Consider the following 57,671-nt stretch of genomic DNA (forward strand, 5'->3'; position numbering starts at 1 on the left):
GCTCTGGGGCCTGTCGTCGGAGTGCCGTGCGGCAGGCGGCACTCGACGGCAGGCCCCAGAGCCGTGTCCGTGAAGTCGCGAGCCGGACACGGCTTCGCGGGACACGGCCTAGCCGCGCGCCCCCGACCACGCGGCCCACAGCGCCGCGTATCCCCCGCCGGCCGCGACGAGTTCGTCATGGGTGCCGTGTTCCACGATGCGGCCCTGTGCCAGGACCAGGACGCGGTCGGCGCGTACCGCCTGGGTGAGCCGGTGGGCCACCACCAGCGCGGTGCGGCCCTCAAGGGCGCGCTCCGCCGCCGCCTCCAGCACCCGTGAACCGGCGCTGCCCGCCTCGGCGGTGGCTTCGTCCAGGACCGCGATCGGCGGATCCGCGAGCACGAGCCGGGCGAGCGCCAGCTGCTGCGCCTGTACGGGGGTGAGGCGCAGGCCGCCCTGGCCGATCCGGGTGGCGAGGCCCTCCGGCAGCGCCTGCGCCCAGTCCAGCGCGTCCACCGTCTCCAGCGCTGCGAGCAGTTCGGACTCCCCGGCATCGGGCCGGGCCAGCCGGAGGTCGTCGGCGAGCGAGCCCGCGAAGACATGCGTCTCCTGGTTCACCAGGGCCACCGTGCGGCGCAGCAGCGGGGCGGACATCTCGTCCAGCGGCACGCCGCCGAGCAGCACCCGGCCCTCGGTGGGCCGGTGGACCCCGGCCGCGAGCCGGGCCAGGGTGCTCTTGCCCGCACCCGTCGTGCCGACCACCGCGACCCGCTCCCCGGCGGCGAGCCGCACATCGGCCCCCATGAGCACCTGGTGGCCGGGGACATAGGAGTGGCCCACCCCGCGCAGCTCGACGGTGGCGCCCGCGGTCCCGGCGGCGCCCGGCTCCTCGGTGAAGGGTTCGGTCAGCTGGGCCAGGCCCATGACGCGGGTGGCGGCGGCTCCGGCGGACTGCACCTCGTCGAAGGAGGACAGCAGCCCGTTGACCGGGTCGAAGAGCCGGTGGAAGTAGAGGGCGGCGGCGCTCGCCGTACCGATGCCGACATGGTCCGTACGGACCAGGACATAGCCGACGACGAGCAAGGCGCTCAGCCCGGTCCACTCCGCGACGTTGAGCCGGCCGAAGAAGCGGGTGCCGATCCGGGTGGAGCGCAGCGCGAGGTCCCGGGTGACCCGTGAGCTGTCGGCGGCGGCGGCCAGCCGGCCCGGCACCAGCCGGAAGGCGCGCACGGTGTGGGCGCCGTCGACCGATTCCAGGACGGTCTGCGCCAGCTCCCCCTGGGCGATCCGTTCGGCGCGCCGCACCGGGCGCGAGGTGCGCATCAGCCAGCGCACGGCGTACGCCTGGAGGGGCACCGCGAGCAGCGCGGCCAGCGCGAACCGCCAGTCGAGCAGCAGCAGGGCGACCAGGGTGAGCCCGATCTCCAGTACGGCGCCGATCAGTTGGGGCACCAGACTGCGTACGGCCTCCGCCAGCAGGGCCGTGTCGTTGCTGACCCGGGAGACCAGGTCGCCCATGCTGGAGCGCTCCAGACGCTCCAGGGGTACGGCGAGCGCCCTGCCGAGTGCGCTCTCCCGGATGTCGGCGAGCATCTCCTCACCGCTCCGCGCGACCAGGGCGTCCCCCCAGCCGCTGAAGACGGCCTGTGCCAGGCAGGCGACGGCCACGATGACCACGGGCGCGGTGACGGCGGACACGGTGTGCCCGCCCTCGGCCACCAGGTCGACGACGCGGCCGAGCGCCCGGGGGATCACCAGCCCGCCGACGACCCCGGCGACGATGAGGGCCAGCGCTGCGACCGGGCGGGCGGGCCTGGCGCGGATCCGCGCCAGCAGGTCGGCGCGGACGGCGGCGGCGGTCGCGGTCGGCAGGAGTTCCCGCCGGTGCGTTCCTTCGCCGTCGACGCGTTCGGTCTTGGGCGCGGTCATGCCATCACCGCCGCGTGGTAGGAGGGCTGTGCGGACGTCAGTTCGTGGTGCGTGCCGGTCGCTCCCACCGCGCCGTCGGTCAGCAGGACGACCCGGTCGCAGCTCTGGAGCAGGATCGGGCTGGTGGTCACGAGAAGCGTGATGCCGTCGGTGCGCACTCCGCGCAGCCCGGCCGCGATCTTCGCCTCGGTCGCCGCGTCCACCGCCGTGGTCGGCTCGTGCAGGACGAGCACGGGTGCTCCGGACGCCAACGCCCTTGCGAGGGCGACGCGTTGGCGCTGGCCGCCGGAGAGTGACCGGCCGCGTTCGCCGATTCTGCTCTCGGCGCCCTGCGGGAGGGAGCGGACGACTTCGTCGGCGTCGGCGGCGGCCATCGCGGCGGCCACCCTTTCGGCACCGGCGGCGGCCCTTTCCGCATCGGCGGTCCTTTCGGCGCCGGCCCCCCTTTCGGTGCCGGTGGCGGCCATCCCTCCGGCGTCGGCGGCGACCGCGACGTTCTCGGCCACCGTGGCGTCGAAGAGATCCGAGTCGTGGTCGGCGACCAGCAGCATCCGCCGGGCGGCGTCGAGTTCCAGTCCGTCCAGCGGCACCCCGCCCAGCGCGACGCCGCCGTCCTCGGGGAGCGTGCGCAGGGCGAGTACGTCGAGCAGCGCGGCGGCGACCGCCGGATCGGGCGCCACGATGCCGAGCGTGGTGCCGGACTCGATCCGCAGGTCCAGCTTGCGCAGCGGCCCGTTGCGTACACCGGTGAGCTCCAGTGCCCCGGCCGGGAGCGGATGGCCGGGCAGGTTGCCGCCGGTCACCGCGTACGGTTCGGCCAGCAGCTTCGCCATCCGGCCTGCCGAGCCCCGGGCGCGCGCCCGCAGGCTCATCGCCCCGCCGAAGCGGCTGCTGGGGCCGATCAGGAACTGGGCGAGGCCCACCGATGCGACGAACTCCCCCACCGAGATGGTGCCTTCGACCGCGAGCCGGGCACCGACCAGGGCCACCAGGGCGAGGAACAACCCGTTGAGCAGCAGCGTCACCGCGTCGTACCCGGCGCTCCAGCGCGCGGCCCGCACGGTCGCGGCGAGCGCGCTCCGGCTGGCCGTGCGGTAGCGCCGCTGCGCGGCGGGCTCCACACCGAGCCCCTTGATGATGCGCAGCCCGCGTATCAGGTCGGCTGCGGTTCCGGTGGCCCTGGCCACCTGCGCCTGCTCGGCGCTGCCCCGGGCGCTGAGCGGTTTGGCGAGCAGCCGCGTGGCGGCGAGGAGGGGGACGAGCCCGATCAGCACCAGGAGGCCGAGCGTGACGGAGGTGAGCAGCAGGGCGACGGCGCCGAAGGCGAGGGCCGCGACGGCGCCCGAGCCGATGACCCAGGCACGGTTGCCCAGGCCGATACGGAGGCTGTCCGATGTGGCGGTGCTCAGCAGCGAGCCCGAGTTGCGTGCGCCGTTGGCGAAGCCCCGGGGGTCGAGGATGCGGGCGACCGCGACCACCCGCAGATCGTGAGCGGCGCCCTGGCTGCCCTGCCGGTTCCACCGGCCGCCCAGCCGCATGGCGGTGGTGAGTACGGCGAACAGGACGGCGAGCAGCCCGATCCAGAGGGCCAGGTCGTCCGGTCCGCCGTGGCGCACAGCGTGGTCGACGACGGCGCCGATGAGGACCGGCACGGCCGCTTCGCACATCTGGTGGACGGCGGTGAAGACCGCGGCACCGACGATCCAGCGGCGCCTGCGGAGGAACGCCCAGCGCAGGACGCCCTGTTCGGTGGGTTCGGGTCCTGGTACGGGTACGGAGTCGTCCCCGGCGCCCGGATGCGCCCGCGTCCCCGCGGTGGTCACGCTCTCCGGTTCAGCCTCGGCCGTGCGGGCCACCATAGGTCTCCCCAAACTTCCTTGTCGTCGTCGCTGTGTGGGCGTAGCTGTGTGGTTGTACCTGCGCTGTCGTGCCTGCGTCGCCGTGGGTCCGCGTCGTACCCGCGTCGCCGTACCGCTGGGTGCGGGCCCGCACCCGGCGGTCGCTCAGCGGCCCCTGCGGTACTGGCGGGCCAGCAGAAAGATCAGATAGAGGCCGCCCACCGCGCCGGTGGCCACGCCCACCGGAAGCTCCGCGGGGAGCGCACGCTGCGCCGCCAGATCGCTGACCGGCATGATCAGGGCCCCCATGGCGGCGGCGGGCCCGATGCCCACACCGGGCGCCCGGGTCAGCCGCCGGGCCAGCTGGGGCGCGGCCAGCGCGACGAAGGCGACAGGCCCGGCCGACGCGGTCGCCACCGCCACCAGGGCCACGGCGGTGACCATCAGCGTCAGCCGGGTGCGTTCCACCGGGAGGCCGAGGGCGCGGGCGCTGTCGTCGCCCATTTCGAGCAGGCTGCCCCCGCGGTTGAGCAGCAGGAGAAGCGGCAGCAGTACGGCCATGGCCACCGCGAGCGGCACCACCTGGCTCCAGCTCCGGCTGTTGAGGCTGCCGGTCAGCCACACCTGGGCGGTCAGCGCGTCGTTGAGCGACGCCCGGGTCAGCATCCACTGGTTGAACGCGGTCAGCATGCCGGTGACCCCGATGCCCACCAGGATCAGCCGGAAGCCCTGGACCGAACGGCGCCGGAAAGCCAGTAGATAGACGGCCGCCGCGGTCAGCAGACCGCCGGCCACCGCGCTCGCCGACACCTCGGTGGGCGAACCGTGCACGATCACCAGGCAGACGACGGCGCCGGTGGCGGAGCCCGTACCGAAGCCGATGACGTCCGGACTGCCCAGCGGGTTACGGGTGATGCTCTGGAAGACCGCACCGGCGGCGCCGAGCGCGCAGCCCACCAGGACCCCGGTCAGCAGCCGCGGCAGGCGCAGCCCGTCGACCACGAACCGGGTGGCGTGGTCCCCGCCGCCGACGAGGGCCCGCACCACGTCGGCGACCGGGATGCTGTAGTCCCCGGTGGCCAGGGTGTAGAGGGCGACGGCGACCATCAGCGCCAGCAGCACCGCGCACACGGCCACACTGCGGATCCGTACGCGTACGGCCAGCAGGCCGCCGATGCGTACGACGCGCAGGTGCACCGCGGGGGCGGGGGCCGGGGCGCCGGTCTCCCGGCGGGTGAGCACGGAGGTCACAGCTGCGCGATCCTTCCGCTGCGGGCCAGGGCGATGAAGACGGGGGCGCCCAGGAAGGCGGTGACGATGCCCACTTCGAGCTCGCCGGGCCGGGTGACGATCCGGCCGACGATGTCGGAGCCGATCAGCAGGATGGGGGCGACGAGCATCGAACAGGGCAGTACGAAGCGCTGGTCGGGGCCGGTGAGGAAGCGGGCCAGATGCGGTACGGCGAGTCCGATGAAGCCGATCGGGCCGACAGCGGCGGTGGCCGCCCCGCAGAGCAGTGTGACGGCGACGGCGCCGAGGAGCCGGGTGCGGCCCACATGGGCCCCGAGCGCGCGGCCGGTGTCCTCGCCGAGTGCGACGGCGTTGAGCGAGCGGCCGAGCCCGAGCGCCAGGAGCGCCCCCACCGCGATGAAGGGCAGCACCTGCCACATCACCGTGCTGCTGCGTCCGACGACGGAGCCCACGTTCCAGTACCGGAACTGGTCGAACGCGTCGGGTTTGAGCAGCAGGACGGCGCTGGTGAAGGCGGTCAGCGCCGCGGTCACCGCCGTGCCGGCCAGCGCGAGCCGTACGGGGGTGGCGCCGGACCGTCCGGCCGAGCCGAGCAGGTAGACGGCGACGGAGACCACGGCGGCCCCGCCGAACGCGAACCAGATGTAGGCCCACGTACTCTGCAGCCCGAGGAAGCCGATCCCGACGGCGACCGCGGCCGACGCACCGGAGTTGACGCCAAGGAGCCCGGGGTCGGCCAGCGGGTTGCGGGTCAGGGCCTGCATCAGCGCGCCGGCCAGACCCAGTGCCACGCCGACCACCAGCCCCAGTTCGGTTCTCGGCAGCCGCTGCTGGCGGACCACCAGCTGGTCGTCGCTGCCGTCGAAGTGGAACAGGGCGTCGAACACGGTGTGCCAGGCGATGGACTTGGCGCCGACCACCAGGCTGAGCCCCACGACGAGAGCCAGCAGGACGAGACCGGTCAGCAGTCCCGCCGTGCGGCCGGCGGTGGAGTGCCGCCGGCGGTCGCGCCGGGCGGTGGTCCGGGGCGGTGCCGGAGATATCTGGGGTGCAACGGACGAGGACACAAGAGGTGAGGTTAGCCTAACCTTCTCACCACCAGCAATGCACGGTGCCGCCTTGCGCCGTCATGCCGCCGAGCCCCTGCGCGACCGGCGGCTCCGAGAAGGGATCCCGACCATGAACAGCCCTACACGCCCGTCGCGGTCGCACCGCGCCCTGCTGGGCGCCTGCTGCCTGCTGACCGCCGCCGCGACCCTGACCGCGTGCGGGGGCTCGTCGTCCGGCAGCGACTCGGACCACGCGGACAGCAAGGCAGCCAAGAGCGACGCGGGCTCCTTCCCCGTCAGCATCACGAGCAAGTTCGGCACGGCGAAGATCACCAAGGCCCCCAAGCGGGTCGTCGCGCTGGGCTGGAGCGACCAGGACGCGCTGCTCGCGCTCGGCGTGAAGCCGGTCGCGATCGTCAAGACCGAGGACAGCTTCAAGAACGGCGTCGGCCCCTGGGCCGAGAAGGCACTGGGCAGTTCCCGCCCCGAGGTGCTGAACACCACGGACGGTTACTCCGTCGAGAAGATCGCCGCCCTCCACCCCGACCTGATCGTCGGGGTCCAGTCCGGACTGACCAGCGCGGACTACTCCAAGCTCTCCCAGATCGCGCCCACGGTCGCCTACCCGAAGAACCGGCAGGCGTACGGCACCCCCTGGGAGGAGCAGACCGACCTGATCGGCAAGGCGGTCGGGCGCGAGAAGGAGGCGAAGGCGGCCGTCGCGAATGTGAAGTCCGGGCTGCAGAAGGACGCGAAGACCTACCCGCAGCTCAAGGGCAAGAGCTTCCTGTACGCCTTCCCGCAGCCCGCCAACGGGCGGATGGTGCTGTACAAGGACGAGCGGACGAAGGTGCTCCAGCAGGTCGGCCTCACCCTGGACCCGGTGGTCGACAAGGGGACGAAGATGAACAGCTTCGCCAACTCGCTGAGCACCGAGCACATCGACGAGCTGAAGTCCGACGCCCTGGTCATCTGGTACAACACCGCCAAGGACCGTACGCAGCTGGAGTCGAGCGCCGCGTTCAAGAAGCTGCCCGCGGTCCGGAAGGGCGCCTATGTGCCGCTCGACCGGACGATGTCCCAGGCCACCAGCGCGCCCAGCGTGCTGAGCATCCCGTGGTCGATGCAGAAGCTGCTGCCGCCGCTGGCCAAGTCCCTGGGCTGACCCGCCCGCGCCACCACGGCACACCGGAGCCGCATGCCCGCCGGAACGGGGGCCGGGCATGCGGTCCTTCGGCATGCCCGCGGCCGGAGGCGGTCCGAGCTGCCGACACGACGGGCCACTTGACGTGAAACCCGACTAAGGCAAGGCTTACCTAAGCAAGTCGCCGACTGCTGGACCCTGGCATGCCGCAGCACAGTCATGCCCGCGGGCCACCTCCCCGTCCCGCGTGGGGTCCGGACGCCGGCTGTGCCCGACCGTCCCTTCCCGCCCGCTCCCGTCCGCCTGTTCCCGTCCGCTTGGAGGACCGTCATGACACTTGACCACTCGGAGATACTCGCCAGCCTGGATCCCGAGGACTCCAACAGCATCGTCAAGGCGTTCGCCGCCAACACCGCCTTCCGCGCCGCCGAGTGGGAGGAGCTGACGACCGAGGACAATCCCTACCGGCGGCCCGTCAGGCCCGACGACCTGGCCTGGCTCGACTACAGCAAGCCGATGCCGGCCGCCAAGGCGCTCAAGCTCAGCGCCCTCCTCGGCCACCGGATGCTGCGCAATGTCTACGACAGCGGACTGCTCTATCTGCCGCCCACCGCGGGGAAGGCGCCCCAGACCGACGGCGCCGCCTTCTACAGCGACCGCAACCGGATGCTCGGCGCCCTCGCGGCCCCCGTACTCGAACAGCATCTGTTCACCCTGCTCGACGGCGAGCGCAAGCCGCTCGGCGGCAGCGACCCCGCCCATCTGAAGCGCGAGGTGCGCGAGTACTACCAGCAGCGGACGGCGGAGCCCGGCAGAGCGTTCACCACGGCGCTGGCCACCAAGGACCGCAAGGCTTCGGCCACCTTTGTGATGCTGCAGCTCAGCGCCTTCCTGCCGGCCGCGCGCTCCTCCGTGGGCCGGGCCGCGCTCGGTGAGTACGACGCGACGCACCCGGGAGCCCGCACCTTCCTCCTCGACGACTACCGCTCCTGGGCCGGGCTGCACGAGACGTACCGCACCCTGCTCGGCGGGGCCGGCCTCAAGCCCACGGCGGCCGCCTACTGGCAGCTCTACCTCGGCACCTCGCTCGCGCGCGGCAACCATCTGCACCGGCTCTCGCACAACCGCGAGCTGTACCCCGAGTTCCTCGGCGCCCTGCTGCACCACAAGATCGAAGAGGCCGCCGACGGGCCGCGCTTCGCGGAGGTCTTCGAGGACGGACTCGGGCTGCGCAGCGTCCTGTTCGACGCTCTCGGCGCCGTACGCGAGACCGACCTCGACCCGCTGGTCGACCGGCTGCTGCTGCCGCTCCTCAGCGTCTACGGGGACGAAGCCGTGGACCGCTTCCACCGGGGATTCGCCGACGCCCGCTGGTTCTCGCAGCTGTGGGACGAGGACCTCGCGGAGCAGCTGGCCTGGGCCGACAGCATCGAGCTGCACCAGGAGAAGGCGGAGCGGCTGAACAAGCACATCGAGGACAACAACATCACCGTGGACCTCGACACCTTCGTGGAGAGCAACGAGGAGACCTCCACCACCCATGTGCACAACGAGCACCGGCTGGTGATGGTCGAGCGCGGCCAGATGCACTTCTGGAACAACACGACGCACAAGCTGGAGTTCAACGAGGGCGACAAGGTCCTCATCCCGGTGTCCCGGCTGCACGGCTCGACCGTGCTCTCCGGCGAGTGCACCTACCACCAGCCGATCATCCCGGAAGAGATGTACCAGCAGTTCTGACCCTCACCCGCCGGCCGGGCGCCCGCCGATTCACGGCGCCCGGCCGGTGCGGCGCGCGGCAACACCCCTTCGTACGCCGCCCGTTCGAGTCAGCGCGGTCGCCGGACCGAGCGTGTCACGGCCCTTCCCGGGATGGAGTCCCAGCAGTGCCCACCCCTTCTGACAGCAACGGCATGTCCGCAGGCCCGACGGCCGAAGCGGAGATCGCCGCCTGCACCATCGGGAGTACGCCCCAGTGGGGCCTTCCGGTGGCGCGGGATCTGATAACGACCCTGCTCAGCGCCGAGAATCCGTTCCCCTGCACGTTCGCCGTGGCCGCCGCGAAGAAACGCGCCCTGCGGTACGGCTTCGTGGAGAGCCCACACGACGACGGGACCTGGGGGCCGCTCGTCGACATCCTCAGCAGCTATCTGGAGTGCTACCAGGAACTCGGCAAGGACACCTCCCTGGTGGTCTTCTTCCGCCCCGACGAACACGCCCTGAGCCTGGACGAGTACTTCCAGCGGTTCTGGTCGGTGCTGCAGTTCCTGCACGAGAAGGACCCGGAGCCGTGGCCGGGCGGCGTGCCCACCGATCCGGAGGAACTCATGTGGGAGTTCAGCTTCGGCGGCACCGAGATCTTCGTCGTCTGCAACACCCCCGGCCATGTCACCCGGCACAGCCGCAACAGCCAGGGCTTCATGATCACCTTCCAGCCGCGCTGGGTGTTCGAGGGCCTGGAGGCCGACTCCCCGCGCGGTGCCAAGGCGCGGAAGGTGATCCGCAACCGGATCCGGCGCTTCGACGGGATGGAGCCCGCCCCCGAACTCGGCAACTACGGCGAGGAGGGCAACCTGGAGTGGCGGCAGTACTTCCTCCCGGACACCCCCGAGGGCACCGTGCCCGTCTGCCCATTCCGGGCCGGCCGGGAGCACCGGACAGAGCTGGCGACCGACGACGAGATCCCGGAGCAGAGCCGATGAACACCACAGGACCCGGCAGCGGCACGACTCCCCGTGACGGCACAGACGGCACGGGCGGCACGGGCGGCGCGGCTGACGCGTACACCGCCGTGGTCAACGACGAGGGCCAGTACGCCCTGTGGCCGGCCTGGCGCCCGCTGCCCGGCGGCTGGCACGGCACAGGCGTACGGGGCGACCGCGAGGAGTGCCTGGCGTACATCGAGCGCGAGTGGACCGATATGCGCCCCCGCAGCCTGCGCGGCGAGCCGCCCCGGCCCGCCTGAACCAGCGGCAGAACCAGTCCGCCCCCTCCCCCGACCACAGAACGGATACCGCCCGCCATGACCGACCTCGCCGATGGGCAGCCGCTGACGGGCGCCCAGTCGGGCATCTGGTACGCCCAGCAGCGCGACCCGCTGAGCCCGGCGTACAACTGCGCCGAATACGTCGAGCTGACCGGCCCGCTGGACGTGGAGCGCTTCGCCGAGGCGCTGCACCGGACGGTCACCGGGATCCCGGCGCTGTGGATCCGCTACGCCGAGCGGGGCGCGGATGCGGAGCCGGTCGCCGTACAGCGGGAACCGGACGGGGCGGGCACCGGCACGGCGCTGCACCAGGTCGATATGACGGGGCATCAAGATCCCTTCGAGGGAGCCCTGGAGTGGATGCGGGCGGATCTGCGCCGGCCGGTGGACCTCGCGGCAGGACCGCTGGTGCGCAACGCGCTGATCCGTATCGGACCCGAGCACCACCTCTGGTACTTCATGTGCCATCACATCGCCCTGGACGGCTATGGATTCGCCTTGGCCGAGAGCCGGGTCGCCGAGCTGTACAACGCCTCGGTACGGGGCGACGGGGGACCTGACGAACCGTTTGCCGGGGTCGGGGCGCTGCTCCGCGAAGAGGCGGAGTACCGCGCGTCGGACCGCTTCGGACGCGACCGTGCCCACTGGCAGGACCTGCTGGCGGGCGCGGCCGAGCCCGCCGCTCTCGCCGCCGGGACGGCTCCGCCGTCCGCCGGATTCCTGCGGGCACGCTCCGCGCAGCCGGAGGCGGTGCGGAGCACCGTGGAGCGGGCCGTCGGTGAACTGGGCAGCAGCAGGCCGGAGTTCCAGCTCGCGGCCGTCGCCGCCTATCTGCACCGGGTCACAGGACGCTCCGACATCGTGCTGGGGCTGCCGTTCGCCGGGCGCCTCGGATCGGCCGCGGCGCGTATCCCCACGACGACGGTCAACGTGCTGCCGCTGGTACTCGACCTGAGCCCCGCGACGACCCCGGCCGAGCTGGCCGCTCAGGTGCGCACCAGGCTCCGGGCGCTCCGCAGGCACGCCGGATACCGCGGTGAGGACATCCGCCGCGACCTGCGGCTCCCGGCCACCGGGCGCCGGCTCACCGGCCCCCTGGTGAACGTCGGGATGGCCACCCCCGACCTGCGTTTCGACGGCCGTCCGGCGCCGGTCCACTTCCTCTCCGCGGGCCCGGTGGACGGCCTGACCCTCACCTTCCGCGACGACCCGCGGGGCGGGGGCGCCGATCTCACCCTCGACGGCAACCCGGCGCTCTACGACGGCGAGGAGATCGCGGCACACCACCGCCGTCTGCTCACCTTCCTGGAGTCCTTCGCGGCCGACCCGCACGCCCCCATCGGGCTGCTCGACACCGTGGCCGCGGATGAGCGGCAGGACATACCCGAACTGGCCCCGGCAGAGGCGGAGTACGGTCCTGACGGCTCGGGGGACACCCTGCACGGGCTGATCGGCCGACAGGCCCGCACCCGCCCCGACGCGGTCGCCGTGGTGCACGGCGCCACCCGGCTCACCTACCGTGAGCTGGACGAGGACGCCAACCGGCTGGCCCGGGAGCTCGTCGGGCGGGGCATCGGCCGGGGCGACCTGGTCGCCCTCGCGCTGCCCCGGTCGGCGCGGCTGGTGACCGCGGTCCTGGCCGTACTCAAGGCGGGTGCCGGCTATCTGCCCCTCGACCCGCACCAGCCCGCCGCACGCACCGCCGCCGTACTGCGCTCGGCCCGCCCGGCCCTGCTGGTCACCGGGGGCGGCGGGGACGACGGTGCCACCGCCCCCGGCACGGCGGACACGGACCGGCCGGACACGGAGGGGCCGGGGCCGGACCAGCTGCGCACGGACGGGCTCGCGGACCGGCTGCACACGGACCGGCTCTACGCGGACCGGCTGGACCTGGACGCCCCCGCCGTGCGCGAAGCCCTCGCGGCCCACCCGGTCACGGCGCCGGACATCGCCGGGGCAAGCGGGCACGACTGTGCGTACGTCATCCACACCTCGGGCTCCACCGGCGAGCCGAAGGGTGTGGTGATCCCGCACCGCAACGTCGTACGGCTGCTCACCACCACCGACCGCTGGTTCGGCTTCGGGCCCGACGACGTCTGGACGCTGTTCCACAGCTACGCCTTCGACTTCTCCGTCTGGGAGCTCTTCGGCGCGCTCACCACCGGAGGCCGCCTGGTCGTCGTACCGCACACCGTCAGCCGGGCACCGGCCGAGTTCCTGCGGCTCCTGGTGGACGAGCGGGTCACCGTGCTCAACCAGACGCCCACCGCCTTCGAGCAGCTGTCCGCCGCCGACCGTCAGGAACCTTCGGCCGGAGCTGAACTGAGGCTGCGTCATATCATTCTGGGCGGAGAACCGCTGCGGCCCGCCGTGCTCGGCGACTGGTATCTGCGGCACCCCGAGGGGGCGCCGCGGATCATCAATATGTACGGCATCACCGAGACCACCGTGCACGTCACCCACCGGGCACTCGGCCCGGCCGACGCGGAGCCGGACGCCTCCGGGCTCATCGGCGTCCCCCTGCCGGATCTGCGTGTCCGGCTGCTCGACTCCGCGCTCTGCCCGGTGCCGCCAGGCGCGGTCGGCGAGCTGTACGTCGCGGGCCCCGGTCTTGCCGACGGCTACCTCGGGCGGCCCGGACTGACCGCCGAACGCTTCCTGCCCGACCCCTACGGGCCGCCGGGATCACGGATGTACCGCAGCGGCGACCTGGCCCGCCGCGACGGACAGGGGCTGCTCGACCACCGGGGCCGCGCCGACGACCAGGTCAAGCTCCGCGGCTTCCGGATCGAGCCGGGAGAGATCGAGGCGGCCCTGCTCACCCACCCCGGCACCGCCCAGGCGGCCGTGGTCGTCCGCGAGGACACCGGTGTCGGCCGCCGGCTGGTCGCCTACGCCGTGCCGCACCCCGGCGAGGCGCCGGACCCCGTCGCGCTGCGCACCCACGCCGCCGGACTGCTGCCCGAGCACATGGTGCCCGGCGCCGTGGTGGTGCTCGACGCCCTGCCGCTGACCGCCAACGGCAAACTGGACCGCGCCGCACTGCCCGCCCCCGGTTCGCTCTCCGGCAGCCGGGCGGGCCGCCCGCCCGCCGACGTCCGCGAGCAGGTGCTCTGCGAGCTCTTCGCCGCTCTGCTGGACGCCGAACAGGTCGGCCCCGACGACGACTTCTTCGCGCTGGGCGGGCACTCACTCCTTGCGACCCGGCTGGTCGGCCGGGTCCGGGACGCGCTGGACGCCGGTATCGGCGTACGCGATCTGTTCGAGGCGCCCACCCCGGCCCGGCTGGCCGCCCGTCTCGACACCTCGGCACCGGCCCGGCCCCGGCTGGCCCCGACGGCCAGGCCGGAGCGGGTCCCGCTGTCGTACGCCCAGCGCAGGCTGTGGTTCCTGCACCGGATGGAGGGGCCGAGCCCCACGTACAACATCCCGCTGGCGATGCGGCTGACCGGGCCGCTGGACGTGGCCGCGCTCCGTGCGGCGGTGACGGATCTGGTGGACCGGCACGAGAGTCTGCGGACGGTCTTCCCGCCGGACGACGGCGACCCGTGCCAAGTCGTCCTGCCCGCCGGGAGCGCCACCGTCGAATGGGACGTGACCGAGACCGGCCCGGAGGGCCTGACGGCTGCGCTCACGTCGGCGGCCCGCTTCGCCTTCGACCTGACCAGCCATCTCCCGCTGCGGGCAAGGCTGCTGACGGCGGGTCCTGAGGACCACGTACTCCTCCTGCTGCTGCACCACTCGGCCGGTGACGACTGGTCCCTGGCACCGCTGGCCGACGATCTCGCCGCGGCCTACACCGCCCGCCGCGAGGGCGGCGCCCCGCAGCGCGCACCGCTGCCCGTGCAGTACGCCGACTACGCCCTGTGGCAGCACGAACTGCTGGCCGAGGACGGCGATGTGACGGCCGACCAGCTCGCCTTCTGGACCGAGCGGCTGGCCGGCCTCCCGGACCAGCTCGACCTGCCGACCGACCGCACCCGCCCCGCCGTCGCGAGCCACCGCGGCGGGACGGTCCCGGTGACGATCGACGCGGAGCTGCACCGCTCCGTCCGGGCCCTGGCACAGCGCTGCGGGGCGACGGTCTTCATGACGCTCCAGGCCGGTCTGGCCGCCCTGCTCACCCGGCTCGGCGCGGGCACCGACATCCCGCTGGGCAGCCCGGTGGCCGGCCGCACGGACCGGGCCCTGGAGGACCTGGTCGGATTCTTCGCCAACACCCTGGTGCTGCGCACCGACACCTCGGGCGACCCGGGCTTCGCCGAGCTGCTGGCGCGGGTGCGCGCCGTCGACCTCGCCGCCTTCGACCACCAGGACGTCCCCTTCGAGCGGCTGGTCGAGGAGGTACGCCCGGCCCGCTCCCCCGCCCGGCACCCCCTGTTCCAGGTGATGCTCTCCTACGGTGCGGGGCGCCCCGATCCGAGGCTCCCCGGGCTCACCGCCCGGCCGGTCCGCGTACACAACGGGTCCGCCAAGTTCGACCTCACCCTCTCGCTGAGCGACACCCCGGGCGGCGACGGCATCGAGGGGTTCCTGGAGTACGCCGTCGACCTGTTCGACGAGGAGACCGCACGGGGGCTCACCGAGCGGCTGCTGCGGCTGCTGCGGCAGGCGGTCGCCGAGCCCGGACTGCCGCTCAGCAGGCTGGAGATACTCTCCGGGGACGAACGGGACCTGATGGTCCGGCAGTGGAACGACACCGCCGCCCCGGTCGACCCCCGCAGCTTCCCCGCGATGTTCGAGGAGCAGGCCCGCAGCCACCCGGAGCGCGAGGCGCTGGTCGCGGGCGGCCACCGGCTCACCTACCGGGAGACGGACGCGCTGGCCAACCGGCTGGCGCACCGGCTGCGCGAGCTGGGCGTGGGCCCGGAGCGCACGGTGGGCATCCATCTGCCGCGCAGCGCCGAGATGGTGGTGGGGCTGCTCGCCGTACAGAAGGCCGGTGGCGCCTTCGTGCCGCTGGAGCCCTCGTGGCCCGCCCAGCGGATCGGCACCATCATCGAGAACGCCCGCCCGGCCGCCGTCCTCACCACCGCCGGGGCCGCGGACGAGCTGCCCGGGTCGGTGCCCGCCGTCGAACTCGACCTGGCGGGCGACTGGTTCGCCGACCAGCCCGAGCACAGCCCGGACGTGCCCATCGACCCGGAGAACCTGGCGTACGTCATCTACACGTCGGGCTCCACGGGCACCCCCAAGGGCGCCATGATCCGCCACCGTGCCATCAGCAACCGGCTGCCCTGGCAGATCGGGCTGCTCGGTCTCACCCCGGACGATCCGGTGCTCCACAAGGCCCCGCTGACCTTTGACATCTCGGTCAACGAGATCTTTCTGCCGCTGGCGGCCGGTGCGACCCTGGTGGTCGCCGACGCCGGGCGCGAGGGCGATGTGGCGCATCTGCTCGAACTGATCGAGCGGGAGCGGATCGCCTTCGTCTACATCGTCTCCTCGGTCCTCGACATCATGCTGGAGCGCGCCGACATCGCGGAGGCGGGCGCCTCGCTCAAGCACGTCTGGTGCGGTGGCGAGGTGCTCACGCCCGAGCTGTTCCGGCGCTTCCGGGACCGGCTGGGCGACGCGACGATGTACCACGGGTACGGTCCGGCCGAGACCACGATCGGGGTGACCTGCCAGGTCTACCGCGGCGACGCGGAGCAGGGCATCACCATCGGCAGGCCGAACCCCAACACCACGGTGTACGTGCTCGATCCGGCGATGAACCCGGTCCCGGTGGGGGTGCCGGGCGAGCTGTATCTGGGCGGTGTCCCGCTGGGCCGCGGCTACCTCGGCGATCCCCGCCGCACCGCCGCCGCCTTCGTGCCCGACCTCTTCTCGGGCGAGCCGGGGGCCCGGCTGTACCGCAGCGGCGACCTGGCCAGGTTCCGTGCGGACGGGAACATCGAGTTCCTGGGCCGGGTGGACAACCAGGTCAAGATCCGCGGGGTGCGGGTGGAGCTGGAGGAGATCGAGTCGGTGCTCAGCCGGCATCCGGGGGTGCGGCAGGCCGTCGTCCTGGTCCGCGACGGCGGGCCCGGCGGCGCCCAGCTGGCCGCCTGGTGCACTCCGGACCCGGCGGGCCCGCACGCCGAGGGCGAGGAGTTGCTGGAGTGGCTGCGTACGGCCCTGCCCGAGTACATGGTGCCGCGGCACTGCCGGGTCGTGCCCGCCTTCCCCCTGATGACATCCGGCAAGGTGGACCGCAAGGCGCTCGCCGCATCCGCCGACGAGACGGCGGACACCGGCCCGGACGCGGCTCCGTACACCGAGCCCACCGGTGACACCGAACGGCTGGTGGCGGAGGTCTGGGCGCAGGCCCTGGGCCTGCCGAGGGTCGGCGCGCACGACAACTTCTTCGACCTGGGCGGCCACTCCCTGCTGCTGGCCCGGGTGCAGACGGCGCTGCGCGCCCGCCTCGGCTGGGACGTACCGGTCCTGGACCTCTTCACCCGCCCGACCGTCTCCGCGCTCGCCGGATATCTGGACGACCGCGACGGCCTGGCACCCCCGTCCGCCTCCAGCGCGGGCAGCCGGCAGGCGCTCGGCGTCCTGCTGCCGCTGCGGACCAGCGGCGACCTGCCGCCGCTGTTCTGCCTGCATCCGGCGTCCGGGCTGAGCTGGCCCTTCGCCGGGCTGCGCCAGCACATCGACATCAGGCGCCCGCTGTACGGCATCCAGAGCAGGGCGCTCACCGGGGAGCGGCCCGCGGCGGGATCGCTCGCGGAGATGGCGGCGGAGTACGTCGAGCACATCCGGGAGGTCCAGCCGCACGGCCCGTACCACCTGGTGGGCTGGTCGTTCGGCGGCGTCGTCGCCCACACGATGGCCACCCTGCTGCGCCGGGAGGGGGAGCAGGTCGCCCTGCTGGGGATGCTCGACTCGTATCCGCGCTACCCCTGGGAGAAGCTGGCCGACGACCATGAGCAGCAGGCCCTGCGCTCACTGCTGTACATGTCGCACTACGACCTGTCGCAGCTGGACGACGCACCGCTGGACCGGGAGCGCGTGATGGCGGTCATCGCCGAACGCGGCGGGATACTCTCCGAGCTGGCCGCGCCCTCGATCCAGGGGGTGATGGACACGTTCGTGTCGTCGGCGGTCCTCCAACAGGGCGTGGAACACGAGGTGTTCGACGGTGATCTGCTGTTCTTCACGGCCACTGTCGACCAGGTCGACACGGCGCTGACGCACCGGGACTGGAAGCCGTACGTGGCGGGCACGATCGAGAACCACAACGTCACCTGCCGCCACAAGGACATGACCCGCAACGGCCCCCTCGCGGAGATCGGCCGTCACCTCGACCGCCGGCTGCGCGACCTGCCCTGAGCCGGGCGGCGGTCGCCGGTCCCGTACCGCCGCCCCACCCCCGTACCGGCCGCCGGAACCACCGGCTGCCGGTACGGGGCGTGTCCACCGCCCGGAATCCACCGCAGGGTGAAGGCTTCGGGGATGCACGCCGTCCTGCACGCCCTGTCCATCACCGGTTCCATGACCTGGGAGATCACCTGGGCCCTGATCCTCGGTTTCACGCTCTCCGCCGTCGTCCAGGCGGTGGTACGCAAGTCCACCGTCGTCTCCCTCCTGGGCGACGACCGCCCCCGCACCCTCGCCGTGGCGGCCGGACTCGGTATGGCCTCGTCGTCCTGCTCGTACGCCGCGGTGGCGCTCGCGCGCTCACTGTTCCGCAAGGGCGCCGACTTCACCGCGGCGATGGCCTTCGAGATCGCCTCGACCAACATGGTGGTCGAACTCGGCGTGATCCTCGCCCTGTTGATGGGCTGGCAGTTCACCGCGGCCGAGTTCACCGGCGGCCCCCTCATGATCGTCGTGCTGGCGCTGCTCTTCCGGCTGCTCCTGCGGGAGGGACTGCTGGAGCAGGCGCGCGAACAAGCCGGACACGGTCTGGCCGGTTCGATGGAGGGCCATGCCGCGATGGACATGTCCGTCCAGCGGGAGGGATCCTTCACGCGGCGGCTGTTCTCCCGGGAGGGCTTCACGGCGACCTCACACGTCTTCGTGATGGAGTGGGCGGCGATCCTGCGCGACCTGGTGATCGGCCTGCTCGTCGCCGGGGCCATCGCCGCCTGGGTCCCGGACTCCTTCTGGCGCGGCTTCTTCTTCGACGGCCACCCCCTGGCGGCCCGGCTGTGGGGCCCGGTCATCGGCCCGCTGGTCGCCATGGCCTCGTTCGTCTGCTCCATCGGGAACGTGCCGCTCGCGGTCGTGCTGTGGAAGGGCGGCATCAGCTTCGGCGGCGTCCTGGCGTTCATCTTCGCCGACCTGCTGATCCTGCCGATCCTCAACATCTACCGGAAGTACTACGGGGCACGGATGACGGCCTTCCTGCTCGTGGCCTTCTACGTGGCCATGGTCGTCGCCGGTTACGTCGTCGAGTTCGCCTTCGGCGGCCTGGGACTCGTCCCCGACCGGGCCGACGCGCGCATTCCGTCGGGCGGTGTCGGCTGGAACTACACGACCTGGCTGAACATCGTCTTCCTGGCTCTGGGCGCCGCGCTCCTGGTGCGGTTCTTCCGGACGGGCGGCCGGGCCATGCTCCGCATGATGGGCGGCCCTGAGCCCCGGGGCGGGCACGGCTGAGCCACGGTGTGTGTGCCGCAAGGGCACAAACCCTGCCCTCACAGCACACCCCAAGCCCCTTCCCAGTAGGCCGGAACGGAGGAGAATGGCCCCAGCCACCGCCCTTGTGGAAGGAACCACCGTGCACCGCCGTGACGCACACCCCTCGCACGCCACCGGCCAAGCCCATGACCGCTCGGCGGTCGTCCGCCCGTCGGCACGGACCGGCGGACCCGCGGCCCCCCTGCTGAACCTGCAGCGCACCGCGGGGAACGCAGCGGTGGCTCGCGCGGTGACAGCTGCCAGAACGGACGGGCGGCAGCCCGCCAGGCCCGCGCAGGCGGTGCAGAGGGCGGAGATGCGGAACACGCCCAAGGGCGAGTCGACGGGCTTCGGCGGCTCGCTCGACGAGGACGACGTCCGGCTGCTCACCGAGGCCGCCCAAGAGGTCCAGAAGGTCATGGAGGAGGCGCGGGCCAAGGACCCGGAGAAGGAGGTACTGCTCTTCATCGGTGTCGGAACGGGCAACCCGGCGGCCGCCTGGGGCAACCCCACCCACGGCGGTGTCGGCGGTATCACCAACGAGAACCAGCACTCCCCCGGCTTCCTCTCGGCGGCCGGAGAGGCGGGCTACACGGTCATCTCGGTCAACTTCAACGTCGGCTCGGGCAAGGAGCTCTCCCAGACCGGCGGCTCAGGACCCGTGGTGAAGCTGACGGTGCCCGCCCGGTTCCCGCTCGACGCGGACGGCCAGGAGAAGGCGAAGGGCGCCATGGCGGGCCTCCACGCGGCGGCCGCCCAGGCCAACCGCTTCGCCATCATGAACGCCGTCACACAGGCCGACTACCAGCCGCTGCTCGACCTGGCGGCCGCCAAGTCGAAGGGCCAGTCCGCCTACCTCAAGTCGTATATGCAAACCGGCGAGACCAGCGCCTTCTCCCCGATGAGCAAGAAGAAGGGGCAGCACATCGAAGGCAGCAAGTTCGCCTCGATGAGCGACGTCTTCCTCGCGGACGCGGAGTAGCCCCTCACGCGTACGGGGAACGAGCCCCCGCCCCCTCAGTGCCCCGGACCCGCCGATGGACCGCTCCGCCCCGGCCCGGTGGCAGCGCCCAGGGCCCGCTCGATCTCGGCGGCCGGAAAGGGCGTCCGCTTGCTCCCGGTGAGAAGGCGGCGGTGGAATTCGTCCATGACCAGGGCGGTCCTGGCATGCCGGTCGATGATCGCGGCGATCTCGGCCGGTACGTCGTCGGGCCGGTGGCCGGTGATCCACTCCCGCAGGAACACCTCGTGTTCCCTGCCGCCGCGCAGGCCGTCCGGCAGATGGTGGCGGAGCAGATGGCCTGCCGTGTGGCCGCGGTCGTAGAGGAGATGGCTGGAGAGGAACTCCGCCTCGGCGGGGCGGAGTTCGAAGCCGGAACTCAGGGCGAGCCCGAAATCCGCGAAGTAGAGCCGCCGGCCGTCGGTCAGGACATTGGCGAAGTGGGCGTCGAAGTGGACGAGTCCACGCGAGCGCATGAAGTCGCTCCCGCGCGCCAGTTCCTCATCGATCCAGGGGTACGGCGTCCCCGCCCCCGCCCCCGCCCCCGGACCGGCGGCCCGGTAGCCGTGCAGCCAGTCGGCGAGTGTGTGCGGGACATGTTCCAGGAAAAGCACCAGGCTGAACGAGGACCGGCCGATGGCCTCCAGCCGCGCACGTACGGCCGGTGACCCCTCCCAGTGCGCGACCGCCCCGTCGATGCCACCGAACTCGTCGGTGAAACCCCGGGGAGGAGAGTCGGGCAGCACACGCCAGTGGTACATCAGCGGAAAGCCCTCGTACTCCCTCCCGAGGACCCAGTTGGTGGTCATGACGTGTACGGCCAGCTCCCGCCAGGCTCCGAACCCGGCCGAGCCGACCCCGTACTGGTAGAACACCGGCAGCCCGAACAGGTTCGCCGTCGACCGCGTGTGCTCCGGCCGCAACTCGATGTCCGTGAGCGGGACCCGCTTGACGAAGACCCGCGTACCGTCGATGTCCGCCTCCGCCGCCCGGCCACCGATCCCTGTCCCGAGCGGACCGGCGGCAGCCACCAGCTCCCCGAGCCGGCGGTCGCTCAGCAGGGACAGGCGGGTCGCCACGGCGGTGCACGTGGCAAGCCGTGCGGCGTACCCGGAGCCGGGACACCGCACTGACGACTCCTCGGTGCCCTCGGCCGGGGCTTCGTTGATCTCGGGCACATGAGCGAGCCTAAGGCGTTTCCCGGCGGGTCCCCGGGGCGCACGGCTCGGCCTTCCCACGAGGACTGACGCAGCCGCACCCGGATCACCGTGCCGCGGCACGGGCCACTCCTCCAGCGGTGGCCACTCCTCCAACGTTCACTCCTTCAACGGTCACTCCTCCAGCGCCCGCGCCATCCCGTCGAGGTCCTGGAGGAGGACGGTCAGACGGTCCCCGGGAACGGCCCGGATCATGCGGGCCTCGATGGCGTACACCGAGGTCTGAGCGGCTGTCAGTAGCCGGCGCCCCTCATCGGTGAGCCTGACCGGGCGGGCGCGGCCGGTCTCCACGGTGTCGGGGCGGGCGGTCAGACCCGCGTCCAGCAGACCGCGCAGAACGACGTTCATCGACTGGCGGGTGACGAACGTGGCGCGGGCCAGTTCGGCGTTGGACAGATCCGGGCGGGCGGCGAGGACCTCCAGGCAGGAGTACTGCGGCACGGTCAGGCCGTGGGCGCGCAGCGCCCGGTCCATGGCGCCGCGCAGACCCGCGTGGGCGCGCTTGAGGCGGTACCCGACATGCTCGGTGACGTTCTCGGCGGGGTGCGGATCGACCGGTTCACGGCCCTGGATGTCCATGCTTTGACAACCTCTCGACGGGTTCGCTAGCTTCCACTATGTCAAAGTACTGACATCGACTGGGTGCCGGGTGCGAGCGCACGCCTGCCCGAGCGCCCGGCCACAAGCCGAACCACCAACCCCCACTGGCCGAACCACCGACTGAACCACGGGCCGGACCACCGGCCGAACAGGAGAACATCGCATGTCCCTCAGCATCGACGGCCCCGACTTCGTGGCCCTGCAGGTCCGCGACGTGGCAGCAGCCGCGGCCTTCTTCGAGGAGCAGCTCGGACTGCGCCGCACCCCCGCCGCCCCGCCCGGCGCGGTCGTCTTCGACACCAAGCCCTGCCCGTTCGCGGTCCGCGAGCCGCTGCCCGGCACCGACCTGGAAGCGGGCCGCCCGGGGCTCGGCGTCGCCCTGTGGTTCTCCACGTCCGACGCCCCGGCACTGCACGAGAAGCTGACAGCGGCGGGCGTCAAGATCCTCACACCGGTCTCCGACAGCCCGTTCGGCCCGGTGTTCTCCTTCGTCGGCCCCGAGGGCTACGTCCTTACCGTTCACGGGAGTTGAGCGCGTCCGCCGTCTCCCCCCACCCCCACTGAACCGCTCCCGCTCACGGCTTCCTTCCGGTTCCTGGAGCAGACGGCGGCCGTCCCCGTGCACGCCGGAATCAGCGTACGGGGACGGCCCGGCTCAGCCGCCTCGGGACAGCTCGGCCCCGGGTTCTCTCAGGGAGTGTGCAGCGCCGATGCGAGGGCGTGGACGGCGAGCGTGCGGGCGACATTGGCGGCGCGGGTGTCGCGCAGGCTATCCAGGAGGAGGAAGTCGTGGACCATCCCGGCCACGCGCAGCGAGGTGACGTCCACGCCGGCTTCCCGCAGCCGGTTGGCGTACTGCTCGCCCTCGTCCCGCAGCACGTCGGCCTCATCCGTGATGACCAGCGTGGGAGGCAGTCCCCGCAGCTGTTCCAAGGGGGCCCTGAGCGGGGAGGCGTACATCTCGGCGCGCTGGGCGGGTTCGGTGATGTAGGCGTCCCAGAACCACTTCATGCCGTCGCGGGTGAGGTAGTACCCCTCGGCGAACTGCAGGTAGGAGGGGGTGTTGAAGTCGGCGTTGGTGACCGGGTAGAGCAGGACCTGGGCCTTGAGGTCGATCCCGCCGCGCTCCTTGTTCATCAGCGCGAACACTGCGGACATGCAGCCGCCCACCGATTCGCCCGTGACGGCTACACGTGAGGCGTCCAGGCCGTGCTCCGCGCCGTGCGCCAGGACCCACTGGCCCACGGCGTAGTTCTGTTCCACCTGGGTGGGGTACCTGGCCTCCGGGGCCCGGTCGTAGACGGGAAAGACGCCCGCGGCGCCCGCACCGACGACGAGTTCACGGAAGAGGCGGTCGTGGGTCCTGTCGTCACCGAAGACCCAGCCGGCGCCATGGATGAAGAAGACCACCGGCAGTGGCCCGCTCGCCCCCTTGGGCCGGATGACGCGGGTACGGACGGTGCCCCACTGCCCGGCATCCACGTCGACCCACTCCTCGTCGACATCCGGGCGGCCCACACTGGTGTCGCTCTGGAGGTCGAGGAGGATCTGGCGTCCCTGCTCCGGGGGGACCTCGTAGATCCGCGGATGCGGGTCGGTCGCCTCGGCCAGTTCCCGTGCGGCGGGTTCGAGGTAGGGGGTGATGGGCGGCGGCATCTCGGTCATGACTGCTCCCTGTCCCGGGTACGTACCCTGTCGCGCTCCACATACCATGCGGCGCCTGCCGGACAGGGTGGCGCATTCCGCCCCATCCAGCACATATCGCCCCATCCATCGTCGCCTTTCGCCCGCGATGCGCAAACTGTCGCGGACTCGCGCCGGTACGCTCCCGGGCCGAAGTGGGGACCGGCCCGGCGCTCCGGAGAGGCGGGTGCCGCTGTGCCCGGCCGAGCACAGCGGTCACACATCCCGGCCGGGCCGAGCAGTCACGCGGTCCGGCCCGCGCTCGCACCCGTGCGCTGCCGCGATGCGGCCAGCCAGGCGCGGTATCGGCGCAGGGCCAGTCGCTGGCGGCCCTGCTCACCGAGCAGGGCGCACGCCGGGTGGGTACCGGGCCTGGGGGGCCGGTTGTGAGCGATGCGCCGCATCTGGTGGCGGACCTGAGCCATGACGGCGGCCGAGGCGAGGGCCTTGTCGGACCAGGACACCGGCCGAAGTTGCCGGTCGGCCTCGCGGCCGTTCCGCCAGCGGTCGGGCAGGTCCGGGGCGACGGAAAGGGCGGTGCCCATGCCGACGAGCGCCACCCCGCTGTCGAGGACCTTCTCCGCGCTCTCCCGGCGGGTGATGCCGCCGGTGAGCATCAGGGGCAGCGGGCTCACCTCGACCAGGTCCTTCGCCAGATCGAGGAAGTAGGCTTCGCGGACCCGCGTACGCGCATCGGCGGGGCGGCCGGTCATCGCCGGGCTCTCATAGCTGCCGCCGGACAGCTCGACCAGATCGACGCCGAGCGGCGCAAGCATCTCGATCACTTGGCGCGCATCGTCGGTGTCGAATCCGCCGCGCTGGAAGTCGGCGGAGTTGAGCTTCACGCCGACCCCGAAGGACGGCCGGACGGCGGCGCGCACGCCCCGGACGATGTCCAGCAGCAGCCGGGCCCGGTTCTCCAGCGACCCGCCCCATGCGTCGGTCCGCTTGTTGACCAGCGGAGAGAGGAACTGCGACAGCAGATAGCCATGCGCGGCATGGATCTCCACGCCGTCGAAGCCCGCCTCCTCGGCGCGGCGGGCCGTCACCGCGAACCGGGTCACCGTGGCATCGATCTGCTCAGGAGTCATGGCGACGGGACGACCGAAGCGGCCGCTGTGCCGGCCCAGATCGACCCCGACCGCGGAAGAACCCCACACCACGCCGGGCATTCCGGCCTGCACCTGGCGGCCAGGGTGGTTGATCTGCATCCACATCGCCCCACCGCCCGACTTGCCCGCCTCGGCCCACTCGGCGAACGGCCGCAACGGCGCGGCCTCGTCGAGCACGACACCCGCGGGACCGGTCAGCGCCTCGGCGTGCACCATGACGTTGCCGGTAATCAGCAGCCCGGTACCGCCCGCGGCCCAGCGCCGGTACAGCGCGAGAAGGTGCCGGCCGGGCAATTGGCCCTCATCGGCCAGGTTCTCCTCCATGGCCGCTTTCACGATCCGGTTGCCCAGCACCTGTCCGGAGCGCAGGGACAACGGCGAGAACAGCTCGCTGGTCATCCGATTCCCTCTCTACTCTGCTCAGCCGATGGGAAGCTCGACCGACAGGAATGAAACGATCGCCTAGAATGTGGTCAGTGCTCACATTAACCAGAGAATGTAAGCACCGCACACACGAGAGGGAGTGACCTGTGCCACAGGCGACCGCTTACCACCACGGCGACCTGCGCGCCGCCTGTCTGCGCGCCGCGCGCGAGCTGCTGGAGGAGGACGGCAGCTCCGCACTGTCGATGCGGGCCGTCGCGCGGCGCGCAGGCGTGTCACCGACCGCCCCCTACCGGCACTTCCCGGAACGCGAAGCGCTCGTCTCCGCGGTCGCGGCCGAGGGCTACCGCGAACTCACCGAGCACCTGGCCGCCGCCCACTCCGCACCCACGACCCCCGAGGAACTCGCGGCGGTCGCAGTCGCGTACGTCCGCTTCGCAGTCGACCATCCGGCGCTGTTCCGTGCGATGTTCGCCGAGCCCTGCGACCCCGGCAACGAGGAGCGGGCCGCCGCGACCGCGACCCTCTCGGAATACGTCCGCGCCATCGTCCGCCGCACCTTCCCCGGCGTCGACCCGGAGGCGCTGTGGACCTCGGTGTGGGCACTCGTCCACGGCCTGGCCTTCCTGCACCTCGACGGCAAGTTCGACACCGCCACCCCCGACACGGTCGCCGAGCAGGTCCGCACCACGGTCCTTGCGCTGTTCACCGCCGCCCCGGCGCTCGCGCGGACAACCTCGCCGGCGAAGTCATCGTCGACCGGGCGGCCGGCCCACTGAACCGGACCGGCGTCACACGGCGGACAAGCCGGTACGCCGCACCGGAAGCACCGGAAGCGGAAGGCGCTTCGCCATATCCGCAGCCCGGAAGGGTCCGGAAGGCGCTTCGCCGTACCGGCGGCTGAAAGCCTCTGCCCGCGTCAGCGCCACCGGACAAGGAGAGGGCGGACGACAGGCGGACGGAGAAGGAAGTCCATGTACTGCCGACTGACAGCCCGAAGCACGCCCCCCACGACGGACTCCGCCCCACCGGGATTTCCGGCGGAGCGAAGCCCGTCACCTTGGGAGCACGCGGCAACAGCCGTTCAGGCGGCGGGCCGGAGCCGTGCGACGAGATCGCGGCCACCGGCCTTGAAAGCGGGCGGGAACACCAACTTCAGCCCCTCGGGCTCGCCTTGGACGGTGAGGACGGTCTTCAGTCCCAGCCCCAGCAGGGCCCCGCTCAACGGCGCTGCCGCAATGAGCTCGCGCTCCAGCGACATCAGCGGCTTCCCCGGCTTACCGCTCGTGGTGGCGCCGTCGAGGAATATCAGGCGCCGGTCCGTCAGAGCCAGATACATGGGCCGCGGCTGGACGGTGGCGATGACAGTGCCCGCACTGAGCACCCCGACCACCGCGCTGGTGAGCACCTGACGCTTCACCGACACGGTCCCGGTCTTCGCCAGCCCCGTGAATTCGATCTGCTCCCCCGCCCCGAGCAATGGCGTCGCGGCGTCCACGACCTGGCGCTTCCGACGGCCGTTCATGACGCCGTGACCGCGACCGGCGCGTCCCAGGCGTCGCGGTCGATGGTGAGCGTGCCCCCGGTGTGCGTCACCTTCTTGTTGACGGCGAACTGGTGGCCGCGGCGGTGCCCGGTGTAGAGCTTCGAGGCGTACGGGAAGCCCTTGGTGGTCGAGTAGACGTCGTCGTAACGGGCGTACCAGAGGATCTCCGGCAGGTCCGTACGGGACTTCGCGTTGGCGACGACCGCGGCGCTGGAGTTGCTGAAGCCGTAGAAGCCGGACCAGTAGCCCTTGGCCTTGACGGTCTTGTCGAAGGACCGGATGTAGGCGAGGACGGTGTTCACGCAGGACGTGTTCTTCGGGTCGAAGTACTCCATGTCGAGGTAGACCGGGCTGCCGGCCTTCATCCCGAGCCCCGCCTCCTTCGCCACCGCGTCGGACGCGTCGGACGCCCCCAGCGATGTGGCGTTCGACGCGGTCATCTTCTCGGGGTTCCTACTGGTCTGGCAGGGCGGCTGCGCACCGACGTACAGCGGGATCAGCTTCCAGCCGGTGGCGCTCACGGACTTGACCCAGGAGGCGGTGAGGTTCGGCTGGGCGCAGCCCCGGTTCTTCCCGCCGACGTACACGGCGGCGCCGCGGTAGACCGACGTGGCGTACCAGCCCCTCATGGCGGTCAGCGACGGAGCGGTGCAGGTGTCGAAGGCATGCCCGGTGAAGATCTTCGGCGCGGGCCGGGAGACCGTACTCGCGGTGGCGGCCTCAGCGGCGAACGCACCACCGGCCAGGACGGCCACACCCGCCAGAGATATCCCGGCATAACGTCTCTTTTTGGACAGGCGGTGACTGGACACGAAGGCTGACCTCAATGATTTCGAAGAGAAGGAAGGGGGCCGAGCCGCGCGGATCGACAGCGGGCTCAGCGGCAGATCACGATCTCACGCCGGACACCCGAAAGTTGTTCCGATGAGCGCATCGCGCGAAGAGATTGAGGAAGTTTGGTGAATCCGTTACCGAACAGCCGTTCGCCCGACGGCGATTGCGAGCGAAGTCGCCAAACCCGTCAGGGCCATCGCACCCGACGTGAACGTTCCGGCCACATCGTCGTACTCAACTGGCCATGGGGGCGCGACGGTCGGTCTATGCGGCTTCTGCCGCGCCGAGGCGCTGGAGCAGGTCGAGCAGGGTCGCGCGGTCCGCTGCGGGCAGGGGGGCGAAGCAGGCGGCGAGGACCTCGTCGGCGATCTTGTGGCCGGCCGTCAGGACCTGCTCGCCGACAGGGGTGAGGTGGTGCTCGATACGCCGGCCATGTCCCGGCCGGCGCTCGACCGTGCCCTGGGCGGTCAGCCGGCGGACCAGCGTCCCGAAGGCCTGCTCGGTCTGGAACGTCGCCACGGCCAGCTCCCGGGCCGATGCCCCGGGTGTGCGGCTGATCGCGCGCAGGGCATCCCACTGGGCCAGCGTGGTGCCGACGGCCGAGAGCGCACTGTCGAGCGCCCGGTGCTGCCGGTACTGGGCCTGCTTGACCGCTCTGCCAAGGTCTTGCAGCTCACCGTTCACAGACCGAAGCCTACGTCATGACCAAGCTAGCTTATATAAAGATGTTTAGTTACTCTGCAGCCATGCCCACGGATTCCACCACAGCCCTCTGCTCCGACCTGCACCTCACCCTGTCCGAGGCCGGAGCCGGCAGGCCGGTCCTCCTCCTGCACGGCGGCGGGGGACCGGCCACGGTCACCGGCCTCGCCCGGCACATCTCCCGTACCGCACACGCCATCACGCCCGTACATCCCGGCTGGGACGGCACTCACCGTCCCGAATGGCTTACCGGCATTGACGACCTCGCCCTCACCTACCTCCACCTCCTGCACGACCGCGGACTGCACGATGTCCTCGTCATCGGCTCCTCGCTCGGCGGCTGGATCGCCGCCGAGATGGCCGTACGCGACACCGCGGGAATCATCACCGGCCTCATCCTGATCGACGCCGTCGGCGTGAACGTCGAATCCGAACCGATCACCGACTTCTTCGCCCTCGACGCGCGCGGCGTGGCCGAACACTCCTGGCACGACCCGGACCGCTACTACGTCGACCCCGCCGGCACCCCATCCGACGAACTCGCCCGCCGCCAGGCCAACCTGGCCACCATGCGCACCCTCGCGGGCGGCCCCTCCATGCACGACCGCAAACTCCTGCGCCGGCTCGGTCGTGTGCAGGCGCCGGCCCTCCTGATCTGGGGAGAGAGCGACCGCGTCGTCACCCCCGCGTACGGTGCGGCATACGCCGGGGCCTTCGCCAACGGCACGCTCCGGGTCGTCCCCGAGGCGGGCCACCTTCCGCACATCGAACAGCCGGAAGCCACCACCGCCTTGATCGACGCCCACCTGCACGAGACGACCACCCGCGCTATCCATACGGAGTGACCGTTGGCGGCCGGTTGCCTTCCCAGCAGCCGGCCGTCCGTGGGAAACCACAACTGGCCACCGTCAGGGGCGCCGGGGGCTGCCGCGTCCTCATCGACGTCGAACCATGCGGTGGCGACGTCTCCGCGGAGCGCGTTCGTGATCAGTCGCGTCACCGCGCTGCCCGGCCCTCGTCCGGGCGCCCCCGGCCGGCCCTGGACAGCGGAGTAAGCCGGCCGCCCCACAGGTCGCAACCACCTTCGAGGAGTCCGAGGCCCGAACCGGGTGCGTGACCCCCGCCGTTACGATGGGGGCCGTTTGCCCGCAGGGAGTTGAAGATGCCGAGCCGCCGCCCGGAGGAGACCGCCTCCAACACGCCGTGGAACCAGACGTTCAACCACTCGATGTGGCGCGCGAACAACGCCGTGTCCCGTGCCCTGAACGAGCGGCTGCGCCCCCTCGACGTCACGATGACGCAACTCGGGATCGTGCTCACGCTCGACCAGAACGGGCCGCTGTCCGGGGCGGATCTGGCCCGGGGACAGAACATCACACCGCAGAGCGTGACCACCGCGCTCGCGCATCTGGAGCGGATCGGGTGGATCGAGCGGCGCCCGCACGCCGTACACAAACGGGTTCTGCTGGTCGAGCCGACCGAGGCAGGACTGCGCGGCATGGCCCAGGGGCGGCAGCTCGTCGAAACAGTCGTGGAACAGCTCTCCGACGTGGTCGGCGGGCCCGAGGAGCTGGCCCGTCTGACACTCGGCATGCGTCGTATCGCCATCGCCTTCGACGGGCCCGACTCCCCCGTGGCCCGTATGTGGCCCGATCCGCCCGGAACCGGCTGAGAGCACCACCGGCTGAGAGCACCGGACCACCTTCACCCACCCCGGTCTCAGCCATTTGGGACTTTGTCAGGCGCCTGATAACTTGGTCATCGCGTTCGATCAGGAGGGCCGTCTCACCATGTCCGCGATATCCACCCCCCATCACCGCGCCGTCGCCCGTCCGGCTCTGACCACGGTGCTGGCATGTCTCGGGATGTTCGCCGCGTATGTACCCATCGGCAGCGTCTCGGTGTCCCTGTCGCGCATCCAGCAGGGGCTCGGCGCCTCCACGTCCGACCTGCAATGGGTCTCCGACGCGTTCATCCTGCCGATGGCGGCGCTGATCCTCACCTTCGGCCTGATCGGTGACCTCTACGGCCGCAAGAAGGCCTACCTCGCGGGCATGCTCCTGTTCGCCGCCGGTTCCGTGACCTCCCTGACCGCCCACAGTGTCGAGCAGGTCTGGGTCGGCCAGGCCGTCGCCGGCGCGGGTGCCGCGGCTCTCGCCTCCTCCACGCTCGCCCTGATCAGCCACGCCTACCCCGACTTCCGGGCCAGGGCCAAGGCCATCGCCGCCTGGGCCGCGTCCCTGAGTATCGGCATGGCTCTCGGCCCGGTGATCAGCGGCGTCATCCTGGAGCACGCCACCTGGCGCTGGATCTTCCTGCCCGCCGCCGTCATCACCGCCGTCACCGGCCTGGTCGCCGTGCGGTTGCTTGAGGACTCGCGCTCCGCGCACGGCCGCGCCATCGACATCCCCGGGCAGATCGCCGCGGTCGTCTTCATCATCGGCCTGATCTACGGCGTGATCGAGGGCGGCGGCGCCGACGGCTGGGGCCGGACCAACGTCGTCGTGGCGTTCGTCGCCGCCGCACTCGGCCTGGTCGCCTTCATCGTCGCCGAGCTGCGGTCCGCCTCGCCGATGCTCTCCCTGAAGCTGTTCGCGGTACGCCCCTTCACCGGCGCCGGCATCGTCAACGCGGTCGTGATGTTCGGGATGATCGGGTCCGTCTTCGTCCTCAGTCTCTTCTTCGGCAGCGTCCAGCAGCTCTCCGTCCTCGATATCGCCTGGCGGATGCTGGTCTTCAACGGCGTCTCCGTCGTCGCCGGCCCACTCGTCGGCCGCCTGATGGGCAAGATCGCCCCGGGCATCCTCCTCTGCGCCGGCCTGCTCGGCGTCGGCGGCGCCATGCTGTGGCTGACCGGCCTGGAGCCCGGCTCGGGATTCGGCGCGATGGCCGGGCCGCTCGCCCTGTTCGGCCTCGGCATGGGCTTTGTGATGACGCCGATCAGCGCGGTCGCCGTCGGCAGCGTCCCGCACCACCTGGCGGGCATGGCGGGCGCGGGCAACAACACCCTGCGCCAGCTCGGCGGCGCCCTCGGCCCCGCGGTTCTCGGCGCCGTGCTCACCAGCCGGCTCACGTCGGCCCTGCCCGGGCACCTCGCGGACTCCGGTTTGCCCGTCGCCGACCAGCAGCGGGTGGGCACGGCGCTCGCTCAGGGCGGCGTGGGTGCCGCGGGCCACCTCGGGCTCTCCCCTGAGGCGACCCGCCCCGCGCTCGGTGCGATCGGGGCGAGTTTCACCGATGCCGTCCATGTCTGCATGACCGTGGGCGCGGCCGGAATCCTGGTGGCCCTGATCTTCACGGCCCTGCTGATCGGCTTCCGCCGCCCGCAGCCGGCCCACCCGGCCCCGGCCCCCACCGGGGAAGAGCTGCCGGCCCCCGCCCGGGACGAGCGACCGGCCCCCGTACCGGCGAAGGAGCAGGGCACGCGGTCGGAGCAGGCCCAGGGAGCCCCCGCCCAGACCGGTCCCGCCCTCTGCGGCCGTGTGCACAGCTCCACCGGCACCTCCCGCCCCACGGTCACCCTGATCTCCATGACGGGCCGTCAACTGGCCCGGACAGTCGTACGTTCCGACGGCGGGTACGAGCTCGCCGCACCCGGCGCCGGTACCTACGTACTGATCGCGGCGGCCGAGGGGCACCAGCCGCAGGCGGCCACCGCCGTCGTCGGCGACGAGCCTCTCGCGTACGACATCGTGCTTTCCGGCGCGCGGGACCTGCGCGGGGTGGTCAGCGGCGCGGACGGGCTGCCGATCGCCGCCACGGTGCTTGTGACCGATGTGCTCGGCGAAGTGCTCGGAGCCGAACAGACCGGCCCCGGCGGGGAGTTCACCTTCACCGGGCTGCCCGCCGGTGAGTTCACCGTCGCCGCCAACGCGGCGGGACACCGGCCCACCGCCGTGCCCGTCGTGGTCGGCGACGGCGCCCCCGGCCGGGTGGAGATCACCCTCACCGCGGGCGTCCGGCTCCGCGGGGCGGTGCGTTCCGGAGCCGGCCGGCGGCCACTGCCGGACGCCCGCGTCACGCTCGTCGACGCGACGGGCACGGTCGCCGCGACGGCCACGACCGACGCGTACGGCGCGTACGCCTTCGCCGACCTGGAGGCGGGCGAGTACTCCGTCATCGCCAGCGGCTACCCGCCCGTCGCCACCCCGCTGCGCGTCACGGGCTCCGGCACCGACGCCCTCGACATCGACCTGGCCCACCCGGGGACCTGAGCCGGTTCTCCGCCTCCGGTCGGCGCTCGGTGCGACGAGCCGCACCGTCCGACGGAGGGTTCCGCTGACGGGGCAACACCGGGCCGCACGGGGCGGCACCGGGCAACACGGGGTGGCATGGGGGCGGCACCGGGCACGGGGCGGCACCGGGCGGCACGGTGAAGCAAGGTTCGGCGCGGCACGGCGCGGCACGGCGAGGCGAGGCACGGTGAGGCGCGGCACGGCGAGGCGCGGCACGGCACGGCACGGCACGGCACGGCACGGCACGGCGAGGCACGGTGAGGCGCCCGCCCGGACCCCCCAGTGCTCTTCACCGTTCTTCCCCAAGGCCCCGGGAACCTCGCCGCCCCCGGATCTTCCCGGAGAGGCCCCCGTTCTCATCCGAGTCCGCGTGGCGAGACGGCCATTGACCGTACGGCCGGTTCGTCGCTACGTTCTGCGCCATGTTGCGTACAGCACTGCTCACCACGCGCGGTCATATCGACCTGCTGCGGGTGGCCTCGGCCGCGTGTCGTCGCGGCTGCTGACGCCCTTCCCACCTCTGCGCGAAACGCTGTAGCCCCTACGGCCCAGCGGACACCGCGCCCCCTCTCCATGCCCGGTGCGGACACGCCGCCCGCCGTGGCCTCCATGGCGTCTGCCTGATTCCCGTACCGGCCCGGCCCTGCGCCGAGGGCCGGGCGATGAGCTGCGCCTCCCCGTCCGAGGAGACCTCCATGACCGTCGACCACGCGCCGCCCGACACAGCGCCCACATCACCATCCGTCCCGTCCTTCGAGCTGGAGACCGTCACTCCCGTCAGCAGCCGCATCGGCGGACTGCGTTCCGTCCCCCGATGGGCGCGCCGCACCATCGGCCCCCTGCTGCTCCTCGTCCTGTGGCAGGTGCTCAGCGCCACAGGTGTCCTGCATCCCGACATCCTGGCCTCGCCCGGGACCATCGCCCGCGCGGGGCGGGATCTGGTCGACGACGGCACTCTGCCCTCCGCGATGGGCATCTCGCTGCAGCGCGTCGCACTGGGGCTGTTGCTCGGCGGGGTGGCGGGCACCGGGCTCGCGCTGATCTCCGGGCTCTCCCGGCTCGGTGAGGACCTGGTCGACGCGAGCGTGCAGATGCTGCGCACCGTTCCGTGGGTCGGGCTGATCCCCCTTTTCATCATCTGGCTGGGGATCGGCGAGGCGCCCAAGGTGGCGCTCATCGCCCTCGGTGTCGCGTTCCACCTCTATCTCAATGTGTACGCCGGGATCCGCGGCGTCGACGAACAGCTCATCGAGGCCGGTGAGTCGCTGGGGCTCGGCCGGTGGGGGCTGATCCGCCATGTGATCCTGCCGGGCGCGCTGCCCGGGGCGATGACCGGACTGCGCTACTCCCTGGCCACCGCCTGGCTGGCCCTGGTCTTCGGGGAGTCCATCAACGCGGACGCAGGCATCGGCTTCCTGATGAACCAGGCGCGCGAGTTCTTCCGTACCGATGTGATCGTCGTCTGCCTCGTCGTCTACGCCTTCCTCGGCCTCGCGGCCGACGCCATCGTCCGCACTCTGGAAAGGCTGCTGCTGCAATGGCGACCGACGTTCAAGGGCCAGTGACCACCGCAGCGGTACGGGTCGAGGGGCTGACCCGTACCTTCGACGGCCGACCGGTCATCGACCGGCTCGATCTCACCCTGCGCCCGGGAGAGTTCACCGCACTGCTCGGGCGCAGCGGATGCGGCAAGTCGACCCTGCTGCGCATCCTGGCCGGGCTCGACCGTGAGATCGAGGGGACCGCCCTGGTCCCGAAGAAACGGGCGGTGGCCTTCCAGGCCCCGCGGCTGATGCCATGGAAACGCGTCTGGCGCAACGTGCTGCTCGGCCTGGACGGGCGCCCCGAACGGGCCGTCGCGGAGCGCGCGTTGGAAGAGGTGGGCCTCGCGCACCGCTCGGGCGCCTGGCCGAAGACGCTCTCCGGCGGCGAGGCCCAGCGCGCCTCGCTCGCCCGAGCCCTGGTGCGTGAGCCCGATCTCCTGCTCCTCGACGAACCGTTCGGCGCTCTCGACGCACTGACCCGGATCAAGGCCCAGCAGCTGGTGGCGGAGTTGTGGCAACGGCGTGGCTGCGCCGTACTGCTGGTCACCCACGACGTGGACGAGGCGCTGCTCCTCGCGGACCGGGCGCTGGTCATGCGTGACGGAGTCATCGCCTACGAGACATCCGTCGCCCTGGACCGTCCTCGCTCCGCCGCAGGCCCCCGGTTCGCCGGGCTGCGTTCCCGCCTGCTCACGGAGCTGGGCGTCGACGAGCCCGCCCCCGCCGTCTGAACCGCCCGGGCCCCTCGTACCGCCGGGCCCGGCCCCATCCGGAAGAGAGACATACGTCCATGCGACGCCATTACCTGTCCGCGCTCCTGCTCCCGCTGTCCCTGTCACTGGCCGCGTGTGGCGGCGCGTCCTCCGCGAACGCCGGGGGCGCACCGGGCGACGGTACCGACGGATCGGGCAGCCTCACCCTCAATGTCGGGGACCAGAAGGGCGGCAGTGAGGCCGTGCTGCGGGCCGCCGGAGAGCTCGACCACCTCACGTACAAGATCAAGTGGTCCACCTTCACTTCCGGTCCCCCGCTGCTGGAAGCCGTCAACGCCAAGGCCGTCGACATCGGTGCCGTCGGCAACACCCCACCGGTCTTCGCCGCGGGTTCGCACTCGAAGATCACCGTCGTGGCCGCCGCCCACGGATCGTCGGAGGGTGAGGCGATCGTCGTGCCCGGGAACTCTCCGCTGAAGTCCGTCGCCGCGCTCAAGGGCAAGTCGGTCGCCGTGGCGCAGGGCAGCTCGGCCCACTTCCAACTGCTCGCCTCCCTCAAGCGGGCAGGGCTGAAGTTCAGTGATGTGAAGGCGAAGTATCTGCAGCCGGCCGACGCGCTGGCGGCGTTCAGCCGCGGCAAGGTCGACGCCTGGGCTGTCTGGGACCCCTACACCTCGCAGGTGCTCAAGAGCGCGCACGCGCGCATCCTCACCACCGGCCAGGGCGTCGTCAACGGCCTCTCCTTCCAAGTGGCCTCGCCGGCGGCGCTCAAGGACAAGCAGAAGGCCGCGGCGGTCTCCGACTACCTCAAGCGCCTCAACCGCGCACAGTCCTGGGTCTTCAAACACCCCGGCGCGTGGGCGAAGGTCTGGGCGAAGGAGACCGGCCTGCCGTACGACGTGGCGCTCGCCGCGGTGAAGCGCAGCAGCGGAACGCGGGTGCCCGTCGCCGTGGACGACGCGGCGATCGCGTCCGAGCAGAAGATCGCGGACAGTTTCGCCGGCCTGAAGCTGATCCCCCGCCGCTTCTCCTTCAAGGACTACACCGACAAGCGCTTCAACGGCACCCTGCCCTCCTCCACCACAGCGCCCCTCTCCTACCCGGAGGCTTCCTCCCGATGAGCATCCACCTGAACTGGTTCCTCCCCACCGGCGGCGACGGCCGCACCCTGGTCGACCGGCACGCCTACACCGACGGCGGCATCACACGTGACCGCATCACCCCGGCCGGCGGTGTGCGCGCACCCGACATCGAGTATCTGGCGCAGATCGCCAAGGCCGCCGAGCAACTGGGTTTCGAGGCCGTGCTCACCCCGACGGGCACCTGGTGCGAGGACGCCTGGCTGACGACCGTGGCACTCGCGCAGCACACCGAGCGGCTCAAGTTCCTGGTGGCTTTCCGCCCCGGCGTCATCTCCCCGGTACTGGCTGCCCAGATGGCGGCGACGTACCAGCGGATCACCCGGGGGCGACTGCTGCTCAACGTGGTGACAGGGGGCGACTCCACCGAGCAGAGGCGCTTCGGCGACCATCTGGACCACGACCGCCGCTACGAGCGGACCGCTGAATTCCTCTCGGTCGTACGCGGCACCTGGAGCGGGAAGCCGTACGACTTCGACGGCCGGCACTACCAGGTCGAGGGCGGCCTGACCGCGTTGCCGCCGGATCCGCTGCCGGAGATCTTCTTCGGCGGCTCGTCGGACGCCGCCGGCCCGGTCGCGGCCGAGCACGCGGACGTGTATCTCACCTGGGGCGAACCTCCGGCCCAGGTGAAGCAGAAGATCGACTGGATCCGCGCGCTGGCCGAGGAACGCGGCCGCACCGTCCGATTCGGCATCCGGCTGCACACCATCTCCCGGGACTCCGCACGCGAGGCATGGGCCACAGCCGACCGGCTGCTCGACGACCTCGGCCCCGAGACGGTCGCCGCTGCCCAGCAGGCCCTGGGCAGAAGCGAGTCGGTGGGTCAGCAGCGGATGCTCGCACTGCACGGCGGCTCACGCGACAACCTGGAGATCTCCCCCAACCTGTGGGCGGGAGTCGGGCTCGTCCGCGGCGGGGCCGGCACCGCACTGGTGGGAAGTCACGCCGATGTGGCGGACCGCATCGAGGAATACCACGCGCTCGGGGTCGAGCACTTCGTGTTCTCCGGCTACCCGCATCTGGAGGAGGCGTACTGGTTCGGAGAAGGCGTACGACCCGAACTGGCGTCCCGCGGCCTGCTCCCGGAACTGCCGTCCACCGGCGCTCCGCTCCGCTTCGCGGGCGGCCGCTGACCGGAAGGCCCGAAACCCCCGGGTGGCACGGCGTCGGCTGTGCCACCCGTTCGCGTCGGTGGCCCGGGGAGGGGGACGGGGTCAACGGGAGCCGGGAAAGCGTTGGATACGGACGAGGCTGGACCGAACGAGGGGCTGAGCGCCGCCACGTGGCTCGCCTCCGCGATTAATCCCTACGATCGTGAAATCGTGATCGCGACGATCCTGCTGAACGCACCCCGAACCGGCCAAGGTGCTGGCCAGAACGTTTTTTCGGCTAACGGTCCTGGTGGGGCGGGTGGGACTCGAACCCACGGCCGACGGATTATGAGTCCGCTGCTCTAACCGGCTGAGCTACCGCCCCATTACGGCGTGGCGCGTACATGTGTGCGCGCCGTCTGCCGCAGCATAGCCGCTCATACGATCTCCTGCCTCGGATGGTCGGCATCGCTCGATCATGAGGACCTCGCTGCGGACGGGACGGTTCCACCTCAGCGGAAAACGGCACGAAAAAGGGCCCCTGAGGGCCCTCTTCCGTCTGTGCTCCCCCGACTGGACTCGAACCAGTAACCCTCCGGTTAACAGCCGAATGCTCTGCCAATTGAGCTACAGGGGACCGCGCTCCCCCGACTGGACTCGAACCAGTAACCTGCCGGTTAACAGCCGGCTGCTCTGCCAATTGAGCTACAGGGGATTGCTGCTGTGCACCGAACGTACCCACCGGATCGCTCCCCGGGGGGCGTGTGCTCGCTGCGACACATACATTAGCGCAAGCAGGGGGGTGCTCCGCCAATCGGTTCCGCCCCGGGTGATCACGCGTTGGCCGGGTAGGCGGGCAGCACCGGCACAAGGGAAGGCAGCCATGCGGTACAAGCTGACGTTCGTCGCGGGACTCGCTCTCGGTTATGTGATCGGCACACGTGCCGGTCGGGAGCGTTACGAGCAGTTGAAGAAGTCCGCCCGCCAGGTCGCGGAGAATCCGGCCGTGCGCAACGCGGCGGAGGCCGCCGCGCAGAACGGGCGGGACGTCGCCGGCAAGGCGCTCCACACCGTGAGCGAGAAGATGGGTGACCGGATGCCCGACGCGATGGCCCACCGGGTCCGGTCGCTGCGGGACCGGAACGGAGCCGTCGAGGACGACTGGGGCACCACCAATACCTGATCCGATACCTGATCCCTGATCCGACAGCGCCACCGGGCCCCGTCCGTACCTGATCCGAACAGGACGGCCGGGGCCCTACCCGTACCTGCCCCCGACAGGACGACTGGGCCGCCATCCGCACCTCACGTCCCGGGTGCGGCGCGCGTGCGGCACAATCGGGCCGTATGGGGATAGTCGCCGGTCTTGACAGCTCAGCCGCCTTCACGCGCATCGTCGTGTGCGACACGGACACAGGTGCCGTGCTGCGCCAGGGGTATGCGCCCCATCCGCAGACGGGCGGGGCAGGCGGCGGAGGCGGGGCGGACCAGGCGGGCGGCCAGGGCGGTGAGGCCGGTAAGAAGTACGAGGTCGATCCGCAGAGCTGGCTGCTCTCGCTCGGTGAGGCGGCGTCCGGCGGGCTGCTGGAGGGTGTGCAGGCGATTGGCGTCTCCGCCCAGCAGCACGGTCTTGTGCCGCTGGACCGGCAGGGCAATCTCGTACGGCCCGCGCTGATCGGCAATGACAAGCGGGCGCAGGTGGCCGCAGCGGATCTGATCGATTCGCTCGGCGGCCGTTCCGCGTGGGCCGAGGCCGTCGGATCCGTACCGCAGGCCGCGCAGCCGGTGTCGAAGCTGCGCTGGCTGGTACGGCAGGAGCCGGAGGCGGCCGCGAAGGTCGCCGCGCTGCTCCAGCCGCACGACTGGCTCGTGTGGCAGCTGCTCGGCCGGCCCGCACGGCGGATCACCGACCGGGGCGCCGCGTCGGGCACCGGTTACTGGTCGGCCGCGACCGGCGCCTACCGTCCCGATCTGGTGGAGCTGGCCCTCGGGCACACGGCGGCGCTTCCGGAGGTGCTCGGCCCGTCCGAGTCGGCGGGGACCACGCCCGAGGGGCTGCTGATCTCGGCCGGTACCGGGGAGACCATGGCCGCCGCCTTCGGGCTCGGGGTCGCGGCCGGCGATGTGGTCGTGTCGCTGGGTGCCTCGGGTTCCGTGATGGCCGTGCACCACGAGGCGCTGTCCGACCCGTCCGGGATGATCACCTCGTTCGCCGACGCCACAGGGATGCATCTGCCGGTGGTGCACACGCTCAACGCCGTACGGGCGCTGCGCGGCACCGCCGAACTGCTGGGCGCCGAGGACCTGGAGGCGCTGTCCGCGCTCGCGCTGACCTCCACGCCCGGCGCGTCCGGGGTGGTGCTCCTGCCGTATCTGGAGGGTGAGCGCACCCCGCAGCTCCCGCACACCGCCGGCACCCTGTCCGGGCTGCGGCGCGAGTCGATGAAGCGCGAGCATGTGGCGCGCGCGGCCTTCGAGGGCATGCTCTGCTCGCTGGCCGACGCGATGGACGTACTGCGGGAACGCGGTGTCGAGGTGCGCCGGGTCTTCCTGCTGGGGGCCGCGGCGGAACTGCCCGCCGTCCAGGCCGCGGCCCCGGGTATCTTCGGGGCGCAGATCGTGGTCCCGCAGCCCGCCGACTACGCGGCGGTCGGTGCGGCCCGGCAGGCCGCCTGGGCGCTCGGGGTGTCCGAGGGCACGCTCGACCCGCAGACCCCGCCGGACTGGCAGGGCGCCACCGCCCAGGTATTCGAGCCGGGGGACGGTCTCGCGGTGGGGCAGGCGGTGCGCCAGCAGTACATGGCGACACGTGACCAGATCCACCCCGGAGCCTTCGGTACGCCGTCCTGATCCCGGAGCGCCACGCCACCCGGGCCGGCCGACGGAGTGGAACCGTACGGTCCGCCGTACGTGGAGGGCCGCTCCGTCGCACGAGGGAGACCGCTGCGTCGTACGGAGCGTGCCGCCCCGCCCTGGGGGCCGCGTTCTTGACCTCTGTTTGAGAAAAACGGTTCCTTTCGGCTTGGGCGGTACCGGAAACTGGGACGGCCGGACACCGTCCCTTGCCCCGCCCTGCCCTGCCGGAAGCCCCGCCGGACCGCCGAACCGAGAGACTGCACGTGCTCATATCACTGCTGCGGACCTATCTGCGTCCGTACAAGAAACCCATGGCCCTGCTGGCGCTGCTTCAGCTGCTCCAGACCTGCGCCTCCCTCTATCTGCCGACGCTCAACGCGGACATCATCGACAACGGTGTCGTGAAGGGTGATTCGGGTTACATCCTGAGCTTCGGCGGTCTCATGATCGCCATCAGCGTGGTCCAGGTGATCTGCAACATGGGCGCCGTCTACTTCGGTGCCCGGACCGCGTCCGCACTCGGCCGGGACATCCGGGCCGGTGTCTTCGACCGGGTGCAGTCCTTCTCCGCCCGCGAGGTCGGGCACTTCGGCGCCCCGTCGCTCATCACCCGTACGACCAATGACGTCCAGCAGATCCAGATGCTGGTCCTGATGTCGTTCACGCTCATGGCATCGGCGCCGATCATGTGCGTGGGCGCCATCGTGCTGGCGCTCGGCCAGGACGTGCCGCTCTCGCTCGTACTGATCGCGGTCGTCCCGGTCATGCTCGTACTGGTCTCCCTGATCGTCCGGCGGATGCGGCCGCTCTTCCGGAAGATGCAGGTCAGGCTCGACACCGTGAACCGGGTGCTGCGTGAGCAGATCACCGGCAACCGTGTCATCCGCGCGTTCGTGAAGGACGCGTACGAGAAGGAGCGCTTCCAGGGCGCCAACGCCGAGCTGACCGAGGTCTCCCTCGGCACCGCGCGGCTGATGGCCCTGATGTTCCCGACCGTGATGACCGTGGTGAACGTGTCGTCGATCGCGGTGGTCTGGTTCGGCGCACACCGGATCGACAGCGGCGCGATGCAGATCGGCGCGCTCACCGCGTTCCTCTCCTATCTGATGCAGATCGTGATGTCCGTGATGATGGCCACCTTCATGTTCATGATGGTGCCGCGTGCGGAGGTCTGCGCCGAGCGCATCCAGGAGGTGCTCGGCACCGACTCCAGCGTGGTGCCGCCACTGAAGCCCGTCACCGAGCTGACCAGCCGCGGCCATCTGCAGATCCTGGGGGCCGGGTTCAAGTACCCGGGCGCCGAGGCTTCGGTGCTGCGGGAGGTCGCCCTGGAGGCGCTGCCCGGTGAGACGACCGCGGTGATCGGGTCGACGGGCAGCGGGAAGTCGACGCTGCTCGGTCTGGTACCCCGGCTGTTCGACGCCACGGGCGGCGCGGTGCTGGTGGACGGTGTCGACGTACAGGAACTGGACCCGGTGCTGCTGGCGAAGACCGTGTCCCTGGTGCCGCAGAAGCCGTATCTGTTCTCCGGGACCGTCGCGACGAATCTGCGGTACGGGAACCCGGACGCCACCGACGAGGAGCTGTGGCACGCGCTGGAGGTGGCGCAGGCCAAGGAGTTCGTCGAGAAGCTCGAAGGCGGGCTCAACGCGCCGGTCGCGCAGGGCGGCACCAATGTGTCGGGTGGGCAGCGGCAGCGGCTGGCGATCGCCAGGACGCTGGTCCAGCGGCCGGAGATCTACCTCTTCGACGACTCGTTCTCGGCGCTGGACTACGCGACCGACGCGGCGCTGCGGACCGCGCTGCGGCGCGAGACCGCGGAGTCGACCGTGGTGATCGTGGCGCAGCGCGTGTCGACCATCCGTGACGCGGACCGGATCGTCGTGATGGACGAGGGCCGGGTCGTGGGGACGGGCAGGCACCACGAACTGATGGACGGCAATGAGACATACCGGGAGATCGTGCTCTCCCAGCTGACCGAGGCGGAGGCAGCCTGATGGCGGGTCCAGGTGGACGCATGATGGCGGGACCGACCCAGAAGTCCATGGACTTCAAGGGTTCGGGCAAGCGGCTGCTGCGGCTGCTCGCGCAGGACCGCCCCGCACTGTTCACGATGGTGCTCGCGGTGATCGGCAGTGTCGCCCTCTCGGTCGTCGGACCGAAGATCCTGGGCCGGGCGACCGACCTGATCTTCGGCGGGATCATCGGCCGGCGGCTGCCCGCGGGCACCACCAAGGCACAGGCGCTGAAGGGCCTGCGCGCCAGGGGCCAGGGCGCGATGGCCGACATGCTCTCCGGCGTCGACTTCACCCCGGGCAAGGGCATCGACTTCTCGCAGGTCGGCCAGATCCTGCTGCTGGCGCTGGCGGCCTTCGCCTGCGCGGGTCTGCTGATGCTCGTGACCACCCGGCTCGCGGCCCGGATCATCAACCAGGCCATGTACGGGGTGCGTGAGGAGATCCAGGCGAAGCTCTCCCGGCTGCCGCTGTCGTACTTCGACAAGGCCAAGCGCGGTGAGGTGCTCAGCCGTACCACCAACGACGTCGACAACATCGGCCAGACCATGCAGCAGACCATGGGCCAGCTCATGAACTCGCTGCTCACCATCATCGGCGTCCTGGCGATGATGTTCTGGATCTCGTGGATCCTGGCGCTGGTGGCGCTGGTGACCGTACCGCTCTCGGTGCTGGTGGCCACGCGCGTCGGCAAGCGGTCGCAGCCGCAGTTCGTGCAGCAGTGGAAGGTCACGGGCAGGCTCAACGCCCATATCGAGGAGATGTACACCGGGCACGCCCTGGTCAAGATCTTCGGACGGCAGGCGGAGTCGGCCGAGGGCTTCCGGGAGCAGAACGAGGCGCTGTACGAGGCGGGGTTCAGGGCCCAGTTCAACAGCGGCATCATGCAGCCGCTGATGATGTTCGTCTCGAACCTCAACTATGTGCTGGTGGCGGTCATCGGCGGGCTGCGAGTGGCTTCCGGCACGCTCTCCATCGGTGATGTGCAGGCGTTCATCCAGTACTCGCGGCAGTTCTCGCAGCCGCTGACCCAGGTCGCCTCGATGGCGAACCTGGTGCAGTCGGGTGTCGCGTCCGCCGAGCGGATCTTCGAGCTGCTCGACGCGGAGGAGCAGACGCCCGACGGGGCGGGCTCCGGTGCGGAGTTGGGGCCGGGTGCCGGGGGCGGTGCCGGTGTCCGCGCCGCTGCTGGTGCGCGGCCGGCCGCGGTGCGCGGGAGCATCTCGCTGGAGAAGGTCTCCTTCCGGTACGAGGCCGACAAGCCGCTCATCGACGATCTGTCGCTCTCGGTCGAGCCGGGGCACACCGTCGCGATCGTCGGACCGACCGGCGCGGGCAAGACGACGCTGGTCAATCTGCTCATGCGGTTCTACGAGGTGACCGGCGGGCGGATCACGCTCGACGGGACCGATATCGCTGCGATGACGCGTGAGGAGCTGCGCTCCGGGATAGGCATGGTGCTCCAGGACACCTGGCTCTTCGGCGGCACGATCGCGGAGAACATCGCGTACGGCTCCTCGCGTGCCGTCAGCCGTGAGGAGGTCGAGGAGGCGGCCCTCGCCGCCCACGCCGACCGGTTCATCCGCACCCTTCCCGAGGGGTACGACACGGTCATCGACGACGAGGGTACGGGGGTGAGTGCGGGCGAGAAGCAGTTGATCACGATCGCGCGGGCCTTCCTCTCCGACCCGGTGATCCTGGTGCTCGACGAGGCGACCAGCTCCGTCGACACCCGTACCGAGGTGCTGATCCAGCAGGCGATGGCCCGTCTGGCGCACGGCCGCACCAGCTTCGTCATCGCGCACCGGCTCTCCACGATCCGGGACGCCGATGTGATCCTGGTGATGGAGAACGGGTCGATCGTGGAGCAGGGGTCGCACGAGGAGTTGCTGGCCGCGGAGGGGGCGTATGCGCGGCTCTACGCGGCGCAGTTCGCGCAGGCGGTGGTGGAGGTGGATTAGGGGGTACGGGGTGGGGGGTGGCGGGGTGCGGGCGGTGCGGGCGGTGCGCGGTGCGCCTGCGGCGGGCCTGCTCCCCTGCCCTCCCCGCACCCGGCCTGCGGCCGGGCCCGGCTTCCCGTAGCCGGGTCGGCCCCCGGCCGGCGCACCCTCAGTCCAGGTAGCCCCTCAGCTGGTCCGCGCACGCGTGGTCCCGCAGCTTGTTCAGGGTCTTGGACTCGATCTGCCGGATCCGCTCCCGTGTCACCCCGAAGATCCGTCCGATCTCCTCCAGCGTGCGGGGTCTGCCGTCCGCGAGACCGTAACGGAGCTGGACGACCTTGCGTTCGCGTTCGCCCAGCGTGGAGAGCACCGCCTCCAGATGCTGCCGCAGCAGCAGGAACGCGGCCGACTCCACCGGGGACGCAGCGTCGCCGTCCTCGATCAGGTCGCCCAGTGCCACCTCGTCCTCCTCCCCCACCGGGGCGTGCAGGGAGACCGGTTCCTGGGCGAGCCGCAGTACCTCTCCCACGCGTTCCGGGGTGAGTTCGAGCTGGGCGGCGACTTCTTCGGGGGTCGGTTCGCAGCCGTGTTCCTGGAGCATCCGGCGCTGGACCCGGACCACCCTGTTGATCAGCTCGACCACATGGACCGGGACCCTTATCGTGCGGGCCTGGTCGGCCAGGGCACGGGACATCGCCTGCCGTATCCACCAGGTCGCGTACGTGGAGAACTTGAAGCCGCGGGCGTAGTCGAACTTCTCCACCGCCCTGATCAGGCCGAGGTTCCCCTCCTGGACCAGGTCCAGCATGGTCAGCCCGCGGCCCACATAGCGCTTGGCGACGGAGACCACGAGACGCAGGTTGGCCTCGATCAGCCGCCGTTTGGCCATCCGGCCGAGCACCACCAGTCGGTCCAGGTCCACGGCGAGACGGGAGTCGAGATCGGACGAACTCCGCAGCCGTTCCTCGGCGAAGAGGCCCGCCTCGACCCGGCGCGCGAGCTCCACCTCGTCGGCCGCCGTGAGCAGCGGGATGCGGCCGATCTCCCGTAAGTACTGGCGCAGGAGGTCCGACGAGGGGCCGCCGCTGTCGGCGGCGCGGGTGGGTGCGGGTGGCGGGGGCCCGTCCTGGGTCTCCCCCACGGTCCGGGCTGCCGCGGCCGGTCCCGGGTGGGGGACGGTCTCGGGGTGGCCGGCGGGCGGGCTCTGCCGGGGGACTGCCGGGGCCACATCGGTTTCGGTCAGGGTCCGGGTCTGCACGGGTGCGGCCTCCAGGATGACTGCCGGATCGGGGGCGTGCGGCAGCGGGACAGCGGTGGCCCGGCCGCCTTCAGTCCCGTACGCGATGAGCCGATACGCGGGCAGGGGCGGCCCGCTGCCGGTGGACCGGTCCGTTCGGACCGGCCGGTCGGTCCGAGGCACCGCAGTCCAGTGTGGGGCATGACACAGCACGGCCACGAGGGGTGTGCGGTGACTTTCTGAGTCCGGTTCGTGACCCGGCGGTTATGGGAATCCGGTGGGCCGGACGACCGTCGGGCGGCATCGACCGGGCGGCCTCGTCCGGTGGGACGGGGCAACCGGCGACGCGGGCGCCGTTCGGCGGGCGCCCCTGTGCTCAGAGCGCGTCGGCGCCGTGGTTGCGCAGGGACTGGCCGTACTGCTGGAGGGTCCACAACTCGTTCTGGACCGCCGCGTACTGCTCCGCGTCGCCCTGGGCGGAGGCTCGGGCCAGGGCGCCCTGGACGTCGGCGATCCGCCGGTCGACCGCGCGCAGCCGGACGTGGACCAGTTGTTCGCCCGCGTACAGCTCGTCGACCGTACGCCGCATGATCGGCTCCACGGCCAGCTCGGTGACCACGGCCCGGACGGTGTCGTCGGGCGCCGCGGAGCGGACCCGGGTGAGGTACTCGAACGAGTCGGTGATGCCCGCTTCGGCGCCGCCCGCCTCCATGATCGTTTCGCGTACGGCGGCGTACGGCGCGGCGGTGAACTCGTCGGCCCCATAGGCGTCGAAGGCCGGGGAGACCAGCTCGGGGCGCTGGAGTGCCAGCTTCAGCAGCTCGCGTTCGGTGCGGTGGGCGGGGCTGCGGAGGTGGAGGGCGGGGCCGCTCGACGGGGGGCGCGGTGCCTCGGCCTGCTGCTGCGGGGGGCGGCCGCCGCGTGAGGGCGCGGGTGCGTTGCCCCGGCCGCGTGCCCACTGGGCGAGCTGGCTGATGCGCTTGACCACGAACTGCGTGTCGAGGATGCCGACCATGCCGGCCAGCTGCACGGCGACCTCGTGCTGCGAGGCGCTGTTCTTGATCCGGGCCACCACGGGCGCCGCCTCGTCGAGCGCGGTCGCCCGGCCCGCCGGGGTCTCCAGGTCGTAGCGCGAGATGATCTGGCGGAGCGCGAACTCGAAGAGCGGGGTGCGGGGTTCGACCAGGGTGCGCACCGACTCGTCGCCCTGGGCGAGCCGCAGGTCGCAGGGGTCCATCCCGTCGGGCGCGATGGCGATATAGGTCTCGGCGGCGAACTTCTGGTCGTCCTCGAAGGCACGCAGGGCGGCTTTCTGGCCGGCCGCGTCGCCGTCGAAGGTGAAGATCACGCGGGCGCTGCCGTTGTCCATGAGCAGCCGGCGGAGGATCTTGATGTGGTCGGTGCCGAAGGCCGTGCCGCAGGTGGCGACGGCGGTGGTCACACCGGCCAGATGGCAGGCCATGACGTCGGTGTACCCCTCGACGACGACGGCTCTGCTGGACTTGGCGATCTCCTTCTTGGCCAGGTCGATTCCGTAGAGGACCTGGGATTTCTTGTAGATCGACGTCTCAGGGGTGTTGAGGTACTTCGGTCCGTTGTCGTCGTCGCGGAGCTTGCGGGCACCGAAGCCGACGACCTCACCGCTGATGTCGCGGATCGGCCACATCAGCCTGCCGCGGAAGCGGTCGATGGGCTTGCCGCCTCGGGACTCCTGGGAGAGCCCGGAGGTGATGAGCTCCTTGTCCGAGAAGCCCTTGCCGCGCAGGTAGCGGGTGAGATGGTCCCAGCCGGCCGGGCTGTAGCCGACACCGAAATGGGTGGCGGCGGCCTGGTCGAATCCGCGCTCGGCGAGGAACTTGCGGCCGATCTCGGCCTCGGCGCCGTCGAGCTGCTCGACGTAGAACCGGGCGGCCTCCTTGTGCGCCTCGACCAGCCGGATGCGCTCGCCGCGCTGGCTGTTGGGGGTGTAGCCGCCCTCCTCGTACCGGAGGGTGATGCCCGCTGTGCCCGCGAGGCGCTCGACCGCCTCGGTGAAGGAGAGGTGGTCGATCTTCATCACGAAGGCGAGGGTGTCCCCGCCCTCCTGGCAGCCGAAGCAGTGGAAGAGGCCCTTGGCCGGGCTCACCTGGAAGGAGGGGGACTTCTCGTCGTGGAAGGGGCAGAGGCCCTTGAGATTGCCGCCGCCCGCGTTCCGCAACTGGAGGTACTCGGAAACGACGGCGTCGATCGGGACCGCGTCCCGGACCGCCTTCACGTCGTCATCGTTGATCCTGCCTGCCACGGGTGAAGTCTACGGTCCGGCTCGGACACTCCGTACGGGCACTGCCCGGCGGGCCGGGGAGGGCGCCCGGGCAGCGAGGGGGACGTCCCCGGCCCGCCGGGACACGGCACGTGCGCCCGGCCGTGGCACTGTCCGAGCCGGACCGGCCGCCTTCCGGCCGGACGGGACACCGCCCCGCCCGGACCCGGCACCGCCCCGCCGGGACACACACCGTCCCGCCCCGCCCCGGTCCCGCCCGCCGGTACCGCCCGCCGGTACCGCCCGCCGCTCAGACGCCCAGCGTGGCCAGGTCGACCGACGGGTCAGCGAGCGCCTCGGGGTCCAGCGTCGCGCCGGAGCGGATCAGCCGCTGGAGCTGTTCGGTGACGTCCCACACATTGACGTTCATCCCGGCCAGCAGCCGGCCGTCCTTCATCCAGAAGGCGATGAACTGCCGCTTGCCCGCATCGCCCCGGATGAGCACCTGGTCGTACGAGCCGGGCGGCGCCCACCCCGAGTACTCCAGGCCCAGGTCGTACTGGTCGGAGAAGAAGTACGGGATCCGGTCGTACGCCACGCCCTGGCCGAGCATCGCGCGGGCCGCCGCCGGGCCGCCGTTGAGGGCGTTCGCCCAGTGCTCGACGCGCAGCCGGGCGGCGAGCAGCGGGTGCCGGGCGGCGGCGACATCGCCCGCCGCGTAGATGTCCGGGTCGGAGGTGCGCAGCGAGGAGTCGACGGCGATACCGCCGCCGTCCGCCCGGTCGACCAGCTCCAGGCCCGCGGCCTCGGCGAGCGAGACGCGGGGGGCGGCGCCGATCGCGGCGAGCACGTCGTGGGCCGGGTGCTCCTCGCCGTCGTCGGTCTGGACGGCCAGGACCATGCCGTCCTGCCCGGTGATCTCGGTGAGGCGGGTGCCGAAGTGGAAGCGGACGCCGTGTTCGGCGTGGAGGTCGGTGAAGATCTGGCCGAGCTCCGGTCCGATGGCCGAGTGCAGCGGGGTCCGGTGTGCTTCCACGACGGTCACCTCCGCCCCGTAACCGCGCGCCGCCGCCGCGACCTCCAGGCCGATCCAGCCCGCTCCCGCGATCACCAGATGGCCGTTGTCCCGGCCGAGTGAGGCCAGGACGTTCCGCAGACGGTCGGCGTGGGCGAGCCTGCGCAGATGGTGCACACCGGCCAGTTCGGTGCCGGGGATCTCCAGGCGGCGCGGCTCCGCACCGGTCGCGAGGAGCAGTTTGTCGTAGTGGATGGCGGTGTCGTCGCCGAGGCGTACGACCTTGACTTCGCGGTCGATGGAGACGACGGTCTGGCCCAGGTGGAGTTCGATGTCGGCCTGCGCGTACCAGGCGGTGTCGTGGACGTAGACGCTGTCGCGTTCGTCCTTGCCCGAGAGGAACCCCTTGGAGAGGGGCGGGCGTTCGTAGGGGTGGTCGCGTTCGTCGCCGATGAGAATCACGCGGCCCGCGAACCCTTCGGTGCGGAGGGTCTCGGCGGCCTTCGCCCCCGCGAGCCCGCCGCCGATGATGACGAACGTCAGATGTGCGTCGACCACTTGATGCCTCCTTGTAGTGCTGGCGCCACTTGCGAGCGTCCCGCACGGAGTGTGATGGGGGGAAGAGGTGTGAGGTGTTGAGGCTCACGCACGGTCAGGAATGGCCGGTCATGATGGCATGCCCCGCGGGAACGACGCCCCCGCGGCGGGCCGTCGTACCGCAAGGCGGTCGTCCTCAGCGGCGGGCGGTCAGCCGCGCGTGCAGCGAGCGGGCCGAGGTGTCCGTGAGCGAGGCGATCTGGTCGACGATCACGCGTTTGCGCTCGCGTTCGCCTGGTGCCGCTTCGAAGAGGGCCCGGAACTGCGGGTCGAGCCCTTCCGGTGCGCGGGCGGTGAGCGCGTCGGCGAGTCCCGCGAGTACGAGGCGCTGGTCGACTCTGAGCCGCTCCTGTTCCTCGCGCTGCATGACATAGCGGTCGGCGACGGCCTTGAGGACGGCGCACTCCAGCCGTGCCCGGCGTGGGACGACCAGTTCCGCCGCGTATCTGGTGAGCGGCCCCGGACCGTACGACGCCCTGGTCGCGCTCTCGGCCGCCAGGCAGAACCGGCCGATGAGCTGGCTGGTGGCGTCCTTCAGCCGGGCCTGCGCGACGGCGGTCCCGTCGTAGCCGTGCGGCCACCACTCCTGGGCGAGCAGCCCGTCGAGCGCGTCGGTCAGCTCGGCGGGATCGGTGTCACCGGGGACGTAACGGCCGACGGCCACCGCCATGACGGCGTCGCGTTCCGGTCCTGAGGTGAGACAGCCGGGGTCGATGTGCCCGGCGTGCAGCCCGTCCTCGACGTCGTGCACGGAGTAGGCCACATCGTCCGACCAGTCCATGACCTGGGCCTCGAAGCACTTGCGGTCGGCCGGTGCGCCGAGCCTGGCCCAGGCGAAGACGGGCAGGTCGTCCTCGTACACGCCGAACTTCACCGAGCCGGGCTCGGTGGGGTGGCCGCCGCGCGGCCAGGGGTACTTGGTGGCCGCGTCCAGGGCGGCCCTGGTGAGGTTGAGGCCGACGCTGACCGGCTCTCCGGTGGCCGACGCCTGGACGAACCGCTTGGGTTCGATACGGGTGAGCAGCCGCAGCGACTGGGCGTTGCCCTCGAAGCCGCCGCAGTCCCGGGCGAAGTCGTTCAGCGCCAGTTCGCCGTTGTGGCCGAACGGCGGGTGGCCGAGGTCGTGGGCGAGGCAGGCGGCCTCGACGAGGTCGGGGTCGCAGCCGAGCGCCGCGCCGAGTTCCCGTCCGACCTGGGCGCACTCCAGGGAGTGCGTGAGGCGGGTGCGCGGGCTGGCGTCCCAGCTCTGGGACTCCGCCGTGCCCGCCCCGCGCGCCTGCGGGAGCGAGCCCGGTGTGACCACCTGGGTCTTGCCCGCGAGCCGGCGCAGCGCGGCGGAGTGCAGCACGCGTGCGCGATCGCGCTGGAAGGCGGTACGCCCCGGCCGCTTGTCCGGCTCGGTGTCCCAGCGTTCGCAGTCGGTCGGGGTGTACGCGGTGCCTTCCATGCTCCGACAGTACTGAGTCCGGGGCCACGGACGCGGCCGGGCCCGCCAGGCGGCGGGTTCGGCCGGTGGCGGGCCCCGCGCTGCCGCACCTCCGGCCGCGGGCGGTGGCCGGGCGGCGGACCGGACTGCCGGGCCGCGCTGCCGGGCCGGGCGGCTGCGGGCGGTGCCTCCGGGTCGCCGGACCGTCCGCGCCGTAGGAATGTGGAACGTGGAACGGGAGACGGCTGAGCAGAGCGGAGAGGGCCGATGGCCAAGGTGACCGCCAACATGTCCATGTCGCTGGACGGATTCGTCTCCCACCCGTCCGACGGGATCGACCAGCTGTTCCAGTGGTACGACGGCGGGGACGTCACGGTGCGGACCGCCGACCCGGACATGACCTTCCATGTGTCGCAGGCCAGCGCCCAGCGGCTGAACCGCGCGCTGGAGGAGATCGGCGTGCTCGTCTACGGACGGCGTACGTTCGAGGACGCGGGCGGCTGGATCGGCGGGCATCCCCTGGGCCGGCCGGTGATCGTCGTCAGCCACAGCATCCCGGACGGCTGGCCCCGCGCCGACACCCCGCTGACCTTCGTCACCGACGGCGTCGAGAGCGCCATCGCGCAGGCCAGGGCGACGGCGGGCGGGAAGAAGGTCACTATCGGCAGCGCCGATCTCACCCAGCAGTGCATCAACGCCGGACTCCTCGACGAGCTGGAGATCGATCTGGTGCCCCTGCTGCTCGGCTCGGGTGTGCGCTTCCTGGACCGGCTGAGGGACACACCGCGCGCACTGGAGGGCCCCACGGTGATCGAGGGGGACGGCGTCACGCACCTGACGTACACACTGCGGTGACCCGGCTTCCGCGCCGGGCGGTGGCGCTACTGTGCGGTGGCTTCCCGGCGAACCGGATTCGCCCCTCCGCGCGTCCGAGCTTCCGACACGTCCGGCGTCGGAAGGGCCCTCATGCACAGACCCACGCTGCTCATGCCGCCCCGCGTACGACGGCTGCGGCAGCACCTGGCGAAGCTGCGGCCACGCGGGCCGCGGCTGCCCCGGCCGGCGCTGCCGAGGACGAGGCGCGGCCGGCGCCGGGCCGTGCAGGCCGTCATGCTCGGCTGTGTGCTGGCGCTCGCCCCGGCTGCCTGGATGTTCACCGCTGCGGGCGACCGGATACGGACGGCGGCCGACGTCCCTACGGCCGATGTCGCCGTGGTGTTCGGTGCGGGTCTCCGGCAGGGCCGGCCGTCCCCGTACCTCGCGCACCGGCTCGACGCAGCCGCCGGACTGTACCGGGCGGGCACCGTGAAGGTGGTGCTCGTCACCGGTGACAACAGCAGGACGGAGTACGACGAGCCGGACGCGATGCGGGCCTATCTCGTACGGCACGGGGTGCCGGGCGGGAAGGTGGTCAGCGATTACGCCGGCTTCGACACCTGGGATTCCTGTGTACGGGCCAGGAAGGTGTTCGGCGTCCACCGGGCCGTCCTGGTCAGCCAGGGTTTCCACATCCGCAGGGCTCTCGCGCTCTGCCGGTCGGCCGGTATCGATGCGTACGGCGTCGGTGTGTCCGACGCGCATGACGTGACCTGGTACTACGGCGGCGCGCGCGAGATCCTGGCGGCCGGGAAGGCAGCCCTGGACGCCGCGTTCAAGCCCGACCCGCACTTCCTCGGCCCCCGGGAGAACGGGGTCGCGCGGGCGCTGGACGGCCACTGACGCCCGCGCTTCCACACCGCCCCGGAGGCCCGCCCGGCCGGCTCCCTCTCAGCTCCCGTACGGGCGGGCCGCCTTCGCCTCCCGCAGCGCCAGGCCCCACCAGACGAGCTGGTCGAGCATGACCTTGGCCGCCGCGTCGGGGGCCTCGGGGTCCTTGTGGGCGCCGTCCTCGTCGAAGTGGCCGTGCGCGTTGTGGAAGCTCACCGTGTCCCGGACGGTGACCGCGTGCAGCTCGGCGAAGACCTGCCGCAGCTGCTCGACCGCGCGCAGCCCGCCGGAGATCCCGCCGTACGAGACGAACCCGACCGGCTTGGCCTGCCACTGGCCGTAGTGCCAGTCGATGAGGTTCTTGAGGGAGGCGGGGAAGGAGTGGTTGTACTCGGGGGTCAGGACCACGAAGGCATCGGCCGCGTCCAGCTGTGGGCTGACCCGGCCCAGCGCCTCGCGCACCACGGGCTGCGGGTCGTGGGAGAGCGAGGTGGGCAGGTCGACATCGGCGAGGTCGGTCACCCCGACCGCGAGATCCTCCCGGAGCCGGGCGCGGGAGAGGAACCAGTCGGCGATGGTGGGGCCGAAACGGCCGTTGCGGTTGCTGGCGACGATGACGTTCAGCTTCAGGGGGCTGGTGTTGATGTCCATGGCGAGAGCGTCATACATCAACCATGGTTGAGGTCAAGCGCCCGTGTATCCGGCCGCTCCGGGTGCCCGTACCCGTACCGCCCGTGCCCGTACCGCCCGTATCCGTACCGTTGGTCCATGCACATCGAGATGGACGGCCGGCCCGTCACCGATACCTCCCTCAGCACACCCGCCTTCCTCAACTACGGTCATTTCACGGCCATGCAGGTCAGCGACTGCCGGGTGCGCGGCCTCGCACTGCATCTCGCCAGGCTGGACTCGGCGACCCGTGAGCTGTTCGGCGCCGGGCTGGACGGCGGGCACGTCTGCCGGCTGCTCCGGCGGGCACTGGACGGCGCGGGCGTACGGGACGCGTCGGCGCGGGTGTACGTGCACTGGCCCGACGGGGACGGGGCCGCCACCGTGACGGTCGTCGTCCGGCCGCCCGCCGACCCGTCGAGTGCGCCGCAGAGCCTGATGTCCGTCCCGTACCAGCGGCCGGTCCCGCACATCAAGCACGTCGGCAGCTTCGCGCAGATCCACTACGGCAGGGCCGCGGCCCGCGCGGGCTTCGACAGTGCCCTGCTGACCGGTCCCGGCGGCGTGGTCTCGGAAGGCGCGGTCACCAACATCGCTTTCTGGGACGGCACTTCGGTGGTCTGGCCGGATGCGCCCGCACTGACCGGGACCACCATGGCGCTGATCGAACCGCGGCTGCCATCGGTGCGCCGCCGGGTGACCCTGGACGGACTGGGCGCCTACCGGGCGGCCTTCGTGACCAACTCGCGGGGCATCGATCCCGTGAACCGGATCGACACCACGGAGTACGCGGTGGACGGAGAGCTGATGCGGCGGGTGGCGGATGCTTACGAGTCCGCCCCCTGGGACGAGATCCCGGCGCGGCCGTAGGGCCCTTCGCCGGATGAGGCCCGGCCCGGCCGCAACCGGGTCCGCCGGGCGGCCGGCCCGGCGCCCCGCGAGGTGTCCTACACTCCGGCGCATGACCATCGCGACCGCTGCCATCGCCCGGGATCTGGCGCCCACCGGCGCGCTGCGTGCCGCCATCAATCTGGGCAATCCGGTCCTGGCCCAGGGCTCACCGAGCGCTCCGTCCGGGATCACGGTCGACATCGCGCGGGAGATCGCGACCCGGCTGGAGGTGCCGGTGGAGCTGCTGTGCTTTGACGCGGCACGCACGTCGTACGAGGCGATGGCGGCGGGCCGGTCCGACCTCTGTTTTCTCGCCGTGGAGCCCGCCCGGGAGGCCGAGGTCGCCTTCACCGCCCCGTACGCGGACGCGCGGCTGCCCGGCCGCCGCCACGGTCGTACGCTGGAGCCATGGCCAAAGGCTGGAACGCGGGCGACATCCCCGACCTGAGCGGGCGCACGGCGGTGGTCACCGGGGCCAACAGCGGCATCGGACTGGTGACCGCACGTGAGCTGGCCCGACAGGGCGCGCGGGTCATTCTGGCCTGCCGCAGCGAGCCGCGCGGCAGAGAGGCAGAGGCCACGATCCGGGCCGAAGTGCCGGACGCTCAGGCCGATTTCGTACAGCTCGATCTCGCGGACCTGACGTCCGTGCGGCAGTTCGCGTCGGCGGTCCAGGGCGAGCGCCTCGATCTGCTCATCAACAACGCGGGCGTCATGGCGCTGCCGTACGGGACGACAGCCGACGGGTTCGAGACACAGTTCGGCGTGAACCACCTCGGGCACTTCGCCCTCACCGGGCTGCTCGTCCCGAAGCTCCTGGCCACTCCGGGCGCCCGGGTGGTGAGCGTGTCCAGCGGGCTCCACATGCTCGCCAATATCGACATCAACGACCTCAACAGCGAGCGGGGTTACCGGCGTTGGATCGCCTATGGCCGCTCCAAGACGGCGAATCTGCTCTTCGTCCATGAGCTGACTCGGCGCCTCGCCACCGCCGGCTCCGGCCTCGTCGCCGCCGCTGCGCACCCTGGTTACGCGAGCACGAACCTCCAGACGGCGGGGGTGCGCATGGAGGGCCGCACCGGGGCCGAGCGGGTGGTGGAGCTGGGCAACCGCGTGTTCGCCCAGTCGGCCGAGGCAGGCGCGCTGCCCACGCTCTACGCGGCCACCGCACCCTGCGTACTGCCCGACTCCTTCACCGGGCCCAGGTTCCTGGGCTGGCGCGGGACCCCCGGGCCGTCCCGCCGGGCGAAGTGGGCGACGAATGATGTGGCGGGCGAGCGGCTCTGGACGGCGTCCGAGCAGCTCACCGGGGTGACGTACGAGGGCCTGGACACCGTGGACGCGCCCGGCCGCTGACCGGACGGGGTGACCGGGGGGGGACAGGCGCTCCCCTGCGGCGCCCGTCCCCCCGCGGCCTGCGTCACCCGCCCGTGTCATCCGCCCGTGTCACCCCGGACGGCGGCGGGCTCACGTCAGCCCCGCGCCCGTCAGCCCGGCATCGTAAACGGCACCGGCCCCACCCCGTATCGCGGCGGCCCCCGTCACCCCTGGACAGCGGCCGGGTCCATCCACATGACCTCCCAGATGTGGCCGTCCGGGTCCTGGAAGGAGCGGCCGTACATAGGCCCCTGATCCTGCGGCTCGTTCGCGGGCGAGCCGCCGGAGGCCAGCGCGGTGTCGGCCAGCCGGTCGACGTCCTCTCTGCTCTCCGCGCTGAGACAGACCAGCACCTCGGTGGTGCTGGTCGCGTCGGCGATCTCCTTCCGGGTGAACTGCTTGAAGAACGGCTCCGTGAGCAGCATCGCGCAGATCGAGTCGCTGATCACCACACAGGCCGCGTTCTCGTCGGTGAACTGCGGGTTGATCCTGTATCCGAGCGCGGTGAAGAAGGACTTGGAGACTTCGAGCTCCTTGACCGGCAGGTTGACGAAGATCATCTGGGGCATTGCGGGCTCTTCTCTCAGGTCGGACCGGTGGCCGCGGTGGCGTGCCCTTCGGAGAGGTAGACGACAGACCGCACCGAAACTCATCGGCGGCGGGAAAGGACGTCCGCCGAAAGTCCAGCGGTACGGAGAGACGCCCCCCGGGGGGGCAAGGACCGACATACCCCGGCAACACCCCTGTCGTAATCCCGCACCATGGTTGATCGTTAGGGGCGTGCAACGATGACCGACGCCGACGCAGCCAGGGGGACGCACCATGACCATCAGCCGCAGGCGACTGCTCACCAGCGGAGGCAGCCTCGCACTGACCGGGGCGCTCGCCGCCGCGTGCGGGTCCAACACCGGCCGGGACGACGGCGCTTCGGGCGGCAGCGGGCCCACGCTCCAGCAGTGGTACCACCAGTACGGTGAGGCCGGGACCGAGCAGGCCGTGCGGCGGTACGCGGACGCCTATCGCAAGGCGACCGTCAAGATCCAGTGGCGGCCGGGCAATTACGACCAGCAGACTGCCGCCGCCCTGCTCTCCTCGTCGGGCCCGGACGTCTTCGAGGTCAACGGGCCCACCCTGGACCAGATCCAGGGCGGCCAGGTCACCGATCTGACCGGCCTCTTCGACGGAGTGAAGGACGACTTCAACCAGGCGGTACTCGCGCCGAAGACCTACGGCGGCAAGATCTGGGGCATCCCGCAGACCATCGACACCCAGCTCCTCTACTACCGCAAGAGCCTCCTGAAGGACGCGAACGTCCAGCCGCCCCGGACACTCGACGAACTCGTGGACGCGGCAAAGGCGTTGACCGGCAAGAAGGTCAAGGGCCTCTTCCTCGGCAATGACGGAGGCGCGGGTGTGCTCGGCGGGACCCCGCTCTACTCGGCCGGGCTCAGCCTCGTCACCGAGGACGGGAAGACCGGCTTCGACGATCCGGCTGCGGCCCGCACGCTGGCCAGGTTCCACCGGCTGTACGCCGACAAGTCGCTACTGCTCGGCGCCCCGGCGGACTGGTCGGACCCTTCGGCGCTCGTCCAGGGACTCACCGCCATGCAGTGGTGCGGTCTGTGGGCGCTCCCGGCGGTCAAGAAGGCGCTGGGCGACGACTTCGGCGTCCTGCCCTTCCCCGAGGACGGCCCGGACGGGAAGCCCTCGGTCCCGGTCGGGGCGTACAGCTCGGCGGTCAGCGCGCGCAGCAAGCACCGCGCCGAGGCCAAGGCGTTCGCCAAGTGGCTCTGGATCGACCGGACGGCCTACCAGGAGGACTTCGCGCTCTCCTACGGGTTCCACATCCCGGCCCGGATCTCGCTGGCGAAGAAGGCGGCGAAGTTGCGGGAGGGCGCTGCGGCGGACGCGGTGCGGTACGCGACCGACAGCGGCTGGGCCCAGCCGCTGCTGTGGACACCCGCCTGCCAGGTCGCGTACCAGGACGCCCTCAACCGGATCATCAAGGACGGCGCGAATCCGGAGACCGAGGTCAGGGCGGTCGTCCGCAAGACCGACGCCGAGCTCCGGCGGGTACAGAAGAAGAAGTCATGAGGGAGCGGTGGGGAAGGTGGGGGCGGTGAGGGAGGTGAGGGAGCCGTGAGACACCGCACGCTCTGGTTCTGGGTCTTCGTCGGCCCCTTCGCGGCCGGCCTCGCGCTCTTCACGTACGTACCGCTGCTGTGGAGTCTCTACCTCAGCTTCTTCGACGCCCACAACACGGTCTCGCCGACGCACTTCGTGGGGCTCGGCAACTACACCTCGATGCTGAGCGACGGCGCGTTCACCTCCAGCCTGTGGACGTTCGCGGTCTTCTCGCTGTTCATCGTGCCTGCGACGTACGTGCTCTCGCTCGCGCTGGCCCTGATGGTGAACCGGATGCGGTTCGCGCAGTCCTTCTTCCGGTCGGTGTTCTTCCTCCCGGCGGCCTGCTCCTATGTGGTGGCCTCGATGATCTGGAAGCTCTCGGTCTTCAACGGGGTCAGGTTCGGGCTGGCGAACACCGTGCTCGGCTGGTTCGGCCAGGACCAGACGGCGTGGCTCTCGACGACCCATCCGCCCTGGTACTGGCTGGTCATCGTGACCCTGCGGCTCTGGCTCCAGGCAGGCTTCTACATGGTGCTGTTCCTCGCCGGACTCCAGCGGATCGCGCCCCAGCTGTACGAGGCGGCAGCCGTCGACGGGGCGCGGCCGGGCTGGCAGGTCTTCCGGCACATCACGTTCCCGCAGCTGCGGGCGACCTCGGTGGCGGTGGTGCTGCTGCTCGTGATCAACGCGTTCCAGGCGTTCGACGAGTTCTACAACCTGCTGAGCGACGCCCGGGGCTATCCGCCGTACGCGCGCCCACCGCTCGTGTACCTCTACTACACGGCGCTCGGGCAGGGGCAGAACCTCGGGCTCGGCAGTGCGGGTGCGGTCATCCTCGCGCTGATCATCGCGGTGGTGACGATCGTCCAGGCCCGCTGGTTCGGGCTCGGCAGGACGGAGGACTGACATGCCCGGCAGCTCCGGCACACTCCGCGACCCCGGCACGCCGCGCGGCTCCGGCACGCCTCGCGACTCCGGCACGT

At 71.4% G+C, this 57,671-nt stretch carries 46 protein-coding genes and 3 tRNA genes (1 of these 49 running past the window's edge); 29 read left to right on the plus strand and 20 right to left on the minus strand.

The window, feature by feature from the left end:
• Window positions 1-108: 108 nt before the first annotated feature.
• The 4 genes from ACFXBC_RS17685 to ACFXBC_RS17700 all read right to left on the minus strand — a co-directional run bounded on the left by ACFXBC_RS17685 (window position 109) and on the right by ACFXBC_RS17700 (window position 6,064).
• Window positions 109-1,908 carry an ABC transporter ATP-binding protein gene (locus ACFXBC_RS17685; RefSeq protein ID WP_385024535.1) on the minus strand — a complete coding sequence of 600 codons (1,800 nt, stop codon included), beginning with the start codon at window positions 1,906-1,908 and terminating at the stop codon, window positions 109-111.
• The gene (locus ACFXBC_RS17690) at window positions 1,905-3,767 is read right to left on the minus strand and encodes an ABC transporter transmembrane domain-containing protein (RefSeq protein WP_385024537.1); all 1,863 of its coding nucleotides are present in this window, start codon (window positions 3,765-3,767) and stop codon (window positions 1,905-1,907) included. The genes ACFXBC_RS17685 and ACFXBC_RS17690 overlap by 4 nt, the downstream gene beginning before the upstream one ends.
• Window positions 3,768-3,911: 144 nt before the next feature.
• Window positions 3,912-4,997 carry a FecCD family ABC transporter permease gene (locus ACFXBC_RS17695; protein ID WP_385024539.1) on the minus strand — a complete coding sequence of 362 codons (1,086 nt, stop codon included), beginning with the start codon at window positions 4,995-4,997 and terminating at the stop codon, window positions 3,912-3,914.
• Window positions 4,994-6,064, minus strand: a complete 1,071-nt coding sequence (locus ACFXBC_RS17700; RefSeq protein ID WP_385024541.1) for a FecCD family ABC transporter permease — start codon at window positions 6,062-6,064, stop codon at window positions 4,994-4,996. Before ACFXBC_RS17700 ends, ACFXBC_RS17695 begins: the two co-directional genes overlap by 4 nt.
• Window positions 6,065-6,176: 112 nt before the next feature.
• On the opposite strand from ACFXBC_RS17700, the gene ACFXBC_RS17705 reads away from it, so the two are divergent.
• The 7 genes from ACFXBC_RS17705 (at window position 6,177) to ACFXBC_RS17735 (ending at window position 19,771) form a co-directional block, all read left to right on the plus strand.
• The gene (locus ACFXBC_RS17705) at window positions 6,177-7,211 is read left to right on the plus strand and encodes an iron-siderophore ABC transporter substrate-binding protein (RefSeq protein ID WP_385024543.1); all 1,035 of its coding nucleotides are present in this window, start codon (window positions 6,177-6,179) and stop codon (window positions 7,209-7,211) included.
• Between the two features lie 309 nt (window positions 7,212-7,520).
• Window positions 7,521-8,930, plus strand: a complete 1,410-nt coding sequence (locus ACFXBC_RS17710) for a hypothetical protein (protein WP_385024545.1) — start codon at window positions 7,521-7,523, stop codon at window positions 8,928-8,930.
• A 146-nt stretch (window positions 8,931-9,076) separates the two neighbouring features.
• Window positions 9,077-9,892, plus strand: a complete 816-nt coding sequence (locus ACFXBC_RS17715; RefSeq protein WP_385024547.1) for a YqcI/YcgG family protein — start codon at window positions 9,077-9,079, stop codon at window positions 9,890-9,892.
• On the plus strand, window positions 9,889-10,155 hold the full coding sequence (locus tag ACFXBC_RS17720) for an MbtH family protein (RefSeq protein WP_385024549.1): 267 nt from the start codon (window positions 9,889-9,891) through the stop codon (window positions 10,153-10,155). The genes ACFXBC_RS17715 and ACFXBC_RS17720 overlap by 4 nt, the downstream gene beginning before the upstream one ends.
• Before the next feature lie 57 nt (window positions 10,156-10,212).
• Entirely contained in the window at window positions 10,213-17,496 is a 7,284-nt protein-coding gene (locus ACFXBC_RS17725; protein ID WP_385024551.1) for an amino acid adenylation domain-containing protein, read from the plus strand.
• Between the two features lie 123 nt (window positions 17,497-17,619).
• Window positions 17,620-18,768: a permease gene (locus ACFXBC_RS17730; protein WP_385024553.1), complete on the plus strand. Its 1,149-nt coding sequence runs from the start codon at window positions 17,620-17,622 to the stop codon at window positions 18,766-18,768.
• A 121-nt stretch (window positions 18,769-18,889) separates the two neighbouring features.
• Entirely contained in the window at window positions 18,890-19,771 is an 882-nt protein-coding gene (locus tag ACFXBC_RS17735) for a hypothetical protein (protein WP_385024555.1), read from the plus strand.
• A gap of 35 nt (window positions 19,772-19,806) precedes the next feature.
• Here the strand turns inward: ACFXBC_RS17735 and ACFXBC_RS17740 are convergent, their stop codons facing one another.
• Both ACFXBC_RS17740 and ACFXBC_RS17745 read right to left on the minus strand, forming a co-directional pair.
• Window positions 19,807-20,919, minus strand: coding sequence for a protein kinase family protein (locus tag ACFXBC_RS17740; protein WP_385024622.1), 1,113 nt, complete (start codon window positions 20,917-20,919; stop codon window positions 19,807-19,809).
• A 201-nt stretch (window positions 20,920-21,120) separates the two neighbouring features.
• Entirely contained in the window at window positions 21,121-21,585 is a 465-nt protein-coding gene (locus tag ACFXBC_RS17745) for a MarR family winged helix-turn-helix transcriptional regulator (protein ID WP_385024557.1), read from the minus strand.
• 184 nt (window positions 21,586-21,769) lie between these two features.
• Here ACFXBC_RS17745 and ACFXBC_RS17750 point away from each other — a divergent pair, with 184 nt between their 5' ends.
• Window positions 21,770-22,138 (plus strand): VOC family protein, encoded by a 369-nt coding sequence (locus tag ACFXBC_RS17750; protein WP_385024559.1) that lies wholly within the window; start codon window positions 21,770-21,772, stop codon window positions 22,136-22,138.
• 158 nt (window positions 22,139-22,296) lie between these two features.
• On the opposite strand, the gene ACFXBC_RS17755 is transcribed toward ACFXBC_RS17750, so the two are convergent.
• Together ACFXBC_RS17755 and ACFXBC_RS17760 are read right to left on the minus strand one after the other, a co-directional pair.
• Entirely contained in the window at window positions 22,297-23,271 is a 975-nt protein-coding gene (locus tag ACFXBC_RS17755) for an alpha/beta hydrolase (RefSeq protein ID WP_385024561.1), read from the minus strand.
• 260 nt (window positions 23,272-23,531) lie between these two features.
• A complete protein-coding gene (locus tag ACFXBC_RS17760) occupies window positions 23,532-24,800 on the minus strand; it encodes an NADH:flavin oxidoreductase/NADH oxidase family protein (protein WP_385024563.1) in 1,269 nt (422 codons plus the stop codon).
• A 131-nt stretch (window positions 24,801-24,931) separates the two neighbouring features.
• On the opposite strand from ACFXBC_RS17760, the gene ACFXBC_RS17765 reads away from it, so the two are divergent.
• Window positions 24,932-25,564: a TetR/AcrR family transcriptional regulator gene (locus ACFXBC_RS17765; RefSeq protein ID WP_385024564.1), complete on the plus strand. Its 633-nt coding sequence runs from the start codon at window positions 24,932-24,934 to the stop codon at window positions 25,562-25,564.
• Between the two features lie 305 nt (window positions 25,565-25,869).
• Here the strand turns inward: ACFXBC_RS17765 and ACFXBC_RS17770 are convergent, their stop codons facing one another.
• From ACFXBC_RS17770 to ACFXBC_RS17780, 3 genes are all read right to left on the minus strand, one after another.
• A complete protein-coding gene (locus tag ACFXBC_RS17770) occupies window positions 25,870-26,283 on the minus strand; it encodes a hypothetical protein (protein ID WP_385024566.1) in 414 nt (137 codons plus the stop codon).
• 23 nt (window positions 26,284-26,306) lie between these two features.
• On the minus strand, window positions 26,307-27,143 hold the full coding sequence (locus ACFXBC_RS17775; RefSeq protein ID WP_385024568.1) for a glycoside hydrolase domain-containing protein: 837 nt from the start codon (window positions 27,141-27,143) through the stop codon (window positions 26,307-26,309).
• Between the two features lie 286 nt (window positions 27,144-27,429).
• Window positions 27,430-27,849 (minus strand): MarR family winged helix-turn-helix transcriptional regulator, encoded by a 420-nt coding sequence (locus ACFXBC_RS17780; RefSeq protein ID WP_385024570.1) that lies wholly within the window; start codon window positions 27,847-27,849, stop codon window positions 27,430-27,432.
• A 62-nt stretch (window positions 27,850-27,911) separates the two neighbouring features.
• Here ACFXBC_RS17780 and ACFXBC_RS17785 point away from each other — a divergent pair, with 62 nt between their 5' ends.
• The 8 genes from ACFXBC_RS17785 (at window position 27,912) to ACFXBC_RS17820 (ending at window position 36,634) form a co-directional block, all read left to right on the plus strand.
• Window positions 27,912-28,712: an alpha/beta fold hydrolase gene (locus ACFXBC_RS17785; RefSeq protein ID WP_385024572.1), complete on the plus strand. Its 801-nt coding sequence runs from the start codon at window positions 27,912-27,914 to the stop codon at window positions 28,710-28,712.
• Window positions 28,713-29,029: 317 nt separating this feature from the next.
• Window positions 29,030-29,539 (plus strand): MarR family winged helix-turn-helix transcriptional regulator, encoded by a 510-nt coding sequence (locus ACFXBC_RS17790; protein ID WP_385024574.1) that lies wholly within the window; start codon window positions 29,030-29,032, stop codon window positions 29,537-29,539.
• Window positions 29,540-29,657: 118 nt separating this feature from the next.
• Window positions 29,658-32,081: an MFS transporter gene (locus ACFXBC_RS17795; RefSeq protein WP_385024576.1), complete on the plus strand. Its 2,424-nt coding sequence runs from the start codon at window positions 29,658-29,660 to the stop codon at window positions 32,079-32,081.
• Between the two features lie 443 nt (window positions 32,082-32,524).
• A complete protein-coding gene (locus ACFXBC_RS17800; protein ID WP_351816447.1) occupies window positions 32,525-32,608 on the plus strand; it encodes a putative leader peptide in 84 nt (27 codons plus the stop codon).
• Window positions 32,609-32,797: 189 nt separating this feature from the next.
• The gene (locus ACFXBC_RS17805; protein ID WP_385024578.1) at window positions 32,798-33,667 is read left to right on the plus strand and encodes an ABC transporter permease; all 870 of its coding nucleotides are present in this window, start codon (window positions 32,798-32,800) and stop codon (window positions 33,665-33,667) included.
• On the plus strand, window positions 33,640-34,377 hold the full coding sequence (locus tag ACFXBC_RS17810) for an ABC transporter ATP-binding protein (RefSeq protein ID WP_385024580.1): 738 nt from the start codon (window positions 33,640-33,642) through the stop codon (window positions 34,375-34,377). Before ACFXBC_RS17805 ends, ACFXBC_RS17810 begins: the two co-directional genes overlap by 28 nt.
• Before the next feature lie 59 nt (window positions 34,378-34,436).
• Window positions 34,437-35,480, plus strand: coding sequence for an ABC transporter substrate-binding protein (locus tag ACFXBC_RS17815; RefSeq protein ID WP_385024582.1), 1,044 nt, complete (start codon window positions 34,437-34,439; stop codon window positions 35,478-35,480).
• A complete protein-coding gene (locus tag ACFXBC_RS17820; protein ID WP_385024584.1) occupies window positions 35,477-36,634 on the plus strand; it encodes an LLM class flavin-dependent oxidoreductase in 1,158 nt (385 codons plus the stop codon). The genes ACFXBC_RS17815 and ACFXBC_RS17820 overlap by 4 nt, the downstream gene beginning before the upstream one ends.
• A 266-nt stretch (window positions 36,635-36,900) precedes the next feature.
• On the opposite strand, the gene ACFXBC_RS17825 is transcribed toward ACFXBC_RS17820, so the two are convergent.
• From ACFXBC_RS17825 to ACFXBC_RS17835, 3 genes are all read right to left on the minus strand, one after another.
• A tRNA-Ile gene (locus ACFXBC_RS17825) sits at window positions 36,901-36,977 on the minus strand.
• A gap of 179 nt (window positions 36,978-37,156) precedes the next feature.
• Window positions 37,157-37,229: transfer RNA gene (locus ACFXBC_RS17830), tRNA-Asn, on the minus strand.
• A gap of 5 nt (window positions 37,230-37,234) precedes the next feature.
• A tRNA-Asn gene (locus ACFXBC_RS17835) sits at window positions 37,235-37,307 on the minus strand.
• 168 nt (window positions 37,308-37,475) lie between these two features.
• Here ACFXBC_RS17835 and ACFXBC_RS17840 point away from each other — a divergent pair.
• The 4 genes from ACFXBC_RS17840 (at window position 37,476) to ACFXBC_RS17855 (ending at window position 43,424) form a co-directional block, all read left to right on the plus strand.
• Complete coding sequence (locus ACFXBC_RS17840; protein WP_385024586.1) at window positions 37,476-37,775, plus strand: YtxH domain-containing protein; 300 nt, start codon at window positions 37,476-37,478, stop codon at window positions 37,773-37,775.
• A gap of 164 nt (window positions 37,776-37,939) precedes the next feature.
• Window positions 37,940-39,442, plus strand: a complete 1,503-nt coding sequence (locus ACFXBC_RS17845) for an FGGY family carbohydrate kinase (protein WP_385024588.1) — start codon at window positions 37,940-37,942, stop codon at window positions 39,440-39,442.
• Between the two features lie 269 nt (window positions 39,443-39,711).
• The gene (locus ACFXBC_RS17850) at window positions 39,712-41,445 is read left to right on the plus strand and encodes an ABC transporter ATP-binding protein (protein ID WP_385024590.1); all 1,734 of its coding nucleotides are present in this window, start codon (window positions 39,712-39,714) and stop codon (window positions 41,443-41,445) included.
• A complete protein-coding gene (locus ACFXBC_RS17855) occupies window positions 41,445-43,424 on the plus strand; it encodes an ABC transporter ATP-binding protein (protein ID WP_385024592.1) in 1,980 nt (659 codons plus the stop codon). The genes ACFXBC_RS17850 and ACFXBC_RS17855 overlap by 1 nt, the downstream gene beginning before the upstream one ends.
• A gap of 148 nt (window positions 43,425-43,572) precedes the next feature.
• Here ACFXBC_RS17855 and ACFXBC_RS17860 read toward each other — a convergent pair whose 3' ends face one another.
• From ACFXBC_RS17860 to ACFXBC_RS17875, 4 genes are all read right to left on the minus strand, one after another.
• Window positions 43,573-44,823 (minus strand): sigma-70 family RNA polymerase sigma factor, encoded by a 1,251-nt coding sequence (locus ACFXBC_RS17860; RefSeq protein ID WP_385024594.1) that lies wholly within the window; start codon window positions 44,821-44,823, stop codon window positions 43,573-43,575.
• A 193-nt stretch (window positions 44,824-45,016) separates the two neighbouring features.
• Window positions 45,017-46,921 (minus strand): DNA primase, encoded by a 1,905-nt coding sequence (dnaG, locus tag ACFXBC_RS17865; protein WP_385024596.1) that lies wholly within the window; start codon window positions 46,919-46,921, stop codon window positions 45,017-45,019.
• Window positions 46,922-47,189: 268 nt separating this feature from the next.
• Window positions 47,190-48,452 carry an NAD(P)/FAD-dependent oxidoreductase gene (locus ACFXBC_RS17870; protein ID WP_385024598.1) on the minus strand — a complete coding sequence of 421 codons (1,263 nt, stop codon included), beginning with the start codon at window positions 48,450-48,452 and terminating at the stop codon, window positions 47,190-47,192.
• A gap of 175 nt (window positions 48,453-48,627) precedes the next feature.
• On the minus strand, window positions 48,628-49,938 hold the full coding sequence (locus tag ACFXBC_RS17875; RefSeq protein ID WP_385024600.1) for a deoxyguanosinetriphosphate triphosphohydrolase: 1,311 nt from the start codon (window positions 49,936-49,938) through the stop codon (window positions 48,628-48,630).
• A gap of 246 nt (window positions 49,939-50,184) precedes the next feature.
• Here ACFXBC_RS17875 and ACFXBC_RS17880 point away from each other — a divergent pair, with 246 nt between their 5' ends.
• Window positions 50,185-50,772, plus strand: a complete 588-nt coding sequence (locus ACFXBC_RS17880; RefSeq protein ID WP_385024602.1) for a dihydrofolate reductase family protein — start codon at window positions 50,185-50,187, stop codon at window positions 50,770-50,772.
• A gap of 255 nt (window positions 50,773-51,027) precedes the next feature.
• The gene (locus ACFXBC_RS17885; protein WP_385024624.1) at window positions 51,028-51,636 is read left to right on the plus strand and encodes a vancomycin high temperature exclusion protein; all 609 of its coding nucleotides are present in this window, start codon (window positions 51,028-51,030) and stop codon (window positions 51,634-51,636) included.
• Between the two features lie 48 nt (window positions 51,637-51,684).
• On the opposite strand, the gene ACFXBC_RS17890 is transcribed toward ACFXBC_RS17885, so the two are convergent.
• Window positions 51,685-52,275, minus strand: a complete 591-nt coding sequence (locus tag ACFXBC_RS17890) for an NADPH-dependent FMN reductase (RefSeq protein ID WP_385024604.1) — start codon at window positions 52,273-52,275, stop codon at window positions 51,685-51,687.
• Window positions 52,276-52,392: 117 nt separating this feature from the next.
• Between ACFXBC_RS17890 and ACFXBC_RS17895 the strand changes: the two genes are divergently transcribed.
• From ACFXBC_RS17895 to ACFXBC_RS17905, 3 genes are all read left to right on the plus strand, one after another.
• Complete coding sequence (locus ACFXBC_RS17895; RefSeq protein ID WP_385024606.1) at window positions 52,393-53,163, plus strand: aminotransferase class IV; 771 nt, start codon at window positions 52,393-52,395, stop codon at window positions 53,161-53,163.
• A 91-nt stretch (window positions 53,164-53,254) separates the two neighbouring features.
• On the plus strand, window positions 53,255-53,632 hold the full coding sequence (locus tag ACFXBC_RS17900) for a transporter substrate-binding domain-containing protein (protein WP_385024608.1): 378 nt from the start codon (window positions 53,255-53,257) through the stop codon (window positions 53,630-53,632).
• Window positions 53,593-54,540 carry an oxidoreductase gene (locus ACFXBC_RS17905; protein WP_385024610.1) on the plus strand — a complete coding sequence of 316 codons (948 nt, stop codon included), beginning with the start codon at window positions 53,593-53,595 and terminating at the stop codon, window positions 54,538-54,540. Before ACFXBC_RS17900 ends, ACFXBC_RS17905 begins: the two co-directional genes overlap by 40 nt.
• Before the next feature lie 185 nt (window positions 54,541-54,725).
• Here the strand turns inward: ACFXBC_RS17905 and ACFXBC_RS17910 are convergent, their stop codons facing one another.
• Window positions 54,726-55,130 (minus strand): VOC family protein, encoded by a 405-nt coding sequence (locus ACFXBC_RS17910; RefSeq protein ID WP_385024612.1) that lies wholly within the window; start codon window positions 55,128-55,130, stop codon window positions 54,726-54,728.
• Window positions 55,131-55,383: 253 nt separating this feature from the next.
• On the opposite strand from ACFXBC_RS17910, the gene ACFXBC_RS17915 reads away from it, so the two are divergent.
• The 3 genes in view from ACFXBC_RS17915 to ACFXBC_RS17925 are tightly spaced (at most 45 nt apart) and all read left to right on the plus strand, a layout consistent with a single transcriptional unit that may run on beyond the window.
• Complete coding sequence (locus ACFXBC_RS17915; protein ID WP_385024614.1) at window positions 55,384-56,655, plus strand: ABC transporter substrate-binding protein; 1,272 nt, start codon at window positions 55,384-55,386, stop codon at window positions 56,653-56,655.
• A 45-nt stretch (window positions 56,656-56,700) separates the two neighbouring features.
• Window positions 56,701-57,594: a carbohydrate ABC transporter permease gene (locus tag ACFXBC_RS17920; RefSeq protein ID WP_385024616.1), complete on the plus strand. Its 894-nt coding sequence runs from the start codon at window positions 56,701-56,703 to the stop codon at window positions 57,592-57,594.
• A gap of 1 nt (window position 57,595) precedes the next feature.
• On the plus strand, window positions 57,596-57,671 hold the 5' end (the start) of the coding sequence (locus tag ACFXBC_RS17925) for a carbohydrate ABC transporter permease (RefSeq protein WP_385024618.1). Its footprint extends 914 nt past the window's final position; only the first 76 of its 990 coding nucleotides appear in the window; the start codon lies at window positions 57,596-57,598; the stop codon falls past the right edge of the window.

The sequence above is a fragment of the Streptomyces sp. NPDC059398 genome (assembly GCF_042751845.1).
GTDB lineage: Bacteria > Actinomycetota > Actinomycetes > Streptomycetales > Streptomycetaceae > Streptomyces.

Coding starts and splice junctions, on each gene's coding strand:
- ACFXBC_RS17685 (WP_385024535.1), bottom strand. CDS start 1,908: ATGACCGCGCCCAAGACCGAACGCGTCGACGGCGAAGGAACGCACCGG.
- ACFXBC_RS17690 (WP_385024537.1), bottom strand. CDS start 3,767: ATGGTGGCCCGCACGGCCGAGGCTGAACCGGAGAGCGTGACCACCGCG.
- ACFXBC_RS17705 (WP_385024543.1), top strand. CDS start 6,177: ATGAACAGCCCTACACGCCCGTCGCGGTCGCACCGCGCCCTGCTGGGC.
- ACFXBC_RS17710 (WP_385024545.1), top strand. CDS start 7,521: ATGACACTTGACCACTCGGAGATACTCGCCAGCCTGGATCCCGAGGAC.
- ACFXBC_RS17720 (WP_385024549.1), top strand. CDS start 9,889: ATGAACACCACAGGACCCGGCAGCGGCACGACTCCCCGTGACGGCACA.
- ACFXBC_RS17725 (WP_385024551.1), top strand. CDS start 10,213: ATGACCGACCTCGCCGATGGGCAGCCGCTGACGGGCGCCCAGTCGGGC.
- ACFXBC_RS17730 (WP_385024553.1), top strand. CDS start 17,620: ATGCACGCCGTCCTGCACGCCCTGTCCATCACCGGTTCCATGACCTGG.
- ACFXBC_RS17745 (WP_385024557.1), bottom strand. CDS start 21,585: ATGGACATCCAGGGCCGTGAACCGGTCGATCCGCACCCCGCCGAGAAC.
- ACFXBC_RS17750 (WP_385024559.1), top strand. CDS start 21,770: ATGTCCCTCAGCATCGACGGCCCCGACTTCGTGGCCCTGCAGGTCCGC.
- ACFXBC_RS17755 (WP_385024561.1), bottom strand. CDS start 23,271: ATGACCGAGATGCCGCCGCCCATCACCCCCTACCTCGAACCCGCCGCA.
- ACFXBC_RS17760 (WP_385024563.1), bottom strand. CDS start 24,800: ATGACCAGCGAGCTGTTCTCGCCGTTGTCCCTGCGCTCCGGACAGGTG.
- ACFXBC_RS17785 (WP_385024572.1), top strand. CDS start 27,912: ATGCCCACGGATTCCACCACAGCCCTCTGCTCCGACCTGCACCTCACC.
- ACFXBC_RS17790 (WP_385024574.1), top strand. CDS start 29,030: ATGCCGAGCCGCCGCCCGGAGGAGACCGCCTCCAACACGCCGTGGAAC.
- ACFXBC_RS17795 (WP_385024576.1), top strand. CDS start 29,658: ATGTCCGCGATATCCACCCCCCATCACCGCGCCGTCGCCCGTCCGGCT.
- ACFXBC_RS17800 (WP_351816447.1), top strand. CDS start 32,525: ATGTTGCGTACAGCACTGCTCACCACGCGCGGTCATATCGACCTGCTG.
- ACFXBC_RS17805 (WP_385024578.1), top strand. CDS start 32,798: ATGACCGTCGACCACGCGCCGCCCGACACAGCGCCCACATCACCATCC.
- ACFXBC_RS17810 (WP_385024580.1), top strand. CDS start 33,640: ATGGCGACCGACGTTCAAGGGCCAGTGACCACCGCAGCGGTACGGGTC.
- ACFXBC_RS17815 (WP_385024582.1), top strand. CDS start 34,437: ATGCGACGCCATTACCTGTCCGCGCTCCTGCTCCCGCTGTCCCTGTCA.
- ACFXBC_RS17820 (WP_385024584.1), top strand. CDS start 35,477: ATGAGCATCCACCTGAACTGGTTCCTCCCCACCGGCGGCGACGGCCGC.
- ACFXBC_RS17840 (WP_385024586.1), top strand. CDS start 37,476: ATGCGGTACAAGCTGACGTTCGTCGCGGGACTCGCTCTCGGTTATGTG.
- ACFXBC_RS17845 (WP_385024588.1), top strand. CDS start 37,940: ATGGGGATAGTCGCCGGTCTTGACAGCTCAGCCGCCTTCACGCGCATC.
- ACFXBC_RS17855 (WP_385024592.1), top strand. CDS start 41,445: ATGGCGGGTCCAGGTGGACGCATGATGGCGGGACCGACCCAGAAGTCC.
- ACFXBC_RS17875 (WP_385024600.1), bottom strand. CDS start 49,938: ATGGAAGGCACCGCGTACACCCCGACCGACTGCGAACGCTGGGACACC.
- ACFXBC_RS17880 (WP_385024602.1), top strand. CDS start 50,185: ATGGCCAAGGTGACCGCCAACATGTCCATGTCGCTGGACGGATTCGTC.
- ACFXBC_RS17885 (WP_385024624.1), top strand. CDS start 51,028: ATGCTCGGCTGTGTGCTGGCGCTCGCCCCGGCTGCCTGGATGTTCACC.
- ACFXBC_RS17890 (WP_385024604.1), bottom strand. CDS start 52,275: ATGGACATCAACACCAGCCCCCTGAAGCTGAACGTCATCGTCGCCAGC.
- ACFXBC_RS17895 (WP_385024606.1), top strand. CDS start 52,393: ATGCACATCGAGATGGACGGCCGGCCCGTCACCGATACCTCCCTCAGC.
- ACFXBC_RS17900 (WP_385024608.1), top strand. CDS start 53,255: ATGACCATCGCGACCGCTGCCATCGCCCGGGATCTGGCGCCCACCGGC.
- ACFXBC_RS17905 (WP_385024610.1), top strand. CDS start 53,593: ATGGCCAAAGGCTGGAACGCGGGCGACATCCCCGACCTGAGCGGGCGC.
- ACFXBC_RS17910 (WP_385024612.1), bottom strand. CDS start 55,130: ATGCCCCAGATGATCTTCGTCAACCTGCCGGTCAAGGAGCTCGAAGTC.
- ACFXBC_RS17915 (WP_385024614.1), top strand. CDS start 55,384: ATGACCATCAGCCGCAGGCGACTGCTCACCAGCGGAGGCAGCCTCGCA.